Source organism: Burkholderia sp. NLJ2 (genome assembly GCF_049487195.1).
Classification (GTDB): Bacteria; Pseudomonadota; Gammaproteobacteria; order Burkholderiales; family Burkholderiaceae; genus Burkholderia; species Burkholderia pyrrocinia.
In genome coordinates this window covers 518,271-574,117 of record NZ_CP137809.1, presented here as the reverse complement: position 1 = coordinate 574,117, position 55,847 = coordinate 518,271, and the positions used below count along the sequence as shown (strand labels likewise).

The following is a 55,847-nucleotide window of genomic DNA, read 5'->3' as shown; positions in this document are numbered from 1 at the left end:
GTTGCCGGACTACGTATACACCCGCAGTGCCTTCATCGCCTGCATCGACAGGCGTTTGCGCGTGCGGTGCCGCGCATTCAATCGCTCGACGATCTGAAGCGCGATATCGCCGACGTCGTCCTCGCGCTGCCTGAGCGGGGGCACGTGCAGCGCGATCATCGCGATCCGGTAGAACAGGTCTTCGCGCAGGCGCCCGCTGCGCACGGCCTCGACGGGATCGTGATGCATGGCCGCGACGATCCGCACGTCGAGCGGAATCGGTTCTTCTGCTGCTCGAGGGCAGACCTGACATTGCGTGTCGTCATGCGAACGAGGGCGGGTCCATCGGAGACATCCGTGCAATTGTTTCAGTGCTTTGCCGTGCTGGGCCGACTCAATGGACGGACTGACACGCTCGATCGGATAGGTTCGGCAGAATCGGGCCCATGATTCACGTCGGCATGTCGGCGGCCATCGCGACTACCGCCGCCGCCATCGGCACCGCCGCGAGCCAGCGGAATGCTTTCGAAGCATGTCGCCGAGGACGTCGTGCGCGAGCACGTCCGTAGCGGCCCACCTGTAAATCTTGACGCCGGACCGGTGCCCGGTCGTTCCCGGCTTCCACGCGTACTATCCGAGCCGCCGCCAGGCGTCGCGCGCATTCTCGATCGTGATCGCCGCGTTGCGGCATCGGTCGTAACGCGTCGCGCCACAGCCTGTCGCGCGTGCGGCGCGCACAAAAGGAACGCCCCGCGCGGGCGGAGCGTGTCGCATCACGTGCCGGCAAACCGGTACCGCATCACCCGGCTCAGTGACGGTCGCGCGTGCGCGGATCGTCGAGTTCCTCGGTCGGGTCGGTCAGCCCGAGCTCGTCGCCGGGGCGCCAGTATGGCGCGCTGCCGTAGAACTCGTGCAGCGGCTCGGCCCATTGCGGGTCGGCCATTGCAGGCCAGTGGTCCTTGTCGAAGCCGGGTGCGTTGCGAACCCGTTCGGACGACACCGACAGCAGGAAGCACTTGCGTTCGGTGTCGAGCGTCAGCGCGCTCCACGGAATCGCGAGCAACTTGTCGCCGATGCCGAGCAGGCCGCCGCTCGACAGCACCGCGTACGCGACGCGGCCCGAGCGCACGTCGAGCATGATGTCCTTGATCTTGCCGACATCGTCGCCGTCGGTCGTATAGACCTTGTCGCCCTCCAGCGTGTTGGCGGCCATGACGTCGGGGCCGGGGCCGGCCGCCGTTGCGGCGCCCTTGCCGACGATGCGGGTCTGACCTTGATCGGGAGTCTGCATGGTTTCCTCCAGGCTGCGTTGAGCGCGATCGTGCCCCGGCGGGACGCGTATCGCGCGGGTGGTCGAAACGGAGCGGCGCGTGCCGAGTCACGTCCGCCTCGGTTGCGATACGCCTTCGAGCGTGTTCGCGACGTCGTCGTGCGTGGGGCCGGCCGAGCGCGTCGCGATATCCGCGAGCGACAGCATGCCGACCAGCCGCTTGTCGTGATCGACGACCGGCAGGCGGCGCAACTGCGCATCCGCCATGTAGTGCTGGATCTCGTCCAGCGAGTCGTCGTCGAAGCACCATTCGATCGGGCCCGACGCGACTTCCTGAATCCGTGTTTCCGGCGGCTTGCCGGCCGAGATCGCGCGCACCGCGAGATCGCGGTCCGTCACCATCCCGACCAGCCGGTTGTTGTCGCACACGGGCAGCGCGCCGATGTCGTAGCGCTCCATCAGTTGGGCGGCGTGACGGATCGAGTCGGTCGGCGCGATGCGCACGACGTCCTGCGACATGATTTCGTTGACGCGATGCATGAAAGTCCTCCCTGCGGGATGGGTGGGTAAAACGATTCTTCAGCACATTCAGCAAACCGCATGCCGTGCGGCACACGCGGCCTGTCATTCGTCGCCGTCATTCGTCGCGGCGTTCGCGCTTGTCCTGCCACGGCCCTTCGTCGTGCGTGCCGGGCGGCGTATCGGGCTCGATGCGCGTGATGCCGCCGGTCGCGGGCGGGTCGCTGGCCGGAAACGTGTCCTCGAGCTGCTTGTCGATATGGCGTTCCGAATGGCGCGTGTGGGTGCGTTCCTCAGGCTTCAGCGGCGACGACGGGTTGGTTCGCTGCTTGCGCTCCGGCGCAGCGTGGCCGGACCGGGTCGAATCCTTCATGGCGAGGCTCCATATCGATGGTGATGACGCAGACGATTCCGCAACGGCCATTCCCGGATTGCACGCGGCACGCGACTTGCCGCTCCGACGGCGACAACGAAGACGACAACGCGCGGCGCAGTCGGTGCCTGCCGTGCACACATCAAGCCGGAGGCACGACGATGATTCCGAAACGACGACTGGGCGTGCGCTACGAGGTCAACGTATGCGGTGGCGGATTCGATTCGGTGAAGAGCCATTTCGATACGTGGAAGCATGAGCCCCTGATTTACCGGCCCGAGCACCGGATGTTCGAGGGCAAGGACGACGTGCGGCCGCTCGGCGACGAGACGTTCGACTCGACCGAACCGGCGCGCTTCGCGCTGCAGTGCGCATGCGAGCCGGCCGACCCGTATGCGCTCGCGGCGCGTGTGCAGGACGACGGCCGCGAGCTGTGGCTCGTGATGGCCGCGTATGACATATAGCGGCGCGCTTGCAAGATTTGCATCGGACTGTGTAGCGAGGGCACGGCGCGCCGTGCGCGCGTGCATCGATGCTTGCGCGCCGGCGGTCACGAACGGGCGGCACGCGAATTGCGGACCGTCGCCATATTCACCAGACAACGCAACGATGGAATGCCGATGAATCAGGACTGCGATCAGTGGCTGAACCGGCCGGTTCAGCCGATGCCCGGCATGGAGCCGGACCTCGTTCCGACCGATTCCGATGAAATGCCGACCGATAGACCGGAGCCATACCGGCAACCTGAAGGCGATCCGCCCGGGCACGCACCGGCGGAACGCGAACCGCCTTCGCGAGAGCCGCCCATGCATGCGCCGTCGAGGCACGCAGTGATGTCTGCGCTGCGGGAGGGCGCGCGATGAGCATCCACGTGAAACCCGGCATGCTGCGCGAGATCGCCGAGACGCTCGGCCGCCATTTCGAGGCGCGCGCGATGCCGTTCCATGTCGAGGAGCAGCCGGCTGGCGCGTTGCATATCGGTTTTCGCGTCGACGGACATCCGGCATCGCTGACCGTGACCTTCGACGCCGACGCGTTCGCCGCGCTCGAACAGGCGGATATCGAGCGGCAACGCGGCACGCTCACGCGCGTCGCGGCCGGATTCGACGTGATGATGGCGCGCCGCGCACGCGCCGCGTATGCGGGGGATTTTCATTTCAACCGGCTCTGAGCGGTCGGTCCGATGGAGGATTTCGATGAACACGATCCAGACCATACGCATGGGCGCTTGCCTGATTGTCGCGGCGTGCGCGCTGGGCGCATGCACGCAACCCGCCACCTATGGCACACGCGGGGCGCCACCGCCGCCGCCCGACGGCCATGCGTCGCCGCCGGGCGCGACGATGCCGGACGCGAATACGCGCTACGACCCGCGTCCGTCGCCGGGCAACACGATGCCGCAGGGCGCGGTCGTCGGCGATCCGGCCGACGTGCCGCCGCCGGGCCCGAACGGCGCGCAGGGCGACCGGCCGCTGCCGGGTACGCCGCCGCCGATGCAGTACTGATGTCTCGCGTGCCGCATGTGTCGTACGGCATGTGCGTTGCGGAACGGCGTGCGCGTTGCGTGTCGCGCGGCATGCCACGTCGCGATCGTGATGCGGCCGGAGGAACATGATGGCGAATCCGCGCGAACACCTGGAAGACTGGCTGCGCGATGCCTATGCGATGGAGCGGCAGGCAGAGACGCTGATCGATGCCCAGTTGAAACGCGTCGGCCACTATCCGCAGTTGCAGGACCGGCTGCGCCTGCATCGCGACGACACGCGGGGCCAGCAGGCGCTCGTGGAAGCGTGCCTGCAGCGGCTCGGCACGACGCCGTCGGCGATCAAGGATCTCGCCGCGCGGATCGCTGCGTACGGACAGATCGCGAGCGGCATGCTGTCCGACGACGAAGTGGTGAAGGGTGCATTGGCCGGCTACGCGTTCGAGCAGGTCGAAATCGCCGCGTATACCGTTCTCGTCGCCGTCGCGCAGGCGGCCGGCGAGGACGAAATCCGTGCGTGCTGCGAGCGGATCCTGCAGCAGGAGCGCGACATGGCCGCATGGCTGCTGCGCCATTTGCCGGAACTGACGATGGCATTTCTCGACCGCTCGGCCGTCGATCGCATCGATTCGAAGCGGTGACGAGGCAGGCGATCGGGCGCGCTTCGTGGCGCGCGAAATATGTGCCCAAACTTGCCGCGGGCTTGTAAAAAAGCGGCTCAGGCGGGGTGCATGACGGGGTACGAACCCGCGGAAGCCGCGGCACGGCGCGCGTAGACGGATTGGCACGAAAGCTGCGTGAATCCGGTAGACGAAATACCGCGAACCGAACCGTCAGGAGGGCTTTCGATGTCCGTCTCGCTTGCGCTGCAGATGCGACAGCATCTGGCACTTACGCCGAGGCTTCAGCAGTCGCTGAGGCTGCTGCAGTTGTCCTCGCTCGAATTTCAACAGGAATTGCGGCAGGCGCTCGACATGAATCCGTTCCTCGAAGACGGCCGGGCCGAAGACGAAGAGGAAACCGCTGTCGAAACGCCCGCTCAGGCGGCCGAAGCAGCCGCGCCCGAAGCGGCGCCCGAGGAACGCGATGGCGCGCTCCCGCCGGACGGCGAGGTGTCGTATACGGCCGCGCCGGCGCCGCGCGGCACGAGCCGCCAGAGCGAGGACGCGGGCGGCCTGTCGCCCGGCGAATGGATGGCCGCCGAACCGTCGCTGCATCAGCAACTGCACGACATGCTGCGCCTCTACCCGCTGAACAAACGCGACCGCGAAGCCGCGCGCATCGTGATCGATGCGCTCGACGACGACGGCTACCTGCGCCAGGAGCTGCCCGAACTGCTGGTCGCGGCCGATCCCGCGCTGCTGCTGTCCGCGCAGGATCTCGCGGTCGCGCTGCGGCTCGTACAGATGCTCGACCGCCCGGGTATCGCCGCGCGTTCGCTGTCCGAATGCCTTGTGCTGCAGCTAGACGCGATTCCGGCCGGCACGCCGGCGCTCGCGGAAGCGAAGGCGATCGCGCGCGAGCACCTCGAGCGGCTCGCGCGCCGCGAGACGGCCGAGATCCAGCGGCGCGTCGGCTGCAACCCGCAGACGCTGCACGCGGCCTGCGCGCTCGTGCGCGGGCTCGATCCGCGCCCCGGCAATCACTACGGCAGCACGCGCGGCGACTACGTGGTGCCCGACGTGATCGTGCGCCAGGTGCGCGACGAGTGGATCGTGACGATCAACCCGGCCGTGCTGCCGCGCGCGCGCCTGCACGAGCGCTATGCGACGCTGTTCGCGCAGTCGAGCGGCGAGCGCGATTCGCCGCTCGGCCAGCAGTTGCAGGAAGCGCGCTGGCTGATCCGCAACGTGCAGAAGCGCTTCGAGACGATCCAGCGCGTCGGCGAATGCATCGTCGCGCGGCAGCGCGATTTCTTCCGCTACGGCGAGATCGCGATGAAGCCGCTCGTGCTGCGCGACATCGCGGAAGAGCTCGAACTGCACGAATCGACCGTATCGCGCGCGACGGGCAACAAGTACATGGCGACGCCGCACGGCACGTTCGAATTCAAGCACTTCTTCCCGCGCAAGCTCGAGGCGGCGGGCAAGGGCGTGTGCTCGTCGTCGGCCGCGAAGGTGCTGATTCGCGACATGATCGCGGCCGAGCGTCACACCGAGCCACTGTCCGACGTCACGCTCGCGCAGAACCTCGCGGGGCGCGGCATTCTTCTTGCGCGCCGCACGGTGACGAAGTATCGCCAGGCGATGAAGATTCCGGCAGCCGACCTGCGACGCCGCGACGACGCATGACGGCTGCCGGGCCACCGCGCGCGTTGCGACTCGCGCGCGCCAACGAGAGGAGCGCAACATGCCAGCAAAATCCCAGGCCCAGCAGCGCGCCGCAGGGGCCGCGCTGTCGGCCAAGCGCGGCGAGACGAAGATGAAGGACCTCAAGCCGCCGGCGAAGTCGATGGCCAGGTCGATGAGCGAGAAGGAACTCGAGAGAATGGCTTCCACGCCGGTCCGCGGCAAACCCAGGCACAAGCACGATGCGTGATCGACGACGACGTGTATTCGCGACCGCTGTCATCCAGGAGGGCTCCATGCTTCGATACGCCATCATTTTCTTCATCATCGCGCTCGTCGCGGCCGTGCTCGGCTTCGGCGGCATCGCGGCCGGCGCGGCCGAGATCGCGAAGATCCTGTTCTACATCTTCGTCGTGATCTTCCTGGTCACGCTGCTGCTGGGCGTCGTGCGACGATGATCGGCGCACCCGACCGCGCGCAGCGCATCGCGGAACTCGAGCACGCGCTCGCGAACGGCTTCCCGTCGGAGTCGACCGTCGTCGTGCATGCGGACGACGCATCCGGGCGGTTGACGATCCAGGTGTCGTGGGTGCGCGTGCCGGCCGACGAAAGCGCGCGCGAATGGCGCTGCACGGTCGACTTGCGGTTCGATCCGCACGTGATCGAGCGTTATGCGTGGCTCGACGAGGACGACCGGCTGCGCGTGCGCACGTATCTGTGCGATGGCGCGCGACGCGCGGTGGACGAACGCAAGCCGCGCGTCGAGGACGCCGCGATCGAATGCAACGTGGCGCTCGACGTGACGGACGCCGAACTCGACACGGCATTGCGCGCGCCCTGACACCGAAGCCAAACGCCGCAGGCGCGGCCACGAGCGCAGCGCCGGCTTTCGCTGCCGTTCGCTCGCGCGCCGCAGCAGTTGCGCGCGTGGCGGCCGCCCATCGAATTCGACGAGGACGCGTCGATGACGAATCCCCCATCAGCCGGCAAGACGCCGCCATCGGCGCAGCGATAAGTGCGCGAGGCGTTCAGGCACCTGAAGCTGATCGCCGCCGCCGGCCGTTGCATCGGCCGCGGACGCACGCGTCGCGATGCAACGATGCTGCAAGGAGGACACGCATGGCACGCATGATCTGGAAAGGCGCGATCAGCTTCGGGCTCGTTCACGTGCCCGTGCAGCTGTTTCCGGCGACGCGCACCGTGAAGCCGTCGTTCCGGCTGCTCGACAAGCGTTCGATGGACCCGGTCGGCTATCGGCAGATCAACAAGCGCACGGGCAAGGAAGTCACGCGCGAGGACATCGTGCGCGGCTACGAATACGAGAAGGAGCGCTACGTCGTGCTGAGCGACGACGAGATCCGCGCCGCGAACCCCGAATCGACGCAGACCGTCGACATCGTCACGTTCGTCGACGAGGACGCCGTGTCGTTCCTGTATCTCGACACACCGTACTACCTGGTGCCGGACCGCAACGGCGAGAAGGTCTATGCGCTGCTGCGCGACGCGCTGAAGGACAGCGGAAAGATCGGCATCGCGCACGTCGTGATGCACGATCGCCAGCATCTCGGCGCATTGATCCCGGTCGGGCCGCTGCTCGCGCTCGATACGCTGCGCTGGCAGGACGAATTGCGCCCGCTCGACGAACTGCCGGCGCCGGCCCACGACGCAAAGCGCGCGGGCGTCAGCGCCCGCGAGCTCGCGATGGCCAGGAAGCTGATCGACGACATGTCGGGCACATGGGCGCCCGACGAGTATCGCGATACGTTCCGCGACGACATCCTCGCACTGGTCGAGCGCAAGGTGCGCGCGGGCAGTGTCGAGGCGATCGAGGAACGGCCGTCGCAAACGGGGCGCACGGCGGCCAACGTCGTCGACCTGACCGAGTTGCTGAAGCGCAGCCTGAAGGGCGGCGGCGGGGCGCGTGCCGCGCGCGAGGACGACGAAGATACCGCGTCGCCCGCGCCGCGCACCTCGAGCGGGCGACGCAAGCCGGCCGCGAAGGCTTCCGCCGGAGGCGCAGCGAAAGCCACCGCGAAACGGACGGCCGCAAAGCGTGGCGCGACGGGCGCGCATGCGGCGAAGAAAACCGCCGCGCGCCGCAAGCACGCCGCATGACACCGCGACATGAGGTGACGTGATGACCGGCAAGCTCGATCCCTATCGTCGAAAACGCCGCTTCGACGCGACCCCTGAGCCGGAAGGCGCGAACGCGACACGTCGCGCGAAGCCGGGCGCCGAACCGAAGCGGCCGCGCGCGGCTGCCCGGGTGCGCCATCGGTTGCGTTGCGTGATCCAGGAGCATCACGCGAGGCGGCTCCATTACGATTTTCGTCTCGAACTCGACGGCACGCTCAAATCGTGGGCCGTGCCGAAGGGGCCGAGCGTCGACCCGTCGGTCAAGCGTCTGGCCGTGCAGGTCGAGGATCATCCGCTCGACTATGCGTCGTTCGAAGGCGAGATTCCGGCCGGACATTACGGCGCGGGCGAGGTCGTCGTGTGGGACGAAGGGACGTGGACGCCCGACGGTGGTGTCGGGCACGCGCGCGACGGTTACCGCGCGGGCAAGCTGACGTTCCGGCTCGATGGTGAAAAGCTGCACGGCGGCTGGGCGCTCGTGCGAAGCGGGCGGCAGCAGGGCCGCGAGCCGCAATGGCTGCTGATCAAGGAGCGCGACGACGATGCACGCGATGCGGACGAATTCGATGTCGTCACGCAGCGGCCGGGCAGTGTGCATGAGCGGCGTGCGCGGGCCGCGCGCGTGGCGCCCGCCGATGCGTCGGCACCTGCGCGCGCGTCGCGCCGCGGCCGCGACGATTCGTCCGGCACGCGGGGCGCGTCGCGCGATCGCAAGGATCGCAAGCCGCCCGCCGACCGGTCGCCTGTCGAGGGTGCCGTGCGCGCACCGCTGCCCGAGCGCGTCGCGCCGCAGCTCGCGACACTGGTCGATGCCCCGCCCGCGCACGGCGACTGGCGCTACGAAGTGAAATTCGACGGCTACCGGATCCTCGCGCGTGTCTCGGGCCGCGGGGCGCGGCGGACCGTCACGCTGATGACGCGCGAAGGTCGCGACTGGACCGCGAAGCTGCATGCGCAGCGCGATGCGCTCGCGGCGCTCGATATCGGAAACGCGTGGTTCGACGGCGAGGCCGTCGTGCTCGGCGACGACGGCCTGCCCGATTTCCAGGCGCTGCAGAACGCGCTCGGCGCGGGCCGTTCCGGCGCGATCACGCTGTTCGTGTTCGATCTGCCCTATCTGAACGGTCGGGACCTGCGCGATGTGCCGCTCGCCGCGCGCCGCTCGTTGCTCGAACCGCTGCTGGCGGGCAGCGATCCCGCGCGGCTGCGCTATTCGCCGGATCTCGGCGACGATGTCGCGTCGCTGTTCGCGAGCGCGTGCGACGCCGGTCTCGAAGGTCTGATCGGCAAGCGCGCGGATTCGCACTATCGCGCGGGCCGCTCGTCCGCGTGGATCAAGCTGAAATGCCGGCGGCGGCAGGAGTTCGTGATCGGCGGTTACACGGAGCCGTCGGGCAGCCGGCACGGCTTCGGCGCGCTGCTGCTCGGCGTGTACGTGCCCGCATCGGGCGGCAAGCGGCAACGCGGTACGCCGCCCTTGCGCTATGTCGGCCGCGTCGGCACCGGGTTCGATACGCGCACGCTCGACCGGCTCGCCGCGAAGCTGCGCAGGCACGCACGCGACACGACGCCGTTCGACCCGCCGCCGCGCGAACGGTCGCGCACGCGCGTGCACTGGATCGACCCGACGCTCGTCGCCGAATGCGAATTCGCGGAATGGACGGGCGACGGCATCGTGCGGCAGGCAGCGTTCGTCGCGCTGCGGGAAGACAAGCCGGCGGCGCGGATCGTCCGCGAGATGCCACGCCATACCGAAACGGAGACGACGATGGACGAACGCGATGCCACGCGCGACAAACACGCACGCGCACCTCATGCCGATGCAGCGAACGGCCGCAAGCGCCGCGCGCGATCGCCCGCATCGTCGGGCACCGCGCGCGGCGAATCCGGTGCCGACCACGTCGGCCGCGTGCGCATCACGCATCCCGACCGCGTGCTCGATCCGCAGCACGGCACGCGCAAGATCGACCTCGTGCATTACTGGCAATGGGTCGCGCCCTGGCTGCTGCCCGACCTGAAGGGCCGGCCCGTGTCGCTCGTGCGCGCGCCGGGCGACATCACGGGCGAGCTGTTCTTCCAGAAACATGCGGAGCGCCTCGAGATTCCGTTCGTCACGCAGCACGAGGGGCTCGATCCCGGCCACGGGCCGCTGCTGTCGATCGACAGCGTCGACGCGCTGCTCGGCGCCGCGCAGATGGGCACGATCGAGCTGCACACGTGGAATGCGCACGCATCGAACGTCGAGCGGCCGGACCGCATCGTGTTCGACCTCGATCCCGATCCGGCGCTGCCGTGGCACGCGATGATCGACGCCGCTCAGCTCGTGCGCGGGCTGCTCGACGAACTGGGGCTCGCGTCGTTCTGCAAGACGAGCGGCGGCAAGGGGCTGCATGTCGTCGTGCCGATCATGCGGCACGCGGGATGGGACGACGTGAAAGACTTCTCGCACGCGGTTGCGCGGCACGTCGCGCTCGCGCTGCCCGACCGCTTCACCGCGACGATGGGGCCGCGCCACCGGCGCGGCAGGATCTTCGTCGACTACCTGCGCAACGGCCGCGGCGCGAGCACCATCGCTGCGTATTCGGCACGTGCGCGGCCGGGCATGGGCGTGTCGGTGCCGCTTGGCTGGGACGAGGTGCCCGATACGACGGGCGGCGCGCAGTGGACGATCGACACGCTGCACGCGCGTCTCGACAGGCTGAAGCGCGATCCGTGGGCGGGTTATGCGGATGCGCGCCAGCGGATCACCGCAAAGATGCGCGCGCGGCTGCGCACAGCGTGAACGCATCGGCGCCGATGCTGCAGCCGGCGATAGCGGTTCATCGGCGGCGTCGCGGAGATGCCGTGCGCGACGACCGAAGCCGACACGACGGCCAGCACAGGTGCCGCGTGCGGCCGCACGCCGACGAACATCACGGCGGCCGGCGCGGCGATGCCCACGTGATCAGCGGGCCCGGCAGCATCGCGAGCACGCTGCCGATCATCGTCATCACGACGGCTTGCGCTGACGTCGCGATCCCCATGCCCGGCACCACGACGCCGACGATCAGGGACCGGAGTTCGTGCATGCGCGCGGTTGCAGCGGCGCGATACGGCGGTCGCGCGAGCTGTCAGGGCTTGCGGCCGAACGCCTCGCGCAGTTTCCGCTTCGCGCGTTCGAGCGTCGCGCGGCGCGTTTTCGGCAGGTTGCGGCCGGCGCGATTCACGTAGAAGTTCAGCATCGACATCGCCGACTGGAACGGCGACGCCTTGCGGCGGCGGCTGTGTTCGGCCGAGCGCTTCAGCGACGCGGCGATCGCGTCCGGATCGTCGGACTTGAAGATGCCGGGCTCGATGTCGAGCACGTCGCTTTGTTGCGTGACTTCGGCGGACCAGCGCTTGCGGCGTTGCGGATCGGCGCTGCGGGCGCGTCCGGGGCGGCGCGTCAGGCGCTTGCCGTGCGCGTGGGAAACGGAAGCTGAAGGCATTGCAGGGCTCCGTATCAGAGGTTGCAGGGCGTACGGGCCAGTTCGCCGCAATTCGCGTGCCATGCGATGACGGGCGCCGCCGGCGGCACGGACCTTGCGGCGAAGTCCGTGCAGGCGTGCGATTCCGCCCTCTTCATTCACGGCGGAACTTCGCGAAATCCTCATTCGAACCGAACGGCCGGCATGGTTTGCAGCAAGGGCGCGCGGCCACCACGCAGGAGAACACCATGCAATCGAACTCACGGATCAGTCTGGCAGACGACGCGACGGACGGCGACGCGGTCGACGCCGGCGATCTCGATACGACGGTCCGTCTCGACGTCGAAACAGGTACGGTCACGTTCCAGGCGGCGTGGTCGATGGAAGCCGATGCGCCGCCCGATACGGGGCGGCATTCAGTCGTGCTGATGCTCGACTGCGACACGATGGAGCGCTACGCGGACCTCGACGACAGCGCCCGGATGCGCGTGCACACGATGCTGCACGAGACCGTGCAGGACATGCTCGACCGGCTCCCCGACAACGACGACGACTTGACGCTCACGGTCGAACTGACCGATGCGATGCTCGATGCGGCGACTTGCTTGCAGTAATCGTGCCGGGTCGGATTACACGTCGTTGAAATCCTTGCAGCCCATGCGCGGCGACGCGGCACGGGCCGGTTTCGGCCGGTCCCGCCTGTCGCCGTCGTCCGGCCGCGCGCGGCACGGCAATTGCTCCGCGATCAGGACGGCATGATTGATACCGCAACATCGATGGAGGTTTCCATGACCGGCAGACTGGACCATTGCAAGGTAGCGATCCTCGCGGTCGACGGTTTCGAGGAAGCCGAACTTGTCGAACCGCAGCGCGCGCTGTCGGCCGAAGGCGCGCAGGTCGACGTGATTTCGCAGAAACACGGCGAAATCCAGGGGTTCAGGCACGTTGAAAAGGGCGAGCGCGTGAGGGTCGACCGCACGTTCGACGACGCGCGCGAGGGCGACTACGACGCGGTCGTGCTGCCGGGCGGCGTCGTCAACGGCGACGCGATCCGGATGATTCCGGCCGCACGCGAATTCGTGACGGCGGCCGTCGGCGCCGGCAAGCCGATCGCCGCGATCTGCCACGGCGGATGGCTGCTCGTGTCGTCCGGGCTCGTGGACGAGCGCACGATGACGAGCTGGCCGAGCCTGCAGGACGACATCCGCCATGCGGGCGGCAAGTGGGTCGACGAGGAAGTCGTGCGCGACGGCAACCTGATCACGAGCCGCAAGCCCGCCGACCTGCCGGCGTTCAGCGGCGCGCTGGTCGACAGTCTCGCGTCGCGGAGGGGGTGATCCGATGCCTGCCGATTCCGTCCGCCGCGTGACGATGCCCGATGCGCCGCCCGAGTTCGACGGCGCGGCGCTGCAACTGTGCTTCACCGTCGACGTCGACGGTCAGCCGGAACCCTGCGCGATCACGGCCGAGGCGCTCGAGGATCATTTCGGCGCGGGCTCGGCGCTGGAAGCCGACCTGCTCGACGCGTTCGAGCGTGGCCGAGCGCGGATCGAAGCTGCGTGCGCGGATGTGCTGGCGGACGGCAAGGGCGGCGTGGTGCTGCACAGCGGCTATTTCCGCGCGCAAGGCAGTGCGGCGGCGGGCAGCGTGAAGGCCGGCCTGTCCCGTTTGCGGCGCTCCTGATCGAAGCGCCGTTTCCGACGCGTTCGACCCGCGCTCGCGTTCGATCGCTCGCGTTCAGCATTACACATTGTTGAAAACTTTCCACGGGCGGCCGGACGCTGCGCGGTGCGGACGCGCGACCTACGCGACGCTCATCGTGCGATCGCGACGGACGCATTGACCGGCACGACGGGCGTATCGCCGTCGAACGGCGGCGCGTGCGGGAAGCGGTCGATCACGCCGGCCTCGAACAGCAGGCAGTAGGTCGAGCCGCCGAACTGGAAGCGGCCGATCTCGTCGCCCTTGTCGACGCGCTGGCCCGGCACGACCTCGATCACGCACGACGACACGTCACCCATCCCGACGAACAATGCCGCCACGGTGCCGATGCCCGGATCGTCGCTCGCGATCGCGACGATCGCGCGCGTGGCGACCGCCGTCATGTAGCCCTGCGAGTCGTTGAGCCCGGCCGGGTTCGGGCCTTCGGCTTCGGCGACCGAGTAATAGGTGCCGTCGATCCGGTACGCATGCGTGACGACGCCGCGCACCGGTGCATGCCAGCGATGGTAGTTGTATGCGCTCAGATAGGCCTGGTAGAGATCGCCGCCGACGAAGCGTTCGGCGAGCGGTCGCCCCGCGCGCGTGAAGATGTCGTGCAGCGAATACGGCTGCGCCTTGATCCAGAACGTGTCGCGCATCTTCACGTTCGTTTCGGTGTGGTACGGCGCGGCTTCGCACGCGCTGACGATCACGTGCGGATCGTCCGGCGACTCGACGGGCCGCGCGCCTTCCCGAAAGCGCCGCGTGAAGAAGTCGTTCCATGAATCGAAGCCGAGGTGCGGTTGGTCGTCGCGATACCGGAACTGCGACAGGCCGATGCGCTTGCGCGCTTCGTCGCAGAACCAGCCGTCGGGCGCCGACGCATCGAGATGCGCGCACGAATGCGGGCCGCCGAGGAAGTCGCACCACACGTTCAGTACGCGTTTCAGGTGCGCGTTGACGGCCGCGTCCCGAAACACCGCGTGGCCCGACGGCATGCACATCGGCCAGTCGACGAACGCGTTCAGCGGGCACACGATCAGGCTCGATTCGCTGAACGGCGGTGTGTAGGTCATCAGGTGGTCGATCACGGTCATCAGTTCGCCGATCGACGTGTAGCCGAGCCGGTGGCCGGATTCGACCGCCTCGTCGATCGCGCGGGCGAGGCTCATGCGCAGCACGGTGCGGTCGTCGAACAGCCGCGCGAGCGCCTGCACGGCCGGCGTGCGCAATCGTTCGCCGGCGTGTGCGCGCGCGTCGGCAGCGATCGTTTCGCGGAACGCGGCCACGTGCGCTTCCTCGCGGGTCAGCCATTCGCCGAGCCGGCGGCGCGCGGAAGGCGGCGTGTTGGGGGCGGTCGGCATCGTCGGCTCCTGCGGCTGGATTCGGTATGACCCTGCAGCAAGAAGCTTGCCCGCGGGCGGCATCGAAATTGCGGCGGCCTGTTCAGCGGTTTTCAGTGATTCAGTGACGCGGGAGAGCAATGATGAGTGCGGGTTCGAAGGCGCGGCAGACGACAGGCACGGCATCGGCCGACGAGCGCCGGGGCAGCGGGCAGCCTACGGTGACGCCGACGCGCACGCGGGTTCGTGCGGCAAAGCCCGGCGAGCCGCGACGATCGAAGGATCGCGATGCGAAAGGGACCGTGACCGCGGGCCATGGCGACAATCCGGGTGCGCCGCGGTGGGAGGACGACGGCGGGACGATGCCGCCGGACGAGTGGTCGTGATGTCGGGCGGCTTACTGTCCCGCCGGTCGTTCCGGTCGGTAACGACGGACTATTGCGCCATCGCTCGATTTCCCGCCGCGAAAGGCCAGGGATACCGCGACATCACAGTTCGCGATCAGCCATGCAGCCCCGATTGGATCGTCGGGTAATTCGACCATATGAAAGCTTCCTGCTGTCAGGCGGGCCAGCCGTTGCGCAAAATCGATTATGAACGCCCGTTCCGGGCACAAATCGATTTTGGGCGTACAAAAAACGATTATCCGCGGACCGTTTTGCATAAATTCGATTATGACCGGGCGATTGAGGGATCCCGATCCGTTGGGCGAACCGCGACGAGTACGGCAACAGGCATCGCAGCCAGACAGTGATCGAGCCTGATCAAGCCATCCGGCACATCGATGCCGTCCCGCGCGTTCAGCCAGTCCATCCAGGGCCCTTTGACGCCACGCGACAACACGACCGCCGTATCGCCCCATCGCGCGGGCTCCACGCGCGGCAACCGCGGCACATCGCCGAGCAGCCCGCACGCAAGACGCGTCGCGACAACCACGACCGTCGCCGCATCGTCGCACCGTGCGAACGCAATCGCGTGACGCCTGAGCGCGCCGCGCACGCGCAACGGGACATACGCACCGTTGGCGAACGTCGCCGGCCACCGCGCGCGCAGCGCGAGCATCCGTTCGACCAGCGCCCGCTTCACGCGCGCATCCGGCCAGGCCGGCAGGTACGACGCAACCGGCCCGTCGACGCGCTCGGCTGCCAGCGCCGCGAACGGCACGTCGCGCCGGTTGTCCGGATCGACGAGCGAGTGATCCCATCGCTCGGTACCTTGATACAGATCGGGCACGCCGGGGGACGCGATCCGCAGTGCCGTCTGCGTCAGGCTGTTGACGATGCCGGCCGGCGCGATCCGCGCAACGAACGCATGCAGCCGGTGCGCGAAATCGCCGGCGCCGCGCGGCGTCAGGATCGCGCGGACGAACGCTTCGCAAGCGCGCTCGTAGTCCGTTTCGGGCGCGAGCCAGTCCGTATGCCGCTTCGCTTCGCGCAGCGCCTTCGTCTGCCAGCGCACCACGCGCTCGGCGAGCGCCGCGAGCCCCGCCGTGTCGTCGGGCGCCAGCGACGGCGGCCAGCAGCCGACGAGCGTCTGGTACAGCATCGCCTCGGCGGGCGGCCCCGGCGCCCACGCCAGGTCGCGATGCGCGCCGCCGCGATGGGGCCGGTTGAGCGCGGACCAGTCGAGCGATGCCGCACGCCATGCGTCCGGCATCTCGCTGAGCACCGCGAGCCGCGCGCGCGCATCCTCGCCGCGTTTGTGGTCGTGCGTGGCCGTCGCGACGAGCGTATGCGGCACGCTTCGAGCGCGGCGCCGGTTGCGCGCATGGAACGCGCCGCGCGACAGGCTGAAGTCGCTCGCGTCGGCGCCGACCTCGTTGCGCGACAGCAGCCGTCCGTAGCGATAGCAGGCCGTATCCTCGACACCCTTCGCGGCGAGCGGCGCGGTGAGCTGCGCGAACGCGACGCGGGCCGCATGCAGCGCGGCGGCGTTCGCGCGCGGCACGCGTACGACCGGCAACCCGAGCCACGCGGCGACACGATCGAGCGCGTGGCGGTCGGCCGGATCGACGGCCGCGCAAGCCCCTTCGTACGCATGCGCGAGCACCTGGCGGTCGAGGTCGGCGGGCGCGTCGTCCTGCGCCGGATACATCCGGTATACGGGCAGCCGTATCGCGAGTTCGCCCAGCACGCGCTGAATCGCGACCAGACTGACGTCGCGCGTCGCGGGCGACGCACGTGCAATGCCGTGCAGCGCTCGCGCGACGCGCGCATGCTCGGCGGCGAGCTGGCGCATCAGCACGCGCCGCTTGCCGTCCAGCGCTTCCCGCGCGAACGTGCGCGACGAGCCGGACACGGCCGCCCAGTGGGCGGCCAGCGGCGCGGCGCCGGCCGGGTCGTGCAGCAGCGCGCCGACGTCGTTCATGAAGTCGTAGCCGGTCGTGCCGTCGACGGCCCAGTCGTCGCGCAGCGCCTCGCCGGGCGCCAGGATTTTTTCGACGACGACGTACGGCGGCTCGTCGCGCTGCGCCGCGAGCTGCGCGTGCAGTCGCCGGCAGTACGCGCGCGGATCGGCGAGCCCGTCGACGTGATCGACGCGCACGCCGTCGATGTGCCCGGCCGCGTAAAGGCGCAGCGGCAGCGCATGGACGGCGTCGAACACCGCATCGTCGTCGATGCGGATGCCCGCGAGCGTCGCGATGTCGAAGAAGCGCCGCCAGTTCAGTTCGTCCGCGGCCGTGCGCCACCACGCGAGCCGGTAGTGCTGGCGTTCGAGCAGCCGGTGCAGGCACGCGCGAGAGCGTGCGTGGCGCGGATCGGCGCCGCTCAGCACGGCGTCGAACGCATGCGGGCCGTGCTCGATCGCGAAATCGCGCAACGCGGCGTGCGCGGCGGCCAGCCGGGCGCTACCGCGCGCCGGCACGGCGCAGAAGCGTTCGGCGAGCGCGTTCAGGTCCGCGCGGTTCGCGGTGCACAGGATGTCCGCATAGGTCGCGGCGGCCACGGGCAACTGCCGCCCCGGGCACGCAACGAAGAAGCGGCCGGTCGCCGGATCGGCGCCGAGCGCGATGTCGCCGGCCGCGAGCGCGTCGCCGTATGGCGTGCCGAGGCAGGGCAGCAGCACCTTGCCGTCGAGCGCCGCGTCGGGCGGATGCCAGTCGATGTCGAAGCAGCGCGCGTACGGGCTCGCCGGCCCCCATTCGAGCACGTCGTTCCACCAGCCGTTCGACGCGCCGCCCACGCTCATGTGGTTCGGCACGATATCGACGATCACGCCGATGCCGCGCGCGCGCAGCGCGCCGACGAGCCGGACCAGGCCGGCTTCGCCGCCGAGTTCGGCGCTGACCGAGCCGTAGTCGACGGTGTCGTAGCCATGCAGCGAGCCGGGCTCGGCCGTCGAGACCGGCGACAGGTACAGGTGGCTTACGCCGACGCGCGCGAAGTAGTCGGCGTGCGTGGCCGCATCGTCGAACGTGAAACCCGCATGCAGCTGAAGCCGCAGCGTCGCGCGCGGCGTCATGCGTCGTGCTCCCGCGAGCGGCGCGCGTGCACGACGGCCGCGATGCGCTTGCGCACGTCGGCGTCGAACAGCGTGTCGACGGTGCGCGGCAGGCGCCGCAGCCAGTTCGGATGGCCGCACGGCGGCCCCGGCAGGTTCGGCTGCGCATCCAGCCCGAGCAGATCCTCGAGCGGCAGGATCGCGAGCGGCGACGGGCTGAGCGCGACGTACGCGAGTATCGCGCCCACGGGCGGCGCGTCGGCCGGCGGCACGGCGCTGTCGGCGGGCACGCAACCCGCGTGCTGCAACGCGTGCCACAGCGCCGCGCGTTCGGTTGCGCGTTCCGCCTGATCGGCGATCAGGTTGGAAAGGGATGCGGGCGGGGGCGTGGCGCCATCTGCTTCCGTGCGGGGTACGGTGTCATGCCCGCCGTCGGCGCTTTGCGCGATGTCGTCCGCGTCTTGCGCACTCGCGTCGCCCGGCGCGCTTTCGACCGCGCCGTTTTGCTGCTTCCCGGTGTCGGCCGCCACCCGCCGCCACGCCAGATCGACTCCGCGCCACCAGCCGGCCACGGTCGGCAAATCGTGCGTCGACGACATCGCGATCGCATCGCGATCCCACGTGGACGGCGGCCGGAACGCGCCGTTCGCATCGCGCTCGAACCACAGCACGCGCATCCCGGCGATCCCTTGCGCGCCGAGACGTTGGCGCAAACCGGCCGGCACCGTGCCGAGATCCTCGCCGATTGCGATCGCGCGATGGCGTGCCGCTTCGAGCGCGACGAGCCGCACGAGATCGTCGACCGGATAGCGCAGGTATGCGCCGTCGCGCGGCGTGCCCCCGTCCGGCACGATCCACATCCGCGCGAAGCCGAGCACATGGTCGATGCGGATGCCGCCCGCATGGGCGAACGCCGCGCGCAACAAGTCGATGAACGGCGCGAAACCGTCCACACGCAGCGCGGCAGGTGTCCACGTCGTGACGCCCCACGCCTGGCCGGCCGCATTGAACAGGTCGGGCGGCGCGCCGAGCGATACGCCGCGCAGCAGCGTCGCGCCGTGCGCCCATGCGTCGCTGCCTGCGCGATCGGAGCCGACCGCGAGATCGGCGATCAGTCCGGTCGCCATGCCCGCGCCGCGTGCCGCATGCTGCGCGTCGCCGAGTGCGCGCGATGCGCACCATTGCAGGAACGTGTGGAATGCGATTGTGTCGGCATGCGTGTGCGCGAACGCATCGACTTCGGCCGATGACGGCGTGCGCCACGGCGCCGGCCATTGCCGCCAGTCCGAGCCGATCCCGTGTTCGACGCAAAACGCCTGCAGCGCGTCGAAACGCGCATGCGCGTCGAGCGCCGCGCCGCCGGCCGCGCGAAAGCGCTGGTAGGCGTCGCGCAACGGGGCATCGTTGGCACGCCATGCATCGAAGCCCGCGCGCAGGCGGCGCAGTTTCATCGGCAGCACGCGCGGCCAGTCGATCAGCGGCGCGTCGGCCGCATCGTCGCGCGCGTGAAGCACGGCCGCGGCGTCCGGCACCGCATCGCAGTCGAGATACGCGACGTTGTGCCAGCGGCGCGACGACGGCGAATACGGGCTGTCGTGCGCGGGCAGCGCCGGATAGCCTGCGTGCGTCGGGCTGATCGCCACCGCCTGCGCGCCGTGCCGCGCCGCGTGCGCGGCGAGCCGCGCGAGCGCGGTGTAGTCGCCCGCGCCGTCGTCGCCGGTGCGGCGCAGGCTGTAGAGCTGCGCGGCGATCCCCCAGCGGCTGCCCGCATCCGCCGCACGCGCGAACGCGTGCAACGGGGGCGCGCGCGGCGGCGCGATCGCGAGCCCGATGCGCTGCTCGCCGATCTCGAGCGCGTGATAGCCGGGCATCGCGAGCGGCGGCAGCGTGCCGTCCTCGCCGGCACTGCCCACACGACCGTCGACGTAGCCGCCCGTTTCGAGCGCGACCCGGAAGCGCGTGCCCGGCGGCGCGATCGTATGCGGCAGCGTCAGCGGCAGGCCGGCTTCGCCGGTGACGATGCGCGGCGGCGCCGCGTTCGCATCGGCGAGCGCCGCGGCACTGCCGACGCGCTGGCGCGCCGTGCCGCACGGCCAGCCGAGTGCGTCGACGAGCGCGGCGAGCGCATCGTTGGCCACCCGCCGCGTGACGCCGCCCGCGTCGGTCCAGTCGGTTTCCAGTCCCGCGGAACGGGCGAGTTCCGCGATCGATACGTCCGTGGTCATGATCGGTCCCGCCCGTTCGTGCGGTGATTCAGCGCATCGTGGTTGACCGCGCCGTCGCGCCATGCGATGCATGTGCGCGGCGGCAGGCGCAGATCCCGCAGCCGGTCGCGCGCGCGCGGCGGCGTCTCGAACACGATCTTGCCGACCGGCAGCCGGGGCAGCGCCGCGTCGTGCGAGCCGAGGTTCAGCGCGATCGTCAGCGTGCTGCCGTTGCCGAGACGCCAGCGAGCGGCGAGCGCTTGCGGTTCGCCGTCGCCCGCGAGCAGCTCGACGCCGAGCGCACGCGCGCCGGCCAGGTGCGGCGTCACGAGCGCTGCGCGAACGGCCAGCGCGCTGCGGTAGAAGTGCCGCCATGCATCGGCGTCGGGCCATGCGTCGTCGGCCGGGTGCTTCGACAACGAGCGCACGAACGTCGCGATATCGTTCGGGTCGGGAATCGCATCGCGATGCGCGGGATCGGCGAACGCGGGAAACGCCGCGAATTCGCGGCGCCGGCCTTCGCGTACGGCGTCGGCGAGCGCGCCGCGATAGTCGGTGAAGAACTGGAACGGCTGCGTGCTGCCGTCCTCCTCGCCCATGAACAGCAGCGGAATCTGCGGTGCGAGCAGCATCAGCGCGGTGGCCGCGCGCAGCGCGTCGTCGTTGGCGAGCGTGCGCAGCCGTTCGCCGAACGCGCGGTTGCCGATCTGGTCGTGGTTCTGCAGGAACGTGACAAATGCGGTCGGCGGCAGGTGCGTGCTCGGCTCGCCGCGCGCGGCACCGTCATGCAGCGGCGACGGTTCGCCCTGGTACGCGAACCCTTCGCCGAGCGTGCGCGCGAAATGGCGCAGCGGCGCGTCGGCGTACGCGCGGTAATAGCCGTTGCGCTCGCCGGTCAGCAGCACGTGCGCGCTGTTGTGGAAATCGTCGTTCCATTGCGCGTCGAAGCGCCCGGGCCCGAGCAGGCTCGCCGCATTGCGTTCGTTCTCGAGCACGAGATGCACGTGGCGTGCGTCGCCCGCATGCGCGCGCACGCGGCGCGCGAGCTCGCGCAGCCACGCATCGTCGTCGATCGCATGCGCGGCGTCGATGCGCAGCCCGTCGAAACGGTATTCGTCGAGCCAGTAGAGCGCGTTGTCGATGAAGAACGCGCTCGTCTGCGCGCATGCGAAGTCGATCGCGGGCCCCCACGCCGTTTGCCGGTCGGTGCGGAAGAACGCGGGCGCGTAGCGCGGCAGCAGGTTGCCGTCGGGGCCGAAGTGGTTGTAGACGACGTCGAGGAACATCTGCAGCCCGAGCTCGTGCGCGGCGTCGACGAGCGCCTTCAGTTCGTCGGGCCGGCCGTACGACGCATCGGGCGCGAACGGCAGCACGCCGTCGTAACCCCAGTTGCGCATGCCGGGGAACGCATTGACGGGCATCAGCTCGATCGCCGTCACGCCGAGCGCGGCGATGGCCGGCAGGCGCCGCTCGACGCTCGCGTAGCCGCCGCACGCGCCGACGTGCAGTTCGTACAGCACCGTCTCGTGCCACGGGCGGCCGCGCCACGCGTCGTGACGCCAGCGATAGGCGGCCGGATCGACGACCTGGCTCGGGCCGTGCACGTCGTACGGCTGGAAACGCGACGCGGGATCGGGCACGGCGAGACCGCCGTCGAGCAGGTAGCGATACAGCGTGCCGGGGCCGCACGGCGCGACCGCGTCGAACCAGCCGTCGCCGGCGGCCGTCATCGCTATGGATGGCCCGCCATGCAGTTCGACGGCCGCGGTGCGGCTCGCGGGCGCCCACAGCCGGAAGCGTGTGCGGCCCGCATCGATGCAGGTCGCGCCGAACGACGATGCGAACGCGTGCGTGCCGGGCGAACGGGGGGAACGGGATGTCATGACGGTCCTCGCGAATGCCGGTCGGGCGGCACGGCCGCGACCGCGATCGCGGCCGCGTGCGCGGCGACGTCCAGACCGGCGGCCGGCCACGCGCGCGGGCCGGCGTCCGGCGTGGCCGTGTCGACCAGCACGCGGTAGTCGAGCACGGGCGCGGGCGGCGCGAACGTGATCGTCTCGGACGACGCGTTCAGCATCACGAGCAGCGTCTCGGTGCGCCCGGTGCGGCCCAGGCCGACGCGCCGCATCGTCAGCGCGCGGCGCTCGCGGTCCTGCCACGCGGGCACGGTCATCGCGTCGCCGCGTTCGTCGAACCAGTCGATCTCGGCCATGCCTGGCGCGCCGTCGCGATCGCCCGACGGATAGCGCGGCGTCGACATCACCGGGTACATGCGCCGCAGCGCGGCGAGCCGCGACACGAAGCGCATCAGCTTCACGGCTTCGTCGCTGCGCGCCAGGTCCCAGTCGAGCCAGGACAGTTCGTTGTCCTGGCAGTACGCGTTGTTGTTGCCGTGCTGCGTGCGGCCGAATTCGTCGCCGGCGACCAGCATCGGCGTGCCGAGCGCGGTGAACAGCGTCGCGAGCATCGAGCGCGCGACGCGCGCGCGCACCGCGTGGATCGCCGCGTCCGTGGTCGGCCCTTCGACGCCCCAGTTCGCGCTGCAGTTGTCGTCGCGGCCGTCGCGGTTGTGCTCGCCGTTCGCGTCGTTGTGTTTCGATGCATACGTCACGAGATCGGTGAGCGTGAAGCCGTCGTGCGCGGTGACGAAATTGACCGACGCCCACGTATGGCGCCGGTGATGATTGAACAGGTCGGCCGACCCCGCGAGCCGCGCGGCGAGCTCCGGCCGCTGGCCCGCGTCGCCGCGCCAGAAGCGCCGCACGGTGTCGCGAAAGCGGTCGTTCCATTCGGCGAAGCCGGGCGGATGGCGGCCGAGCTGGTAGCCGCCGGGGCCGAGATCCCACGGCTCGGTGATCAGCTTGCGCTGCGCGAGCACCGGGTCCTGCCGCAGCGCGTCGAAAAATCCCGCGCCGGGGTCGAAGCCGTGATCCTCGCGGCCGAGCGTCACGCCGAGATCGAAGCGGAAGCCGTCGACGTTGAACGCGGTGGCCCAGTAGCGCAGCGAATCCATCACCATCTGCACGACGCGCGGATGCGACAGGTTCAGCGTGTTGCCGCAGCCCGTCTCGTCGACATGAAAGCGATGGTCGTCCGGCACGAGCCGGTAGTAGCTCGCGTTGTCGAGGCCGCGCCACGACAGCGTCGGGCCAAGCTCGTTGCCTTCGCACGTATGGTTGTAGACGACGTCGAGCACGACCTCGATGCCGGCCGCGTGCAGCTGGCGGATCGCGATGCGCATCTCGTCGAGCCGCCGCGTCGCGAGATACGACGGCTCCGGCGCGAAGAACGCGGCCGTGTCGTAGCCCCAGTAGTTGCGCAGCCCGCGGTTCACGAGCGCGCGCTGCTGCAGGAACGCGTGGATGGGCAGCAGCTCGACCGTCGTCACGCCGATCGACAGCAGGTGATCGATGAACGCCGGATGCGCGAACGCCGCGAACGTGCCGCGTTCGGGCACGCGCAACCCGGCACGGCGCATCGATGCGCCGCGCACGTGCGTCTCGTAGATCACCGTGCTGCGCCACGGCACGCGCGGGCGCCGGTCGGTGCTCCAGTCGAACGCCTCGTCGACCACCACGCCTTTCGGCATCGCCGGTGCCGAGTCGCGCCGGTCCATCGACAGGTCCGCGCGGTTCGAATGCACGCGATAGCCGAACAGCGCGTCCGCCCAGCGAAACTGGCCGACCAGCTTGCGCGCGTACGGATCGAGCAGCAGCTTGGTCGGGTTGAAGCGATGGCCGTGCTGCGGCTGGTACGGGCCGTCCGCGCGAAAGCCGTACACGGTGCCCGGATGCGCGTTGGGCAGGTAGCCGTGCCACACCTCGTCGGTGCATTCGGGCAGGTCGAGGCGCGCGAGTTCCTTGCGGCCGGTCGGATCGAACACGCACAGCTGGATGCGCTGCGCGTGCGCGGAAAACACCGCGAAGTTGGTTCCGAGGCCGTCCCAGGTCGCGCCGAGCGGATAGCGGCGGCCGGATTCGAGACGGGCGGGCAGGGCGGTCGGCATGGGGCGAATCTCCGTGTCGAGGGCGCGGGAAATCAGGCAGGGCTCAGCCACAGCGTTGCAAGCGGCGGCAGACGCAGCGCCGCCGACCACGCCTCGCCGTGCGCGGGTACCGCTTCGGCCCACACGGCGCCGTCGTTGCCGGCATCGGTGCCGCCGTACGACGCGGCATCGGTGTTCATCAGTTCGCGCCACGGTCCCGGCGCGGGTAACCCGAGGCGGTAACCGGTGCGCGGCACCGGCGTGAAGTTGCAGACGGCGACCACCACGTGCCCCGCATCGTCGCGGCGCGCGAACGCGAACACGCTGTTGTCGCGATCGTCGCCGATCAGCCAGGCGAAGCCGGCCGCGTAGCAGTCGAGCGCGTGCAGTGCCGGTTCGGCCGCGTAGGTGCGGTTCAGGTCGCGCACGAGCCGCTGCACGCCGCGATGCGCGGGCGCGTCGAGCAGGTCCCAGTGCGGCTTCGCGTCGTGCGCGAACTCGGCCCATTGCGCGAATTCGTTGCCCATGAACAGCAGCTTCTTGCCGGGATGCGCCCACATGAAGCCGTAGTACGCGCGCAGCGTCGCGAGCCGCTGCCACGCGTCGCCAGGCATCTTCGCGACGAGCGAGCCCTTGCCGTGCACGACCTCGTCGTGCGACAGCGGCAGCACGAAGCGCTCGGAAAACGCGTAGATGAGCCCGAACGTCATCCGGTCGTGGTGATAGCGGCGGTGGATCGGGTCCTCGCGCAGATACGCGAGCGTGTCGTGCATCCACCCCATGTTCCACTTGAAGTCGAAGCCGAGCCCGCCGTTGCCGGTCGGCGCGGTGACGCCGGGCCACGCGGTCGACTCTTCCGCGACGGTGACGACGCCGGCCGGCGCGGCCGCACCGTGCAGCGTGTCGTTCAGCATGCGCAGGAACGCGACCGATTCGAGGTTTTCGCGCCCGCCGTGCACGTTCGGCACCCATTCGCCTTCGTTGCGCGAATAGTCGCGGTACAGCATCGATGCGACCGCGTCGACACGGATGCCGTCGACGTGATAGCGGCGCGCCCACGCGAGCGCCGACGCGACGAGGAACGCGCCGACCTCGGTACGGCCGACGTTAAACACACACGTGTGCCAGTCGGGATGCAGCCCTTCGCGCGGATCGGCATGCTCGTACAGCGCGGTGCCGTCGAGCTGCGCGAGGCCATGCGGATCGTCGGGGAAGTGCGCGGGCACCCAGTCGACGATCACGCCGATGCCGGCCGCATGCGCGCGGTCGACAAACCGCGCGAAGCCGTCGACCGGCCCGAAGCGCGCGGACGGCGCGAACTGCGCGAGCGGCTGGTAGCCCCACGAGCCGCCGAACGGGTATTCGGCGATCGGCATGAACTCGACGTGCGTGAAGCCCATCCCGTACACATACGGAATCAGCCGCTCGGCAAGCTCGTCCCACGTTGCGCTGCGGTCCATCTCCTCGGGCACGCGCTGCCACGACTCCGGATGCACCTCGTAGATCGACCACGGCATGCGGTAGCGGTCGGCATGCGGCCGCGCATGCATCCAGCCGTCGTCGCGCCACGCGAACGCGTCGAGCGCCGCGACATCGGCGACGACGGACGCCGTGCGCGGCGGCGCTTCCGTCGCGCGCGCGCACGGATCGGCCTTGTGCGGCAGCACGCGCCCGTCGGCCGCGCGCAGCTCGTACTTGTAGTGCTCGCCCGCGCCGATACCCGGCACGAACAGCTCCCACACGCCCGACGGCTGCCGCAGCCGCATCGGGTGGCGGCGGCCGTCCCATCCGTTGAAATCGCCGACCACCGACACGCGCTGCGCGTTCGGCGCCCACACCGCGAAGCGCACGCCGTCGGTGCCGTCGATGCGCGCGGGCGTCGCGCCCAGGCAGTCGAGCACGGCGGCCGGATCGCCGGACGAGAAGCGCGCGAGCGCCACGTCGTCGAGCAGCGTGCCGAACGCATACGCGTCGTCGGTCACCTGCCGCGCGTTCGGCCAGTCGATTGCAAGCAGGTAACGGGGAACCCCGCCGTTATGCGTGATCGTGCCGGCGAAGCAGCCGGCGCGGTCGACGCATGCGAGCGCACCGAGTTCGTCGCCATCCGGCGACAGCGCGCGCACGCGTTCGGCGCCGGGCAGCAGCGCGCGCACGACGATGCGGTCGGCCTGCCCGTGCGGGCCGAGACACGCGAACGGATCGGGATGGCGGCCGCCGAGCAGCGCGTCGATGTCGGCCTGTTCGAACAGCGTGTCGGTCATCGCGTGCCTCCGGGTTCGGGCGCGCTGCCGTCGTCGAGCAGGCGCTCGATCAGCGCCGCGAGCCCGCCGACCGGCACGCTCAGCCAGTCGGGCCGGTTCGCGGCCTCGTAGCACAGCTCGTACGATGCCTTGTCGATCAGGAACAGCGCGAGCAGGCGATCGGCATAACGCGGGTCGACGAAGCGCGCGGGCGCGAGCGCGGCGGCCGCGCGATAGCATTCGACGAAGCGGTCGGCGGCGGCCTGCCCGAAACGGTCGAACAGCGCGCGCTTGCGGTCGGCCGCCTGCGGCGGCGCTTTCTCGATTGCGAACTGCGCGATCGCACTCACATACGACAGCGAGCGCAGCAGGCCGGCCACGTCGCGCAGCGGATGCGATTTCGCGCGGCGCCGTTCGAGCGGGCGCGCCGGTTCGCCTTCGAAGTCGATCAGCAGCGCGTCGCCCTGCACGTCGAGCACCTGGCCGAGGTGGAAATCGCCGTGAATCCGCGTGCATTGCGCGTCGAGCGTGCGCGGCACGAGTTCCCCGAGTGCGCGCACGGCGGCGTCGCGCGACGCGAGCAGCGTGTCGGCCGATGCGCGCATCGCGGGATCGAGCGCATCGAGCCGCGTGTGCAGCACGTCGAGCGCGCGCTCGAACGACGCGATCGTATCCGCGCACCAGCCGTCGATGTGGTTGGGTGTCGCGCGTTCCGGCGCGAACGCGGGATCGTCGGACGGCTGTGCGAGCGCGACGTGCAACTGGCCGAGCCGCGTGCCGACGATGCCTGCGAACGCCGCATAGCCGAGCAGCGCGTCGGGTTCCTCGTCGTGTTCGGCCGCTTCGTCTACGTCGGCGGCCGGCAGCGCGAGCTCGTCGACCGCGCGCCGCAGGAAGTCGAACGAACGCGTCCACGCGTCGCCCTGGTTGTCGACGTAGCGCTGCAGGATCGCGACCGTGTGCGGCGTGCCGTCCGGATCGACGTGCACGACCTCGCCCGCGAGCGTCGCGGCGTTCGCGTAGCCGATGCGCGTCAGGTACCGGCTCATTTCAGCTTCCGGATGCACGCTGTGCGCGACCTTGCGCACGAGTTTCAGCACGATTGCGTCGCCGATCACGAGCGAGCTGTTGCTTTGCTCGGCCGCGAGCCAGCGCACTTCCGCATCGTCGCCGGGATCGAGCGCGGCGAGCGCATCTTCCGGCAGGAACGCGAGCCGGCCGCCGTCGGAGGTCGGCACCGTCGCGCCGTCGCGCAGCTTGCGCAGCATCCCGCGCGCGAACGCCGGCAGCGCGAACGCGTCGGTCAGGTAGCCGACCGTATGGCCGCGCCGCACGCGCGCCAGCGCAAGCTGAGCGAACAGCGGCTGCGAGGTTTCGCCGCCCCACGCGGCCGCCAGCGGCACGACGTAGCGTTCGGTGTCACCGCCGCGCGCGGACGTGACCCATGCCTCCGCATACTGGAACGGCTCGCCCGGCACCGGCGTGACGACGTTCAGCCGCGCGTCGCCGATCGCGCGATCCTTCGATGCGAACCAACGCCGCCGCGCGAGCCACGACGGCAGCGCATCGTGCGCGAGCGTGTGCAGTTGTTCGAGGTCCGGCCGCGTGTCGCCGCGCCGCATCACGAGCGTCACGTATTCGGGCAGCGGCTCCGCATGCGGGTGCCGCCACGACGGCTCGCGGCCGTGTTCGGCCAGCATGAACCACAGGAACCCGTACGGCGGAAAGGTGAGGAGATACGGGAGCTGGCCGATCGGCGGGAACGGCGAATCCGACGTCATCTCGATCGGCACGCGGCCCGCGAATTCCGACAGGTCGAGCTCGACGGCCTGCGATGCGCGCGACAGGTTCGCGACGCACAGCACCGGATCGTCGCCGTTCAGCTCGCGCAGGTACGCGAGCACCTTGCGGTTTTCCGGGCGCAGGAAACGGATTGTGCCGCGCCCGAACGCCTGGGACGCACGGCGCGTCGACAGGATGCGGCGCGTCCAGTTCAGCAGCGAATGCGGGTCGCGCGTCTGCGCCTCGACGTTGATCGCGTCATAACCGTACAGCGAGCCCATCACCGGCGGCAGCACGAGCAGTTCGGGGTCGGCGCGCGAGAAGCCGCCGTTGCGGTCCGACGACCACTGCATCGGCGTGCGCACGCCGTCGCGGTCGCCGAGGTGGATGTTGTCGCCCATTCCGATCTCGTCGCCGTAATAGATCACGGGCGTGCCGGGCATCGACAGCAGCAGCGAATTGATCAGCTCGATGCGGCGCCGGTCGCGCTCCATCAGCGGCGCGAGCCGGCGCCGGATGCCGAGGTTCAGCCGCGCGCGCCGGTCGCTCGCATAGGTCTGCCACAGCAGGTCGCGCTCCGAATCGGTCACCATCTCGAGCGTCAGCTCGTCGTGGTTGCGCAGGAACACGGCCCACTGGTTGCTCGGCGCGAGCGCCGGCGTCTGCCGCATGATGTCGACGATCGGGAAGCGGTCCTCGCTCGCGATCGACATGTAGATGCGCGGCATCAGCGGGAAGTGGAACGCCATGTGGCATTCGTTCTCGTCGCCGAAATATTCCTGTACGTCTTCCGGCCACTGGTTGGCTTCCGCGAGCAGCATCCGGTTCGGGTACTCGGCGTCGATCGTCGCGCGGATCCGTTTCAGGATCGCGTGCGTTTCCGGCAGGTTCTCGTTGTTCGTGCCTTCGCGCTCGACGAGATAGGGCACCGCATCGAGCCGCAGCCCGTCGATGCCGAGATCGAGCCAGAAGCGCATCACCTGGATCACCTCGCGCACGACGGCCGGGTTGTCGAAGTTCAGGTCCGGCTGGTGCGAATAGAAGCGGTGCCAGTAGAACTGGCCGGCGACCGGGTCGTGCGTCCAGTTCGACGTTTCCGTATCGAGGAAGATGATCCGCGTGCCCGCGTATTTCGTGTCGGTGTCGGACCACACGTAGTAGTCGCGATGCATCGAGCCCGGTTTCGCGCGCCGCGCGCGCTGGAACCACGGATGCTGGTCCGACGTGTGGTTGATCACGAGTTCGGCGATCACGCGGATCCCGCGCGCATGCGCTTCGCGGATGAAGCGCCGCACGTCGGCGAGCGTGCCGTAGTCGGGATGCACGTCGCGATAGTCGGCGATGTCGTAGCCGTCGTCGCGGCGCGGCGACGGGTAGAACGGCAGCAGCCAAATCGTGTCGACGCCGAGTTCGGCGATGTAGTCGAGCTTCGCGATCAGGCCGGGGAAATCGCCGATGCCGTCGTTGTTCGAGTCGTAGAACGACTTCACGTGCACCTGGTAGATGATCGCGTCCTTGTACCACAGCGGATCGTCCGCACAGAGCGCGGGTGCGCGGCGGCGCGCGCGGCGCCGGCGCGGCGTGCCGGCCGGCGCGAGCGACGGGAACTGCGCGCGGCGCACGTCGTCGAGGGAATCTTCGCGTTTCATCATCCATGGGCTCCCGAAGGTCGTCGGGCGTCGTCGGGCCCGGGTGCGGCCGCCCGCGCGGCACCCGGAGACGGCGCGAGCCGCCAGATCGCATACGGCCGCACGTGCGGATCGAGCGACACGTACTGGCGATGGCCGTGCCACGGTTCCGCGTGCGCGGCATCCAGTTCGAGCGCGTCGAGCGGTTCGCCGTCGGCGAGCCCGAAGCCGCGCCACAGCGCGGCGTCGAGCGTGAAGTTCGCCGCCTGCGGTTGCCACGGGTCGAGGCTGATCGCGACGACGACGACACTGTCGAACGCCGGCGTCGCCTTGACGAACACGAGCACGGCGTCGTTGTCCGCGTCGGCGAACGTGATGCCGAGGTGCGTCTGCAGCGCCGGGTGATCGCGCCGTGCGCGGTTCAGGCGCGCGACTTCGGCGCCGATGTGTGCGGCGCGGCTCCAGTCGCGCGCGCGCAGCTCGTACTTCTCGGCGTTCGCGTATTCCTCGCTGTCCGGCAGCGGCGCCGATTCGCCGAGCTCGAAACCCGAGTACATGCCCCATGAACCGGCCAGCGTCGCCGCGAGCGCCGCGCGGATCACGAACTGCGTGGGCGGTGCGTTCTGCAGGTGGCGCGGGTTGATGTCGGGCGTGTTGACGAAGAAGTTCGGCCGGAAGAAGTCGCGCGCGGGCCCGGTCGCCAGCTCGGTCAGGTAGTCGATGAACTCGCGCTTCGTGTCGCGCCAGGTGAAGTACGTGTACGACTGCGAGAAGCCGACCTTCGCGAGCCGGTACATCATCGCCGGCCGCGTGAACGCTTCGGACAGGAACACGACATCCGGATGCCGGCCGCGCACGTCGTCGATCATCCACGCCCAGAACGGCAGCGGCTTCGTGTGCGGATTGTCGACGCGGAAGATCCGCACGCCCGCGTCGACCCAGAACTGCACGGCGTCGCGCAGCGCGAGCCAGAGCCCGGGCAGTGCGTCCGGCGCGTAGAAATCGGGGTTCACGATGTCCTGATAGCGCTTCGGCGGATTCTCCGCGAAGCGCAGCGAGCCGTCGGGCCGCCACGCGAACCAGCCCGGATGCGCGGCGAGCCACGGGTGGTCCGGCGAGCACTGGATCGCGAAATCCAGCGCGATCTCGAGTCCGTGAACGCGCGCGGCATCGATCAGTGCGCGGAACGATTCGAGCGTGCCGAGCTGCGGATGCACGGCCGTGTGGCCGCCGTCCGGCGAGCCGATCGCGTACGGGCTGCCGACGTCGTCGGGGCCGGCTTTGAGGCTGTTGTTGCGGCCTTTGCGCGCGGCGGTGCCGATCGGGTGGATCGGCGGGAAATACAGCACGTCGAAACCCATGTCGCGGATGCGCGGCAGTTGCGCGATCACGTCGTCGAACGTGCCGTGCCGATGCGGATCGTCGCTCGCCGAGCGCGGGAACATCTCGTACCAGCTCGAGAAGCGCGCCGCGCGGCGCTCGACGTCGACCCGATAGGTGGTTTCGTCGTGCGTGACGAACGGGCGATAGCGCAGCGCGGCGAACGCGTCGGCCAGCGGCGGCGCAGCGAGCAGCGCGAGCCGCTCGGCGGCCGGCGCGTCCCTGAACTCGGCGACGAGGCGTTCCATGTGCGGGACCGCGCGCGCATCGGCCGGATCGGCGAGCTTGAGCGCGGTCGCGAGCAGCAGCTGGGCTTCGCGCAGTTCGAGCGTCACGTCCTGGCCGGCTGCGTGTTTCTTGGCGATGTCGTCGGCGAGCGACGCCCACTCGTCGCGCCAGGCGATCGCGCGAAATGCGTGGCGGCCGAGCCGGTCGAGCGTGAGGCACGCGTGCCAGCGGTCGTTCGGCTCGGCTTCGAACGGCACTTCGCGCCAGTCGTCGTCGTCTTCCGCGCGCCACTGGAGCGCGGCCGCGAGATGCGCGTGCCCGTCGGTGAAGATCGATGCATGCACGACGAGCGGTTCGCCGATCACGCGCTTGACCGCGAAGCGGCCGCCGTCGACCGACGGCTCGACGCGCTCGATCGCGATCCGGTCGGCCACGAGGGCGGCCGACAGCATCGCGCGTTCGTGCTCGGCGTCGGGGTGCGTCGTGACGGGCGGCGCGCGCCGTGCATGCAGCAGCGCGTGCGCGCCGGGCTCGAGCGCGAAGGCTTCGAGCACGGCAGGCGGGTGGGTTGGCGCGCCACCCTGCGTCACGACGCGCGTGAAACCGCCCGGCACGCCGGGCAGGATCGTGGCGGGGTCGACCGTTACCGCGGTGTCGAGGTCGGGATTCAGCGCGATCAGCAATGCCGCGTCGTCATGTTCGAGCGACGGCCCCGTGCCGCGCAGCAGCACCGTCGCGGTTGCGCCGGGCGCACTCAACTGCGCGATTTCGCCGCGCGCGGCCGCCGCGGGCGTCGCGCGACGCCACGCGTTCGCGTCGGCGATCGCGCCCGACAGGTCGAAGCGCGCGCGCTCGAACGCGGTACGGTAGCGATCGGCACCCGCGTCGCGCGACATCAGCGGCAGCGCGACGCCGCGCTCGAAGCCCATCGGCGCGAGCCAGCCGGTGCCGACGGCCGCGGCCGTCCACAGTGCGCGGCGATACGCGCGTGCGACGGTGTCGTCCTGTGCGTCGGGCCAGTCGTCGGCGAGGCGCGGGCCGTCGAGCGCATCGGGAAACGCGATCGGCGAGCCGATGCGCCGCAGCAGCCGGTGTTCGTCGGCGAACCACGGTGCGCGCAGGTCCCACCAGCGCACCGATGAAAACACCGCGTCGAACCCGGCCGCTTCGAGCTGCGCGAGCGCGTCGCGTGCATGGCCGGGCACGCCGGCGAGCACCGCGACGTCCGGGCGCGTACGGCGTAGCGCCGCGCGCCAGCCGGGCCACCAGTCGGCCGGCAGATGATGCGGCGCGTCGACCAGGAAGCCGGCCGCGCCCGCGTCCGCAAAGGCGGCGAGGTGCGCGCACCACCACGCCGACAGCGCGTCGCGCGCCGCGTCGTCGCCGAGGTTCGCGTGCGCGGTGCCGCGCGGGTCGATCAGCGCATCGTCGTGCGTGCGCTCGACGTACCAGTCCGGATGCGCGGCGCGCAGCGGGTTCTCGCGCGCGATGCGGTCCGGCACGACTTCGAGCAGCATGCGCAGTCCGTGGCTTTTTGCGAGTTGCGCGAGCCGCGAGAAGGTTTCGAGTGCGCTTGCGCCGGTCGCGAACGTCTGGGCCGGGTGATGGAAGTCGGCCACGTGGCGTGGGAAACCGGCGACGCTCGCGGCCCAGAATCCGCCGACCAGCACGTGATCGAAACCCATTCCGGCGATATGCGCGAAGGGCTGCCCCCACGCGTCGAGCGGCCCGACGAGGCGGGCGTCGCAAAAATAGATGTGCGGAGCGAAGGTCGGCGTGGAGTCCATGGCTTGGCGCGGGCGGGCGGCGGCGGTCGATAACGTCGCGTTGCCGCAACGCATGTGCCTGCTGCGCGGCGTGCCGTGCGGCAGGGCGCGCGCGGGAAACCGGTGGTCGGGGCTGTCGTTTTTACATGATTGAGACGCGGTCGCTGAAACGTACGCCGCGCGGCATCGAACGGCTCGACGTGCACGCGGCCGGTGCCGGCCGGCACCGGGAACGCAACGTGCGCAAGGGCCCGCCGCGGCGCGCGGCGTGCATGTGTTGCATCGTCACCGCCGACAGGCAAAGGAGGCCACCGTGCAACATCAACAGGACGCACAGATTCTCGACCCGTATCGCGGCCACGAGATCCGCGTGTGGGCGCGGCGCAACGACAGCGGCGCGTGGCGCGACGAGGTGCAGGTGTATGTCGGCGGCGCGCGCATCGAGCTGGCCGCGCCGGCGGCCCCCGGCCCCGAATGGCTGACCGAGAACGAAGCGCTGCGCGCGGGCGTCGAGCGCGGGCGTTATCTGATCGACAAGCGCATCGACGACGACTGACCGGCGTCGCGCTCGCGCGCCGGTGCTGTGTGTCGCGACAGCCTGACGCCTGCCGGCCTCGGGCCGGGGACCGTTGCGCGTGACGCGCATCGGTCATTCATGGCTGCCGCCGCGACTGCGATCGCGGCGTGTCGCCCTGCGGCGGGAATCCGGACGATTCAGGGCCGCGCGGCAATTTCATCGAGATGCCACAGCAGATCCGCCGGATCGTCGTACACGCGCAGCGCGCCTGCGCGTTCCAGTTCGTCGCTGCCGTATCCGCCCGACAGCAGCCCGACGCCGAGCGCGCGGCAGCGGCTGGCGGCGAGCATGTCCCAGATGCTGTCGCCGACGACCACCGTGTGTTCGATCGGCACGTTCAGTTGCGCGGCCGCGGTCAGGAACAGGTCGGGGTCCGGCTTCGCGTACTTGACCTGGTCGCGCGTGACGACGACCTGCTTCGCCGGATCGACGCCGAGCGCTTCGAGATTGATGGCGGCGGTTTCCATCCGCCCGCTGGTGGCGATCGCCCAGCGGATGCCCGCGCTCGACAGCGCGGCCAGCAGCTCGCGCGCACCCGGCAGCGGACGAACCTGCGCGCGCAGCCGCTGGTACGCGGCCGCATGCAGCCGCGCGAGCCGTTCGACGCGCTCGGCGTCGATGTCGCCCGCCGTCTCGCGCAGCAGCTGATTCAGGAACAGGCCGCCGCTCATCCCGATCTTGCGATGGATGCGCCATACCGACAGTTCGATGCCCTCGGCATCGAGCGCTTCCTTCCACGCGAGCACGTGCTGATAGACGCTGTCGACGAGCGTGCCGTCGAGATCGAACAGAAAAGACGTTTCAATGCGCATGTGAATCTCCTGGCTCGATAGGGTTCGAGCGAATCGCCGGTGAAAATCCTGTCGACACATTATCGGCGCACGGCCATGTCATGGCGATGTCCCGTGGCCGCAACGTGCCGTGAAGCGTCAAGCGCCGCTGGTACAATCGCGGCGATCCGCCGGGCCGGGCTTTCCGCGCCGGGCGCGCCCCCAACCCTCGTCTCGTCGATTCCAGGTATGGCAACACCGGATGCCGTCGGTTCCCAGCATGCGTGGTGGGGCGTATGGGCCCTCGCACTCACCGCCTTCATCTTCAATACCACCGAATTCGTGCCCGTTGCGCTGCTCAGCGCGATCGGCGACAGCCTGCACATGCAGCCGACCGACGTCGGCCTGATGCTGACGATCTACGCGTGGGCCGTTGCCGTCGTGTCGCTGCCGCTGACGCTGGTCACGCGTCATGTCGAGCGCCGCAGGCTGCTGGTCTGGGCGCTGATGGTGTTCATCGTCAGCCACATCGTGACCGGTGTCGCGTGGAATTTCGCGGTGCTGATGGTCGGCCGGCTGGGCATTGCGTGTGCGCACGCGGTGTTCTGGTCGATTTCCGTCCCGCTGGCGGTGCGGCTCGCGCCGAGCGACCGCAAAAGCCGCGCGCTGAGCATGCTGGCGATGGGCACGTCGATCGCGATGGTCGCCGGCATTCCGCTCGGGCGCGTGATCGGCGAGGCGTTCGGCTGGCGCGTCACGTTCCTGATCATCGCGGGCGCGGCGGGCCTTGCGTTGTTGCTGCTGCGCGCGACGTTACCCGAGCTCCCGAGCCAGGGCGCCGGCTCCGTCAGCAGCATCGGCGTCTTTCTGCGCAAGCCGGCGCTGGTGGCGCTGTACGCGATCACCGTGCTCGTCGTGTCCGCGCACTTCACGTCGTACACGTACATCGAACCCTTCGTCCAGAGCGTGAACCACGCGAGCAACAGCCGGATCACGTACGTGCTGATCCTGTTCGGCATCGCCGGCATGCCGGCCGCGATCTGCTTCAACCGCATCTATCCGCACCGGCCCGACACGTTCCTGCTGGCGTCGATCGTCGCGTTGTCGGGCTGCCTGCTGATCCTGTTCCCGTGCGCGCTGAACATCGTCACGCTGTCCGTGCATACGCTGGTCTGGGGCGGGGCGATCGTCTGTTTCGGCCTCGCGATGCAGGCATGGGTGCTGAAGCTGGCGCCGGAGGGGACCGACCTGGCCGTGTCGATCTTCTCGGGCCTGTACAACGTCGGCATCGGCGCCGGCGCGCTGCTCGGCAACCATATCGCGGGAGACTTCGGGCTGCCGTGGGTCGGCACCTTCGGCGGCGTGGTCGGCGCGCTCGCGGTCGGGATTGCGTGGCTCGCGTTGCGCCTGCACGCGAAACGGGCGGTGGCGGAGCCGACAGCGGCCACCGGCGTGCAGTGAAGGCGGCAGCGACCCGATGCATTCACTGCCCGGATGAACCGGGATACGCGAACCGACAGCGCACAGTCGGTTCGTGCTGCCAGTCCTCGCTGTCATGTCGCGCTGTCAGTTCCGTTACGCAACGATGAGTGGCCACAGCATTTCAGGTCGCGCTTCAGGTGTCATGCAATCGAGTAGCCGCCGTCGGCCACGAGCGCGTGCCCCGACACATAGCTGGAATCGTCCGATGCGAGGAACGCGACGATCGTCGCCATCTCCTCAGCGGACCCCCACCGTCCTGCCGGTGTCGCTGCGGCAAAGCCCTGCCGTGCATCGTCCGACGGCCAGATGCCGCGATGATGGAACGGCGTTTCGATCAGCCCGGGGCACAGTGCGTTGACGCGCACGCCTCGTTTGAACCACTCGATCGAAGCGGTTTTCGTCATCCCGATCACCGCGTGCTTGCTCGCGATATAGACCGACGCATTCTCGAAGCCGATCAGCCCGCCCATCGACGCGTTGTTGATGATGCTGCCCGAACCCTGGCGCAGCATGATTTCGGCCGCGTACTTCATCGAGTTGAACACGCCGCGCACATTCGGTTCGAACACCATGTCGAATCGTTCGGCATCCTGCTCGAGCAGTGGCGCGAACATGCCTTCCGTGCCGGCATTGTTGAACGCGATATCGAGGCGTCCGTAGGTCGATACCGTGAAGTCGAAGAGCTTGCGGAGATCGTCCTCGCTCGCGACGTCCGCGACAAATGCGTTGGCTTCGCCGCCGGCGGTCGTGATTTCGTCGACCAGTCGATCGAGTTCGGTCTTGCGCCGCGCGGAAACGACGACCTTCGCGCCGCGACGGGCGAGTTCGATCGCAGATGCGCGGCCAATGCCGGAACTGGCACCCGTCACCAGTGCGATGCGGCTCTCGAGTTGAGCCGGATGTGAGCTTGCGTTCATGATGAGATGCTCCAGAGTGGTTGACCATCCACGTCAAAACGACGTCTGAAGCTCATTGTGGTCGTTCGGCGGTCGCAAAAAAATGGAACAATGGCGCATTCAGAATTCCTGTCGCAGGAATTAAAATCGCTTCTTCGCGAGCGTCAAAGGGGTTCCTCATGCTCAACCGGCTCGACATCCTGAAGATCTTTTCGGCGGCGGCCGCGGCGCCCACGTTCCGCGAGGCGGCGGCGCGTCTCGGTGTGTCGCCGCAGGTCGTCACGCGCGCGGTGCGCGAACTCGAAGAGATGCTGGGCGAAACCCTTTTCCACCGGACGACCCGGAGTATCCGGATTACGGCCTTCGGGCAGTCGTTTGCGCTTGAAGCGCAGGCGGCGCTTTCTGCCGTCGACGGGCTGTTCGGGGCCGCGAACGGTCAGGTCGACGAACCGGTCGGCGTCGTCAGGATCACGGCCCCGTCAGGCATGGGGCGTCATTACGTCCAGCCGGTCCTGACCGATCTCGTGCAGCGGTATCCGGGTCTCGTGCCGGATCTGAGGCTGTCGGATGTGCCTTCGCCGGTGGTCGACGAACAGATCGACATCGGCGTGCGGGTCGGGGCGATCGGAGACAACCGCTTTGTCGCGCGAATGGTCGGGCCGTTGCCGATGTGGGTCGTTGGCGCACCGTCGCTGATCAAGCGGCTGGGTGAGCCGAAAAACCTCAAGGCACTCGAATCGATGCCGGTGACGTGCCTGATCGACCGCGCGAGTGGCCGGGCGTGGCCGTGGATTTTTCGCGGGGAGCAACAATTCAAGCCGGTATCGCCGGCCTATCTGACGGACGATGCCGAGGCGGAGATCGAGGCCGTGTGTGCGGGGTTGGGATTCGGCCAGTGCTCGGAGTATCTCGTCCGGCCGACCATCAAGAAGGGGCGCCTGGTGCGGTTGCTGCCGAGCCTCGAACCCGAACCGTGGAAGTTGCACGTTTATCGGCCGCGGCGTGGCCCGATGCCCCGTCGCATCCGGGTGGTGTACGACGAACTGGTGGCGAAGCTGGCGCAGGCAACGTGGCGAGGATAGTCGGTGCCGCCGGGTTGAGTCGGCGCACCGGCCTGCCGGTAAAGGCGGTCGCGTGATGCTCCGGATGCGGACCTGACGAGCTCCGTCGCCACACGTCGGCGGACACGTGGAAAGCCGACATATTGCGGCATCATCATGGGAGAGACGCACCGACGCCCGGTGCCCAACGATCGACTGGAGACCCTGCATGCCGATACCCCGGATTGAAACGCGCGACGCCATGGGCGATCCCGATGTCGTCTATGTGAACCCGGATCACGTGCTCTGGATGTCGCAGCCGACCGCCGCGCACCGGCGGCCGGACAGCATGGCCATCCGCGTGGACGATCGCGTCAAGGGCGGCAGTTTGCTGATCGCCGACCTTCCGCCGGTCGCTCAACTTCTGCAGGACCTCGGCCCGTTCGTGACGGTGACGCTGGCGAACCCGTCGTCCGACTATCCGGACGGTCTCGTGCATATTCGTGCGCATGCGATCGTCAAGATCGCGACGGACGAGCACGACAAGCCGCTGGCCGACCGGACGCTGGGCTGGGTCCATGTCCAGGACGGCTCGGCTTTCAAGGTCAGGGATTACGCCGGCGTGGCCGTGCAATGGCAAGCGTCGGTCGCAGCGGCTGGCCGCTGACCGGCCATTCACGTATGCCGGATGAAGCGGCGGCCCGTCGTGCCGCTGCCGTCCGGCTCGCTTTCCCCTCAGGAAAACCCTGGGTTTTCCGCGACGACCGCTGATTTCCGCGGTCGCTACCTGTCTGCAAGCGGCCGCAGCGCAACGCGCGAACCGCCGTATCCCGCACCCGTTCTCATCCCGCTCCAGCAAGGCGCCGTGCACCGATAATCAACCAAAACAGGTATGGTGCGCCGCAGTGATTCGCGTATATCTTCGAATTTCAATACCTGTCAGGTATGAAAATCCGAGGCCAAAAGTATTGGACGGTGCATTTGCCCGGCGCGTATAAATCCGTCCCATGAACTCCCCACAAGCAGCGTGCCCCATGTCCTCCGCCACCGTCGAACGCATCGAAACCCGCCTCGTCGACCTGCCGACGATCCGCCCGCACAAGCTGTCGGTCGCGACGATGCACGGCCAGACGCTGATGCTCGTGCAGGTGTTCTGCAGCGACGGCGTGACGGGCATCGGCGAGGGCACCACGATCGCCGGCATGGCCTACGGCCCGGAAAGCCCCGAGGCGATGAAACTCGCGATCGACACGTACCTCGCACCGGCGATCGTCGGCAAGGACGCGACGCGCATCCAGACGCTGATGGCATTCGTCGGCAAGCTCGCGCAGGTCAACCACTTCGCGAAGAGCGCGCTCGAAACCGCGCTGCTCGACGCGCACGGCAAGCGGCTCGGCGTGCCGGTCAGCGAACTGCTCGGCGGCCGCCGCCGCGACCGCCTGCCGGTCGCATGGACGCTCGCTTCCGGCGACACGGCCACCGACATCGCCGAAGCCGAGCGAATGCTCGACCTGCGCCGCCACAACGTGTTCAAGCTGAAGATCGGCGCGAAGTCGCCCGAGGCGGATATCCGGCACGTGGCCGAGATCAAAAAGGCCGTCGGCGATCGCGCGTCGGTGCGCGTCGACGTGAACATGGCATGGAGCGAAACGCAGGCCGTGCGCGCGATTCCGGCGCTGGCCGATGCCGGCTGCGAACTGGTCGAGCAGCCGGTCGCGTCGGCCGCGGCACTCGCGCGCCTGATGCGTCGCTTTCCGGTTGCGCTGATGGCCGACGAAATCCTGCAGGGCCCCGACAGCGCGTTCGACATCGCGAAGCATCACGGCGCGGACGTGTTCGCGATCAAGATCGAACAGAGCGGCGGGCTCTTCGCGGCACAACGCGTGGCCGCGATCGCGGACGCGGCTGGCATCGAGCTGTACGGCGGCACGATGCTCGAAGGCGCGTTCAGCACGATTGCCTCCGCGCACCTGTTCGCGAGTTTCGCGAACCTGCAGTGGGGCACCGAACTGTTCGGGCCGCTGCTGATCACCGAAGAGATCCTGACGCAGCCGCTGGATTACAGCGATTTCGAACTGACCGTGCCGGACGGCCCCGGTCTCGGCATCGAACTCGACGAGGACAAGGTCAGGCGATTCACCCGCGACGGGCTGACGAAAGTCGCGCGGTAACCCGAGTCACGCAAAGCCGTCATTCCCCTAAAACCACGTGGAGACATCATCATGAGCGTCAAAGTTTTCGATACCCGGGAAGTGCAGGATCTGCTGAAGGCCGCGTCGAACGCCGGCGGGAACGGCGGCAACGCGCGGTCGCAGCAGATCGTCCTGCGCCTGCTCGGCGACCTGTTCAAGGCGATCGACGATCTCGACATCACGCCCGACGAAGTGTGGGCCGGCGTCAACTACCTGAACAAGCTTGGTCAGGATGGCGAAGCAGCGCTGCTCGCGGCCGGCCTCGGCCTCGAGAAGTATCTCGACATCCGGATGGACGCCGAAGACAAGGCGGTCGGCCTCGACGGCGGCACGCCGCGCACGATCGAAGGGCCGCTGTATGTCGCGGGCGCGCCGGTGCGCGACGGCGTATCGAAGATCGACCTCGATGCGGACGACGGCGCGGGCCCGCTCGTGATCCACGGCACGGTGACCGGCCTCGACGGCAAGCCGGTCGCAGGCGCGGTGGTCGAATGCTGGCACGCGAACTCGAAAGGCTTCTACTCGCACTTCGACCCGACCGGCGCGCAGACCGAATTCAACCTGCGCGGCGCGGTGAAGACGGGCGCCGACGGCAAGTACGAATTCCGCACGCTGATGCCGGTCGGCTACGGCTGCCCGCCGCAGGGCGCGACCCAGCAGTTGCTGAACGGCCTCGGCCGTCACGGCAACCGTCCGGCGCACGTGCACTTCTTCGTCGACAGCCACGACCACCGCAAGCTGACGACGCAGTTCAACATCGCCGGCGATCCGCTGATCTGGGATGACTTCGCGTATGCGACGCGCGAGGAACTGATCCCGCCGGTGGTCGGCAAGACCGGCGGCACGGCGCTCGGCATGAAGGCCGATGCGTACCAGGACATCGAGTTCAACTTCGTGCTGACGCCGCTGGTACAGGGCAAGGACAACCAGATCGTCCACCGCCTGCGCGCAGCCGCGACGGCGTAACCGCCCGACGGCGCGGCGCGGATGCGCCGCCGCCGGCCGGGTTCCCGCGAGATTCAACCGATACCGATGCGAGCGTGCCTTGCAGGACGCGGCACGCGCATGGGAGGAGCCAGCATGTCCGCCACCATCGACCAAGCCAACGAACTGGATCACCTGCTCGCCACCGCCGTGCAGGATGACAAGGAGGCCGGCGTATTCCGCTGCCGCCGCGACATCTTCACCCACGCCGAGCTGTACGAACTCGAGATGAAGCACATCTTCGAGGGCAACTGGGTGTATCTGGCGCACGAAAGCCAGATCCCGGACAACAACGACTACTACACGACGTGGATCGGCCGTCAGCCGATCGTCATCACGCGCGACAAGACCGGCGAGCTGCACGCGGTGATCAATGCATGCGCGCACAAGGGTGCGATGCTGTGCCGCCGCAAGCACGGCAACAAGGGCAGCTTCACGTGCCCGTTCCACGGCTGGACGTTCTCGAATACCGGCAAGCTGCTGAAGGTGAAGGACGAGAAGACGACCGAGTATCCGGTGCAGTTCAACACGAACGGGTCGCACGACCTGAAGAAGGTCGCGCGCTTCGCGAACTATCGCGGCTTCCTGTTCGGCAGCCTCAGCGCCGACGTGCTGCCGCTCGAGGACTACCTCGGCGAAACGCGCGTGATCATCGACCAGATCGTCGACCAGGCGCCGAACGGGCTCGAAGTGCTGCGCGGCAATTCGTCCTACATCTACGAAGGCAACTGGAAGATGCAGATGGAGAACGGTTGCGACGGTTACCACGTCAGCACCGTGCACTGGAACTACGCGGCGACGATGGGCCGCCGCAAGGAAGACGGCACCAAGGCCGTCGACGCGAACAGCTGGAGCAAGTCGGTCGCCGGCGTGTACGGGTTCGACAACGGCCACATCCTGCTGTGGACGCAGACGATGAATCCGGAAGTGCGGCCCGTGTTCCAGCATCGCGACGAGATCAAGGCGCGCGTCGGCGACGTGCAGGCCGATTTCATCGTCAACCAGACGCGCAACCTGTGCGTGTACCCGAACGTGTTCCTGATGGACCAGTTCAGCACGCAGATTCGCGTCGTGCGGCCGCTCGGCGTCGACAGGACCGAAGTCACCATTTTCTGTTTCGCGCCGAAGGGCGAAAGCGAAGCCGACCGCACGGTCCGCATTCGCCAGTACGAGGATTTCTTCAACGTGACCGGCATGGGCACGGCCGACGACCTCGAAGAGTTCCGCGCATGCCAGGCCGGTTACGCGGGCATCACGGCGATGTGGAACGACCTGTCGCGCGGCGCGCCGCTGTGGGTCGACGGGCCGGACGAGAACGCGAGGAAGATGGGGCTGAACCCGCGCATCTCGGGCGAGCGCAGCGAGGACGAAGGGCTGTTCGTGTGCCAGCACGAACACTGGGTGCATGTGATGCGCGATGCGCTGAAGAAGGAACGCGGGGAGGTGGCGGCATGAACTTCGATTACCGGACTGTCTGCGCGGCGCTGTATCGCGAAGCGCGCCTGCTCGACGATCGCCAGTGGGACGAGTGGCTGACCTGCTACACGGAAGACGTCACGTACTGGATGCCTGCGTGGGACGACGACGATCGGCCGACCGACGACCACCAGAGCCAGATCTCGCTGATGTACTACCCGGATCGCGGTGGCCTCGAGGATCGCGTGTTCCGGATCAAGACCGAGCGCAGCGGCGCGTCGACGCCGGAGCCGCGCACCAGCCACAACGTGACGAACGTCGAGGTGCTCGCCGAACGCGAGAACGAAGTGGACGTGCGCTACAACTTTCACACGCTGAACCATCGTTACCGCGTGACCGATCACTTCTTCGGCACGATGTTCGTCACGTTGCGCAAGGTGGGCGGCGAGTGGCTGATCTCGTACAAGAAGATCGTGCTGAAGAACGACTACATCCGGCAGGTGCTCGACGTCTACCACGTCTGACGCCGTTGTTTTGTCATGAAGGGAAGTGGAGGTGATGCCATGTCCAGCTACAAGATTGCACTGAATTTCGAGGACGGGGTGACCCGCTTCATCGACTGCAAGGCCGGCGAGAAAGTCCTCGACGCGGCCTTCCGCGCGAAGATCAACCTGCCGATGGACTGTTCCGACGGCGTGTGCGGCACCTGCAAGTGCCGCGCCGAAAGCGGCAGCTACGACCTCGGCGACGACTACATCGACGACGCGCTGACCGAAGACGAAAAGGACAGCGGCCTCGTGCTGACGTGCCAGATGGTGCCGCAAGGCGATTGCGTGATCGCGGTGCCGACGTCGTCGGTCGCATGCAAGACCGGCCAGAGCGGGTTCGCCGCGACGGTGACGAGGGTCGAGCAGCACAACGATGCGGCCGTCGTGCTCGAACTCGACGTCGGCGCGGCCGCGCCCGTGTTCCTGCCGGGCCAGTACGTGAACATCGACGTGCCCGCGAGCGGCCAGCACCGTTCCTATTCGTTCTCGTCGGCGCCGGCCGACGCGAAGGTCAGCTTCCTGATCAAGAAGATCCCCGGCGGCGTGATGAGCACGTGGCTCGAATCGGCGCAGCCGGGCGACACGCTGGAACTGCACGGGCCGCTCGGCAGTTTCTACCTGCGCGACGTGCAGCGTCCGCTGCTGTTCCTCGCGGGCGGCACGGGCCTCGCGCCGTTCCTGTCGATGCTCGAGGTGCTGGCGCGCACCGGTTCGCAGCAGAAGGTGCACCTGATCTACGGCGTGACGCGCGATCTCGATCTCGTGCTGGTCGACGCGATCGAAGCCTGCGCGGCGAAACTGTCGAACTTCAGCTTTGCGACCGTCGTCGCGGACGCCGCGTCGAGCCATCCGCGCAAGGGCTGGGTCACGCAGCACATCCCGGCCGATGCGCTGAACGACGGCGACGTCGACGTCTATCTGTGCGGGCCGCCGCCGATGGTCGACGCGGTGCGCAAGTACTTCGACGACGAAGGCGTGAAGCCGAACAGCTTCCACTACGAGAAGTTCACCCCCAACGTCACGGCAAAGGCGGCATGATCATGCAACGATTCTCCGGCAAGGTCGTCGTCGTCACCGGCGCAGCGCAGGGCATCGGCCGCGGCGTCGCGCTGCGCGCGGCAGCCGAGGGCGGCAAGGTGCTGTTCGTCGATCGCGCGGATTTCGTCGCCGAGGTGGCGGCCGAAGCGACGGGCGGCGAGACGGCCGGATTCGTCGCGGATCTCGAAACCTACGACGGCGCGCACGCGGCGATGGACTGCGCGGTGCAGACGTTCGGCGGCATCGACATCCTGATCAACGGCGTCGGCGGCGCGATTCGCATGCGCCCGTTCGCCGAATTCGAGCCGGCGCAGATCGACGCGGAGATCCGCCGCTCGCTGATGCCGACGCTCTATACCTGTCACGCGGTGCTGCCGCACCTGCTCGCGCGCGGCGGCGGCACGATCGTCAACATCTCGTCGAACGCGACGCGCGGTATTCGCCGCGTGCCGTATTCGGCGGCGAAAGGCGGTGTCAACGCGCTGACGCAGGCGCTCGCGATGGAATACGCGGAGCACAACATCCGCGTCGTCGCGACCGCGCCCGGCGGCACCAGTGCGCCGCCGCGCCGCGTGCCGCGCAATGCGGCCGGCGACAGCGAGCAGGAACTGGCGTGGATGAGCGAGGCCGTGCGGCAGGTGACCGATTCGACGTTCTTCAAGCGTTACGGCAGCCTCGACGAGCAGATCGCGCCGATCCTGTTCCTGGCCTCCGACGAGGCGAGCTACATCACCGGCACCGTGCTGCCGGTCGCGGGCGGCGATACGGGTTGAGCGGCGCGCGGTGAAGCCGCTTGCCTTGCATGTGTTCATCGATAACCAACTAGCCGGCCGGCGCCGAGACGCCGGCCACGGAGACATTCATGCGTGATCGCAAAGCCATCGTTCCGGCGGGAATGGAAGCGGTGTACGAAAAAATCGGCTACGCGCCGGGCCTGAAGGTGGGCGATACGCTTTACGTGTCCGGCCAGATCGGCCGCGACGCGGCGATGCAACTCGTCGAAGGCCGCGAAGCGCAGATCGTGCAGGCGTTCGAGAACCTGAAGAGCGTACTGGAGGCGGCCGGTGCATCGTTCAACGACGTGGTCGACCTGACGACGTTCCATACCGACATGCGCGACCTGCCGCTGTTCATGCAGGTTCGCGACCGCTACCTCGATGCGCATCCGAAGCCGGCGTGGACGGCGGTCGGTGCGCACATGCTGGGCGGGTCGCCCGGGTATATCGTCGAGATCAAGGCGGTGGCGGTGTTGCCGGCGTGACGCGTTGCAGGCATGAGGTTGAAAACCACATCGCCGCAACAAATCGGTTTCGTGTGCGAAGTAACGGAGCGTGAGCTGTCCGGACGCGGGAAACCCTCGGCGAGCCGCAATCGACGCATGGTTGTGTACGCCCGCATGCGTTTCCGGTACACCGCGTTCGCGGATTTGTGCCGCGGTTCGAGCCCGCCGGGCACGCGAAATGCTCGTTCGCGGGCGGCGCCCGCTTGCATGCCGAACCCGATGCCGCTCGTGGCCGGGTTCGCACGCGCCACAATCACCAGTCTCAACCGGGAGGCGCCATGCGCGAATCGAACGATTCATCCCGCGTCGGTCTAGGCGCGGGCGGCGGAGTCGCGGCCGATCCGCGGTTGGTTCCGGCCCGGCATCCCGTCACGCGTGCATTCGAACGCTTCGCATCGCACGTGACCGTCTGGGCCGGGTCGCCGGTCGCGTTCGGCAGCGCGGTCGCCGTTGTCGTCGTTTGGCTCGTCAGCGGGCCGGTGTTCCACTATTCGGATGCGTGGCAGCTCGTCATCAATACCGGGACGACGATCGTCACATTCCTGATGGTGTTCCTGTTGCAGCGCAACCAGAACCGCGACAACGTCGCGCTGCACCTGAAGCTCGACGAGCTCGTCGCCGTGACGCGCGCGGCGAACGATCAACTGATCGGGATCGAGGATGCGTCGGAAGACGAGTTGCGCGAGCTTGCCCGGAACTATCTCGAACTGGCGAAGCGGGCCGCCGCGCGCGAGGGCACGCCAGGCACTGACGACGATCGCGAAACGGCCGACGATCAGCCTGAAACCCGGCGGAAATCGTGACGGGCGCGCAGGCATGCTTCGCTATCGGGGGCCGAACATCCGGATTTTTCAAGGGCTTGTCATTTCGTGGCCGTCGAGTACGGACATATGGGTATGACAACGCGGGGCGAACATACCGGGTACTAGACTGTAGTAAGCGGTGCCGCCGCCCAGCGAAAGATGAACGAGACGAAATCGGCGCGCGCGTGACTGCCGGCCCGACGGCAACGTGGCGCCCCATTCGGAGACAAGCCGATGACCGACCGCCAGCCCCCCGACATGACGCCTCCGCACGCGGAGCCCAGTGCGCACGACGCGCTTGAACACCTGCTCGGCAGCCTGCACCGGCATGGTTTCCTGCATTTTGCGAACGAGGTCGTCACCGCGAACGCGCGGCTGGCCGATACGTTCGTCGATGCGCTAGACAAGCCGGGCATGCAGAGCGGCATGCAGAATCTCGCGGTGCTGCTGATGGCGCTGTCGCGGATTCCGCCCGAACAGTTCGGCAAGGCCGTGTTCGCGGCGGCGGATGCGCTGCATCACGTGGGCGCGTGGCAGCCGGCACAGCACGAGCACGTCGCGCCCGGTGTGCGCGGCGCGTACCGGTTGCTGCACGACGAAGCGCTTTGGGATGCGTTGACGCCGTTGCTCGAAGGCTTGAAGGTGTTCGCGCAAGGGCTCGCGCGCGATCCGGAACAGGCTGTTGCGGCGTTCGGCGAAAAGACAGTGGGCAAGTAACGGCGCCGCATTGTGTCTCGGCCGCGCGCGAGTGCGCGGCCTTGCGCTCACCGGCTCGCGCGTGAAAACAGCAACGAATCGGCGTCGTTGAAGCGGATGCGCACCGGATCGCCATAACCGGCTTTCTCCGCCACGCGGATCGACGCGACGTTGGTCGGCGCGATCAGGCACACGCTGCGTTCGAACCGCTGCTGCGCATCGAGCCACGCGAGCGCGGCCGCGAGCGCCTCGGTCGCGTAGCCCTTGCCGTGCGCCCATGTCGCGAGTGCCCAGCCGGCTTCCGGCACGCCGCGGATCGACGGCTCGATGAGCCGGTGGAAATCGGCAAAACCGAGGTCGCCGACATAGCGGCCGGACGCCTTCTCGCGAATCGCCCAGTAGCCATAGCCGAGCAGCGGCCATAGCCCGCGATACGCGAGCATGCGCATCCACGAGTCGCGCGGCGCGGATGGCTCGCCGTTGAAGATGTGCGCGACGACGTCCGGCTCGGCCCACATCGCGGCGAGCGCGTCGAAGTCGCCGAGCGGATGGCCTTCGAGGACGAGGCGCGGCGTGTCGAGAACGGGCGGAGAGGAGACGGGCGGCATCGCGGTTTCCGGGAAGGCGTTGAACAGGGCGGTCGGGCGGTCGGCACGTCGATGCCGCGTTGCCGGTGGTCGTCGATGCGGCCGCGTCGGCGCCCGCATCGATGATCGGCATGTCGAGCGGCTCGACGTTCGCGATCACGAACAGGTTTCGCTTCATCGGCTTCGACGGATCGGTGACGGCGATCACGCGGCCGGCACGGCAGAGCGCTGAAATGATATCAAAACCCCTCGCCCGGGTGAGCGTGCGCAACGCAGACATACGGGGCGACATACGGCCCGGGCCAGAGACCGTCCTTCGCCGCCAAGGATCCTCTCATCCGCCGCAGCGCACGGCACGGTGGTCGGCATTCAGCGAATGCTGTCCCGACGCGTCGCCCGCGCAAGCCGCAGGCCCGGCATCACGCAAGCGCTGCTTCCCGATGAAGCGGGTAGTTCATATGCCCGCGCGCATCGCCGCCGTAGAACGTCGTGCGGTCTTGGCGCGTCGGCGGCGCACCGCCGCGGCCCGCGGCACGGTCGGGTGAGAATGCACGACCGTCCCGCGCGATAATCGGGATTGCACGTGGCGCGCGTGGTACGCGCGCCGCATTCCCGATTCGCCACCACCGCTCATCATGACGCTCGAATCCGACTGGCTCAGCCGCTTCATGACGCTCGTCACGGTCACGGGGAAGCTGGAAATCCGCTGCGCGTTCGGCGCGCCGTGGGCGATCGCGTACGAGCGCTCGCCCGCGCGCGAGATTCCGTATCACGTCGTGCTGCGCGGCCGCGCGATCCTCGAGAATCCCGACGACGGCACGGTGCGCGAGCTCGGCGGCGGCGACCTCGTGCTGTTGCCGCACGGCTCCCCGCACGTGCTGCACGACGGCAGCGGGCTGCCGCCGGTGCCGGCGATCAAGCGGCCCGGCGGTCACGTTTTCATCGGCGAGAACGCGGGCACGGGGGAGCGGCTGGACATGTTGTGCGGGCGATTCGTGGTCGCGCCGCCGCACGACCGGCTGATCCGGCGTCACCTGCCGTCGGATCTCGTCGTGCGCGCGGCGGTGGACAGCCGGACGCCCGACGCGCTGGCCGCGACCGCGCGGCTGACTGCACTCGTGGAACTGATGCGTGCGGAATCGCTCGAGCAGCAGCTCGGCGGCCTCGCGATCCTGAACGCACTGTCGGCGGCGCTGTTCGCGCTCGCGCTGCGCGCGATCAGCGAATCGGCGCAGGCGCCGACCGGCTTGCTGGCGCTGGCCGGCCATCCGCGCCTCGCGCCCGCGATCGTCGCGATGCTCGACGATCCGGCGAGGCCGTGGACGCTGCCCGAACTGGCCGCGCTGTGCAGCATGTCGCGCGCGACCTTCATGCGTCATTTCCAGTCGAAGCTCGGGCACTCGGCCGCCGACCTGCTGACCGACATCCGGATGAGCCTCGCCGCGAATGCGCTGCGCCAGCCGTCGGCCAGCGCCGAGGCCGTGTCGGCCGACGTCGGTTACCAGTCGGTCGCCGCGTTTCGGCGCGTGTTCACGCGCTGGGCGGGGATGACGCCCGGCGACTGGCGGCGCCAGGCGTTCGGCGATCGACGAGAGGCGGCAGCAGCGGACGACGGTGTTGCCGACGACGCGGAGTAGGTGGGAGGGGCTGCATCGCATCGGGTGTCGTTTGCCCTGGCAGCCGTCGCGGGCTGAGGGGACGCTCTGCCGGGCCGCATCTCAACCGGCTTTCCGTTCATGTCCTGCTGTTGCCGGAACGAACGGCGTGCCGGCGAAGAACAACGCTGTGTGCGAATCGAGCCGAGCGCAATCGACATCGAGAATCCAGGCCGCGGCCCCGGCGGGCACCGATTGCGTTATGGGAAACATATTCTCCTTTGGAAGAGTGGCCTGGCGAATGCGAACACCGGCGGCAGGCGCTGTGGGACGCTGTTCGGCTGCACGTAAGCCCGGGCGGGGCAGCCAGCGGAATCCCGTTGATTGCGGGAAGCTGGGTAAGCCCGTGGGACAAACGGGTTGATAGGCGTTGAGTGTGACCGGACGCCGGATCGCGTCGTATGGCCGCCCGGAGAGCCTCGCATGAGAGGCCATGCAATCCGGATTTGCGCGTTGACATTCTTCTATAGGAGATTTAATCTCCGGGGTGCCAGTCGTTGCGCGTCGGAAATCTTCTCGAATGGTTGGCCGCAGGCGGCAGGAATGTCCGAGGAGATCCGATCCGGTCCCTCCACGGATGACTGCTTAGTATTTTGCAATCCTTAGGAAGGTCTGCCGGATCGATCGGTGCCGACCGGCGGGATAACAGGTCGCTGCCGGCGCGAAATGGATGTGTTGTTTCTCTTCAGTCGGGTCTTCGAAGGAGTTAGCGATGAGCATCAAATTGCACAATCCGGCCAGCATGGCACCGCCGTTCTCCTGCTACAGTCAGGGCGCTTCGGCGTCCGGTGACGCACGCTGGCTGTATGTTTCCGGTCAAGTGGGCGTGACGCCGGACGGTGTCGTTCCGGACGATCCGGAGCGGCAAACCGAGTTGGCGTGGGATAACCTTCTGGCAGTGCTGGCCGATGCCGGGATGACCGCGAAGGATCTGGTCAAGGTCGACGGCTTCATCACGAGCCCGGACCTCGTGCCGTTCTTCCGCAAGGAACGCGAACGGCGATTTGCGGGGCACGCTGCTGCAACCACGATGGTCATCGTCGCGGGGCTGGCCGAGTCCAATCTTCTGGTGGAGATTCAGGCGGTCGCGGCCCGCTGACGCAATGTCAGTTCTGGTCGGGCGGTGGACATTCGTTGAGCCGTGTTCGGCGCTTGATCACGCGTTGGGGTCCATCGCGAGTCGTGGCAGTCGTCGTGCGCCTGCCACGGCTCGTCTGTCGGCAAGCCGTCCGCGCAACCGCGGCACCGGCGAACAGCCGCGCGCGTGCCGGTTCAACGCGGATTGCCGCGGCGATCCGCCGAACGACCGGACACAACGGTATCGATGCGGCTTGGCAGGACGGGCGGGCTAGGTGCGGCGAGAAATGACCATGAAATAGCTGCATGGCTCCGACGTCTGATTGACGAAACCGTGCTCGACGTCGGCCTGGAAGAACAGCGAGTCGCCTGGTCCCAGATATTCCTTCTTGGTCCTGAACTCCACGACGAGATTGCCGATCGTCACGACGATCTGCTTCTCCGCCCCGGACGGGTACCCGGGAAGCAGGCCGGTCGACACGCCGGCGGGAAGATAGTGATAGATGAGCTCCACGCGGCCGCCGCCTGTCGCCGGCGAAACGATGTGCCGTTCAAAACCCGTTTCGGGGTCGCGAAAGACGGGACGTGCCGCCCTGCGCAAGACCACCGTATTGCCTTCGGGTTGATCTCCCCCGACCAGTTCCGTCAGCGACGACTGAAGGCTGTGCGCGATTCTCGTTGCGATGCCGATCGTCGGGCTCTTCTCCCCGCGCTCGACCTTGGAGAGCATGGCACGGCTGACCCCCGACAGTTGCGACAGTTGCTCCAGCGTCAACCCGGCAGCTTCCCGCAATCCGCGGACACGGCCCCCAAAGGCACGCGAGAGCGAGTCATTCTCGTCCGTTGTGCCCGATTCGGTGTCTTGTCCCTGCGGCATAGGTTCCTTTCCCATGATGAGTCGAATCGACAAACGGATATTATCATCCACCATAGAAGAAGCCATCAAGCACGGAAGATGCGTCCTGCCGCGCCCTCGGGCACGCATCGTCTGGAAGAACGATTGGTACGAGCCTGGATGCGCGGCCATGGAGGCCGCACCGACGGCTGAACGTTGCCCCCGGGCCGTACGCTTGCTTGAGTCTCCTATGGTAGATATTATTCCACCCATTGATGGATCAATTGTCTGATTTTGAGGGGCGGCGAGCATGGACACGAACACGATGAAGCTGATTGCAAAAGGTCGGAACTTCGCATCCTTCCAGTTTGGCGATCTGAAGATCGTTGCGCTCCGCGACGGATACGTCGATATGCCTGCCACGAGGCTCCGGCAAGTCGGTGGGGGGACTTTCGACCGGCCGCCCGTCGGGACGCATCTGGTCGACAACCAATTGCGACTGTCGGTCAATGCGTTCGTCATCATTGACGGCGAACGGTCCGTCATTGTCGACACCGGCGCGTCGAACACGTGGTATCCCACGATGGGAGAACTGGTGGATGGGGTCGCTGAAGCCGGGATCGACAGGTCCAGTATCACGGACGTGTTGCTGACGCACACCCATGAGGATCATGTGAACGGCCTGATCGCACCGGACGGTTCGGACGCATTTCCGCAAGCGAAGAGAATCCTCGTCGGCCCGGAGGAAATCCCGGAATTTACCGGCCGGTTGGCCCGGCTGCGCGATCGCGTCACGCCGGTTACGGACAATTTCGCCGTGAGCGACCGGATCACTGCGGTTCGCGCGACCGGGCATTCTCCCGGACACACCGCATACGAAGTGGCAAGCAGTGTCGGGCGCTTGCTGGTGTGGGGCGACATTATCCACGTGCCGTCGGTGCAGTTCGGGCGCCCCGAAATTTCATGGGAATTCGACAGCAATCAGTCGAGGGCTCGCGATACACGATTGGCACTTCTGGGGCGTGCGGCACGGCCGCATTATTTCGTGGCTGGCGCCCATCTGGATTTCCCCGGTATCGGGAGCGTGACGGCTGGCGGTGACGGCTTCGCGTTTCATCCCGTTGGCGTTGAGTGACACGTGCAAGCAGGTAACGTTCGGGCACGACAATCCGGACAGCCGGCAACATCCGCGCCGTCGCCCCGGCATAGATCGTCTATGTGCCGTTCGTCTCGCGTCCGTCGCGGCAACGGGCCGGCGACGGGCACGATCGAAACGCGGGAAGGGCCGGCATCGGGACTGCATGCCGGCGATGCCGCGGTGCTCACTTCACGGGCGGGAAATCGACGACCGTGTCGTTGATGCGGTTGAACGTGTTGGTGAAGATCGTCAGCGCGATCGCGAGCGAGATTTCCGCGAGTTGTGCGTCCGTGTAGCCGGCTTCGCGGATCGACGCGAATTCGTCGTCGGTGATCGTGCCGCTGGTCCGTTGCAGGTTCAGCACGAAGCGGATCAGCGCGTCGCGCTTCGCGTCGCCGGTGTTCGGCTGGGCCGAGCGGATCGCGCGCAGCGCGTCGGCCGACAGGCCGGTCATCTTGCCGAGCAGGTTGTGCGCGGCGACGCAGTAGTCACAGCCGGTGTCGGCGCTGACGAGCAACTTGATCGTTTCGAGATCCTGCTTGCTCAGCGTGCCGCCGGCGAGCACGCCTTCGGCGTTGAGCACGGCCGCGAGCGCGTTCGGCGCGAGATGGCCGACGGCGGCGAACAGGTTCGGAACGGTGCCGCCGGCGACCTTGCGGACTTGTGCGTAGACGTCGGCGGTTGCGCCGGTGGCGGATTCGATGGCGGGGATGGCGATGCGGCTCATGACTGGCTCCTTGATCGGAAAGTTGACGCCCGTTCGTTCGGGGTGACTCCACTTTAGAAGCGCAGACTGATCCTCGTAAGACGCAAAATTGCCAAATCACTGCTCAAAAGTATCAACCGAATGCGCGGCGACTCGCGATCGCCAGCATCGGGCTCCGAGCCCGGCGGCTCGCCGGCGCGCTACTTCCGGCTTTTCAGGAAGGTCCGCCCTTCGGCCGTGATCGATGCGCCGGAGCGGCCGTGCACGGGATGGCTGACGAAACCCGCGCTCACGAGTTCCCGCGCGATCGACCAGCCGAGCGCCGGCGCATCGCGTCCGTAGCGAACGTCGGCGAGGCGTTCGAGTGCCCAGATTGCGGAGGCTGACAGGTTGGGGGTGTTGGACGTGTCGTTGTCGCTCATCGCTTCCTCGGAGAATGGAGATTCGGGGTGGGCGGCGCCATGCCGCGAGATTGGCGGTGCAAGCGTCAGCGCGCCTGCAGCAACGGAAGCAGCGCGTGCAGCGCCGCTTCCTCGTCGGGGCCGGTGGCCACCACCTGGGCCGACGTGCCGCCGTGTACCTGCAGCGACGCGACTGCGGCACCGTCCTTCGCGTTCTCGCTCTGACCGTTCGCGATCAGCAGGATGTCGCTTGCGAAGCGGCGTGCCGCGTCGACGGCCGCGTCTCGTGCGGCGCAGCCGCGGTTGCGGTTCCACGCGGGGCCGATTTGAACGTACACAACGGTTGCCACGATGCTGGAAAGCCTCCGGACGGGTGGTCGGGTCGGTGCGCGGCGCTGGGCCGGCAACGCACCGGGGGCGCGCGAAACGCGGTTTCACGACACGTGTCGCGTACATCGGATGGCCGGCCTTTCACGATTTCCCGCAGGGGCGCGGGGCGTCGATCGGGTGGTCGAGGTGCGCCATTCGGTGCGAACATGCCGGCATCCTCACGGAAGCTGTCTTCAAGTTCGCTGAATGTCGCAAAGTGGGGAATTATAATGCATAGGTCAGATCATGTGTATTGCATTATAATGTCGTGTGCGCCGATACCGGTCCGCTGCTCCGTTGGCGGGCGTGCCCGGCCACCCTTGCCCGGGCGCGCAGCCTGCTCGCCCGGCATTTCTTTATCGATCGACCCGAACGCCTCCCGAATGGAATCTGCAATGAACGCCGCCCCCGCCTGCCCGCAATGCGCAATGGAAAACACCTACCCGGACGGCACGCTGACCGTGTGCGCGGACTGCGGCCATGAATGGTCGGCCGGCGCCGGCGCCGAAGCGGGCGACGAGCCGGCGGGCGACGTCGTCAAGGACGCGAACGGCAACGTGCTGTCGGACGGCGATTCGGTCGTGCTGATCAAGGACCTGCGCGTGAAGGGCTCGTCGATCACGCTGAAGATGGGCACCAAGGTGAAGAGCATCCGGCTCGTCGGCGGCGATCACGAAGTCGATTGCAAGACCGACATGGGCGGCTTCATGCTGAAGGCCTGCTATCTGAAGAAGGTCTGAGCGTACACTGCGATCGTCCGTTCCCATCCGACTACCCGAGCATGATCGAGGATCGCACTTCCTATGAAGCGTTCGTCAGGTTCCTGGCGACGCCGCTGAACGACGGCCGGCCTTTCGTGCTGGAGACGCGGCACGCGCTCTCGCTGCACTTCGATCATTTCGGTACGCAGAGCTTCATGTCGCTCAGGGATCCGGCCCGGCTCGAGCTCGGCTATACGCGCGTGATGATGGGCTTTCTGCTGCTGCAGCCCGAGCCTGCGCACATCTGCATGCTCGGGCTCGGCGGCGGCTCGCTCGCGAAGTACTGCTACCGGCACCTGCCTGGAGCTGCGATCGACGCGGTCGAGATCAACCCGGACGTGATCGCGCTGCGCGACGTGTTCAGGATTCCTGCCGATGATGCGCGGTTCGCGGTGGTGTGCGCCGACGGCGCGGATCATGTGGCGCGGTCGGACGTCCGGACGGACGTGATCCTGCACGACGTGTTTGTTGCCGACGGCACGCCGGGCCGGTGTACCGGCGCCGCGTTCCTCAACGCGTGCCGCGCGCGCCTGAGCGAATCAGGCGTGCTGGCGATCAACCTGATGGACGACGATCCGGCGCTGCCGCAGCATCTCGAGCAACTGCGATCGGTGTTCGGTTCGTCGTATGCGCTGGTGCCGTGCGGCGACGACAACAACTTCGTCCTGTTCGCGTGGAAGGACGACCGCCGGCTGCCGTCGCTGCGCATCCTGCTCGAACGCGCGCTCGCGTGTGCGCAGGCGGGCGAGCTCAAGCTGGCGGCCACCGCAAGGCGCATGAAGGCCGGGGAATGCGTCGATCCGCAGCGGCTGGTCCGGCGTGCGCAATCGCACGGGCGATGGGAAATCGGCGCGTAACAGGCGCGTAACCGGCGCCGCGGGCGCGGCCTGCGCGGCCGCGCTTACTTCACGCGCTTGCCGAGCGTGCTCTTGGTCTTGTACGTCACGCCGTGCCGGTCAAGATACTCGCGGATCAACTGCCGCACGACTTGTGACGGCGTGAGATCCTGCTCCGCGCAGAGCATCTCGAAGGCTTCTTTCTTCGCGGGGTCGATCAGGACGGTCAGGCGGGCGGTTTTCGTTTCCATTGCGCGGACGGGTCGGCGGATATGTTAATCAAATTATAATACATCTGCTTACGGCGTCACGGCCGAAACGGGGTGTCCGGCCGGTTGCCGTGCATCTGTCTGGGCGTCCCGCCGAGATGCGCTCGCACGGGTTGGGTTTTGCGCCGGCTCAGGGCCGGCGATCGAGCCTGCAGAACCAGGTCAGCACGTCGTCGGCCACGGGCACGATCGCGAGCATGACGAGCATGCCGGCGAGCGGTACCGTCGACACGTAGCCGACGTACTTGAAGCCGATCGCGCCGGCCAGGCCGCCGACGAAGAACGACGCCAGCATCG

General features: G+C 68.3%; 53 protein-coding genes and 2 pseudogenes (2 of these 55 cut by a window edge). 32 read left to right on the top strand and 23 right to left on the bottom strand.

The window, feature by feature from the left end; genetic code table 11:
* From R9B84_RS19175 to R9B84_RS19160, 4 genes and pseudogenes are all read right to left on the bottom strand, one after another.
* Positions 1-264, bottom strand: a pseudogene (locus R9B84_RS19175) (sigma 54-interacting transcriptional regulator); its annotated part reaches 388 nt to the left of the window's first position; the annotation flags it as partial.
* A gap of 523 nt (positions 265-787) precedes the next feature.
* Positions 788-1,270 carry a PRC-barrel domain-containing protein gene (locus tag R9B84_RS19170; RefSeq protein ID WP_423760928.1) on the bottom strand — a complete coding sequence of 161 codons (483 nt, stop codon included), beginning with the start codon at positions 1,268-1,270 and terminating at the stop codon, positions 788-790.
* A gap of 87 nt (positions 1,271-1,357) precedes the next feature.
* Positions 1,358-1,789 carry a CBS domain-containing protein gene (locus tag R9B84_RS19165; RefSeq protein ID WP_423760927.1) on the bottom strand — a complete coding sequence of 144 codons (432 nt, stop codon included), beginning with the start codon at positions 1,787-1,789 and terminating at the stop codon, positions 1,358-1,360.
* A gap of 97 nt (positions 1,790-1,886) precedes the next feature.
* Positions 1,887-2,141 carry a hypothetical protein gene (locus tag R9B84_RS19160; protein ID WP_423760926.1) on the bottom strand — a complete coding sequence of 85 codons (255 nt, stop codon included), beginning with the start codon at positions 2,139-2,141 and terminating at the stop codon, positions 1,887-1,889.
* 161 nt (positions 2,142-2,302) lie between these two features.
* Here R9B84_RS19160 and R9B84_RS19155 point away from each other — a divergent pair, with 161 nt between their 5' ends.
* The 10 genes from R9B84_RS19155 (at position 2,303) to ligD (ending at position 10,830) form a co-directional block, all read left to right on the top strand.
* A complete protein-coding gene (locus tag R9B84_RS19155; protein WP_423760925.1) occupies positions 2,303-2,605 on the top strand; it encodes a hypothetical protein in 303 nt (100 codons plus the stop codon).
* Positions 2,606-3,000: 395 nt separating this feature from the next.
* Positions 3,001-3,312 carry a hypothetical protein gene (locus tag R9B84_RS19150; protein WP_423760924.1) on the top strand — a complete coding sequence of 104 codons (312 nt, stop codon included), beginning with the start codon at positions 3,001-3,003 and terminating at the stop codon, positions 3,310-3,312.
* 25 nt (positions 3,313-3,337) lie between these two features.
* Positions 3,338-3,646, top strand: a complete 309-nt coding sequence (locus R9B84_RS19145) for a hypothetical protein (RefSeq protein WP_423760923.1) — start codon at positions 3,338-3,340, stop codon at positions 3,644-3,646.
* 109 nt (positions 3,647-3,755) lie between these two features.
* Positions 3,756-4,265: a ferritin-like domain-containing protein gene (locus tag R9B84_RS19140; RefSeq protein ID WP_423760992.1), complete on the top strand. Its 510-nt coding sequence runs from the start codon at positions 3,756-3,758 to the stop codon at positions 4,263-4,265.
* A 207-nt stretch (positions 4,266-4,472) separates the two neighbouring features.
* Entirely contained in the window at positions 4,473-5,915 is a 1,443-nt protein-coding gene (locus R9B84_RS19135; protein ID WP_423760922.1) for an RNA polymerase factor sigma-54, read from the top strand.
* A 58-nt stretch (positions 5,916-5,973) separates the two neighbouring features.
* A complete protein-coding gene (locus R9B84_RS19130; RefSeq protein WP_423760921.1) occupies positions 5,974-6,162 on the top strand; it encodes a DUF3008 family protein in 189 nt (62 codons plus the stop codon).
* Between the two features lie 46 nt (positions 6,163-6,208).
* Complete coding sequence (locus tag R9B84_RS19125) at positions 6,209-6,370, top strand: DUF1328 domain-containing protein (protein WP_034184461.1); 162 nt, start codon at positions 6,209-6,211, stop codon at positions 6,368-6,370.
* Entirely contained in the window at positions 6,367-6,753 is a 387-nt protein-coding gene (locus tag R9B84_RS19120; RefSeq protein ID WP_423760920.1) for a DUF3022 domain-containing protein, read from the top strand. Before R9B84_RS19125 ends, R9B84_RS19120 begins: the two co-directional genes overlap by 4 nt.
* Positions 6,754-7,031: 278 nt before the next feature.
* Positions 7,032-8,027: a Ku protein gene (locus R9B84_RS19115; RefSeq protein ID WP_423760919.1), complete on the top strand. Its 996-nt coding sequence runs from the start codon at positions 7,032-7,034 to the stop codon at positions 8,025-8,027.
* Positions 8,028-8,049: 22 nt separating this feature from the next.
* Complete coding sequence (gene ligD / locus R9B84_RS19110) at positions 8,050-10,830, top strand: DNA ligase D (protein WP_423760918.1); 2,781 nt, start codon at positions 8,050-8,052, stop codon at positions 10,828-10,830.
* Positions 10,831-10,838: 8 nt separating this feature from the next.
* Here the strand turns inward: ligD and R9B84_RS19105 are convergent.
* Positions 10,839-11,053: pseudogene (locus R9B84_RS19105) on the bottom strand (cation transporter); the annotation flags it as partial.
* 105 nt (positions 11,054-11,158) lie between these two features.
* Positions 11,159-11,515 carry a DUF3175 domain-containing protein gene (locus R9B84_RS19100; RefSeq protein ID WP_423760917.1) on the bottom strand — a complete coding sequence of 119 codons (357 nt, stop codon included), beginning with the start codon at positions 11,513-11,515 and terminating at the stop codon, positions 11,159-11,161.
* Between the two features lie 227 nt (positions 11,516-11,742).
* On the opposite strand from R9B84_RS19100, the gene R9B84_RS19095 reads away from it, so the two are divergent.
* The 3 genes from R9B84_RS19095 (at position 11,743) to R9B84_RS19085 (ending at position 13,177) form a co-directional block, all read left to right on the top strand.
* Positions 11,743-12,108: a hypothetical protein gene (locus R9B84_RS19095; protein WP_423760916.1), complete on the top strand. Its 366-nt coding sequence runs from the start codon at positions 11,743-11,745 to the stop codon at positions 12,106-12,108.
* A 174-nt stretch (positions 12,109-12,282) separates the two neighbouring features.
* Complete coding sequence (locus R9B84_RS19090; RefSeq protein ID WP_423760915.1) at positions 12,283-12,831, top strand: type 1 glutamine amidotransferase domain-containing protein; 549 nt, start codon at positions 12,283-12,285, stop codon at positions 12,829-12,831.
* 4 nt (positions 12,832-12,835) lie between these two features.
* Positions 12,836-13,177: a DUF1488 domain-containing protein gene (locus R9B84_RS19085; RefSeq protein WP_423760914.1), complete on the top strand. Its 342-nt coding sequence runs from the start codon at positions 12,836-12,838 to the stop codon at positions 13,175-13,177.
* A gap of 131 nt (positions 13,178-13,308) precedes the next feature.
* Here the strand turns inward: R9B84_RS19085 and R9B84_RS19080 are convergent, their stop codons facing one another.
* From R9B84_RS19080 to R9B84_RS19045, 8 genes are all read right to left on the bottom strand, one after another.
* Positions 13,309-14,559, bottom strand: a complete 1,251-nt coding sequence (locus tag R9B84_RS19080; protein WP_423760913.1) for a phosphatidylserine decarboxylase family protein — start codon at positions 14,557-14,559, stop codon at positions 13,309-13,311.
* A 651-nt stretch (positions 14,560-15,210) separates the two neighbouring features.
* Positions 15,211-18,000 carry a malto-oligosyltrehalose synthase gene (gene treY, locus R9B84_RS19075; protein ID WP_423760912.1) on the bottom strand — a complete coding sequence of 930 codons (2,790 nt, stop codon included), beginning with the start codon at positions 17,998-18,000 and terminating at the stop codon, positions 15,211-15,213.
* Positions 17,997-20,204 (bottom strand): 4-alpha-glucanotransferase, encoded by a 2,208-nt coding sequence (gene malQ / locus R9B84_RS19070; RefSeq protein WP_423760911.1) that lies wholly within the window; start codon positions 20,202-20,204, stop codon positions 17,997-17,999. Before malQ ends, treY begins: the two co-directional genes overlap by 4 nt.
* Positions 20,201-22,066, bottom strand: coding sequence for a malto-oligosyltrehalose trehalohydrolase (gene treZ, locus R9B84_RS19065; protein WP_423760910.1), 1,866 nt, complete (start codon positions 22,064-22,066; stop codon positions 20,201-20,203). Before treZ ends, malQ begins: the two co-directional genes overlap by 4 nt.
* Complete coding sequence (gene glgX / locus R9B84_RS19060) at positions 22,063-24,189, bottom strand: glycogen debranching protein GlgX (RefSeq protein ID WP_423760909.1); 2,127 nt, start codon at positions 24,187-24,189, stop codon at positions 22,063-22,065. Before glgX ends, treZ begins: the two co-directional genes overlap by 4 nt.
* A gap of 32 nt (positions 24,190-24,221) precedes the next feature.
* A complete protein-coding gene (gene glgB / locus R9B84_RS19055; protein ID WP_423760908.1) occupies positions 24,222-26,429 on the bottom strand; it encodes a 1,4-alpha-glucan branching protein GlgB in 2,208 nt (735 codons plus the stop codon).
* Positions 26,426-29,839, bottom strand: coding sequence for a maltose alpha-D-glucosyltransferase (treS, locus tag R9B84_RS19050; protein WP_423760991.1), 3,414 nt, complete (start codon positions 29,837-29,839; stop codon positions 26,426-26,428). Before treS ends, glgB begins: the two co-directional genes overlap by 4 nt.
* On the bottom strand, positions 29,839-33,213 hold the full coding sequence (locus R9B84_RS19045) for a maltotransferase domain-containing protein (RefSeq protein WP_423760907.1): 3,375 nt from the start codon (positions 33,211-33,213) through the stop codon (positions 29,839-29,841). Before R9B84_RS19045 ends, treS begins: the two co-directional genes overlap by 1 nt.
* A 292-nt stretch (positions 33,214-33,505) precedes the next feature.
* On the opposite strand from R9B84_RS19045, the gene R9B84_RS19040 reads away from it, so the two are divergent.
* Entirely contained in the window at positions 33,506-33,748 is a 243-nt protein-coding gene (locus R9B84_RS19040; protein ID WP_423760906.1) for a DUF6566 family protein, read from the top strand.
* 158 nt (positions 33,749-33,906) lie between these two features.
* On the opposite strand, the gene R9B84_RS19035 is transcribed toward R9B84_RS19040, so the two are convergent.
* Positions 33,907-34,581, bottom strand: coding sequence for an HAD family hydrolase (locus R9B84_RS19035; protein WP_219139572.1), 675 nt, complete (start codon positions 34,579-34,581; stop codon positions 33,907-33,909).
* A 207-nt stretch (positions 34,582-34,788) separates the two neighbouring features.
* Between R9B84_RS19035 and R9B84_RS19030 the strand changes: the two genes are divergently transcribed.
* Positions 34,789-36,000, top strand: a complete 1,212-nt coding sequence (locus R9B84_RS19030) for a sugar transporter (protein WP_423760905.1) — start codon at positions 34,789-34,791, stop codon at positions 35,998-36,000.
* A gap of 161 nt (positions 36,001-36,161) precedes the next feature.
* Here the strand turns inward: R9B84_RS19030 and R9B84_RS19025 are convergent, their stop codons facing one another.
* The gene (locus R9B84_RS19025) at positions 36,162-36,938 is read right to left on the bottom strand and encodes an SDR family NAD(P)-dependent oxidoreductase (protein WP_423760904.1); all 777 of its coding nucleotides are present in this window, start codon (positions 36,936-36,938) and stop codon (positions 36,162-36,164) included.
* A gap of 158 nt (positions 36,939-37,096) precedes the next feature.
* Here R9B84_RS19025 and R9B84_RS19020 point away from each other — a divergent pair, with 158 nt between their 5' ends.
* The 11 genes from R9B84_RS19020 to R9B84_RS18970 all read left to right on the top strand — a co-directional run bounded on the left by R9B84_RS19020 (position 37,097) and on the right by R9B84_RS18970 (position 46,937).
* Complete coding sequence (locus tag R9B84_RS19020; RefSeq protein ID WP_423760903.1) at positions 37,097-37,999, top strand: LysR substrate-binding domain-containing protein; 903 nt, start codon at positions 37,097-37,099, stop codon at positions 37,997-37,999.
* Between the two features lie 187 nt (positions 38,000-38,186).
* Positions 38,187-38,624: a hypothetical protein gene (locus tag R9B84_RS19015; protein ID WP_423760902.1), complete on the top strand. Its 438-nt coding sequence runs from the start codon at positions 38,187-38,189 to the stop codon at positions 38,622-38,624.
* A 367-nt stretch (positions 38,625-38,991) separates the two neighbouring features.
* Positions 38,992-40,128, top strand: coding sequence for a muconate/chloromuconate family cycloisomerase (locus R9B84_RS19010; RefSeq protein ID WP_423760901.1), 1,137 nt, complete (start codon positions 38,992-38,994; stop codon positions 40,126-40,128).
* A gap of 51 nt (positions 40,129-40,179) precedes the next feature.
* Complete coding sequence (gene catA, locus R9B84_RS19005) at positions 40,180-41,115, top strand: catechol 1,2-dioxygenase (RefSeq protein ID WP_423760900.1); 936 nt, start codon at positions 40,180-40,182, stop codon at positions 41,113-41,115.
* 114 nt (positions 41,116-41,229) lie between these two features.
* Positions 41,230-42,588: a Rieske 2Fe-2S domain-containing protein gene (locus R9B84_RS19000; RefSeq protein WP_423760899.1), complete on the top strand. Its 1,359-nt coding sequence runs from the start codon at positions 41,230-41,232 to the stop codon at positions 42,586-42,588.
* A complete protein-coding gene (gene benB / locus R9B84_RS18995; RefSeq protein ID WP_338641566.1) occupies positions 42,585-43,073 on the top strand; it encodes a benzoate 1,2-dioxygenase small subunit in 489 nt (162 codons plus the stop codon). The genes R9B84_RS19000 and benB overlap by 4 nt, the downstream gene beginning before the upstream one ends.
* Before the next feature lie 39 nt (positions 43,074-43,112).
* Entirely contained in the window at positions 43,113-44,135 is a 1,023-nt protein-coding gene (gene benC, locus R9B84_RS18990) for a benzoate 1,2-dioxygenase electron transfer component BenC (protein ID WP_423760898.1), read from the top strand.
* Positions 44,132-44,908, top strand: a complete 777-nt coding sequence (gene benD / locus R9B84_RS18985) for a benzoate diol dehydrogenase BenD (protein WP_423760897.1) — start codon at positions 44,132-44,134, stop codon at positions 44,906-44,908. The genes benC and benD overlap by 4 nt, the downstream gene beginning before the upstream one ends.
* Positions 44,909-44,997: 89 nt before the next feature.
* A complete protein-coding gene (locus R9B84_RS18980) occupies positions 44,998-45,396 on the top strand; it encodes a RidA family protein (RefSeq protein ID WP_423760896.1) in 399 nt (132 codons plus the stop codon).
* Between the two features lie 299 nt (positions 45,397-45,695).
* On the top strand, positions 45,696-46,220 hold the full coding sequence (locus R9B84_RS18975; RefSeq protein ID WP_423760895.1) for a low affinity iron permease family protein: 525 nt from the start codon (positions 45,696-45,698) through the stop codon (positions 46,218-46,220).
* A 234-nt stretch (positions 46,221-46,454) separates the two neighbouring features.
* Positions 46,455-46,937, top strand: a complete 483-nt coding sequence (locus R9B84_RS18970) for a DUF1641 domain-containing protein (RefSeq protein WP_423760894.1) — start codon at positions 46,455-46,457, stop codon at positions 46,935-46,937.
* Between the two features lie 47 nt (positions 46,938-46,984).
* On the opposite strand, the gene R9B84_RS18965 is transcribed toward R9B84_RS18970, so the two are convergent.
* Positions 46,985-47,524 carry a GNAT family N-acetyltransferase gene (locus tag R9B84_RS18965; protein WP_423760893.1) on the bottom strand — a complete coding sequence of 180 codons (540 nt, stop codon included), beginning with the start codon at positions 47,522-47,524 and terminating at the stop codon, positions 46,985-46,987.
* A 59-nt stretch (positions 47,525-47,583) separates the two neighbouring features.
* On the opposite strand from R9B84_RS18965, the gene R9B84_RS18960 reads away from it, so the two are divergent.
* The 3 genes from R9B84_RS18960 to R9B84_RS18950 all read left to right on the top strand — a co-directional run bounded on the left by R9B84_RS18960 (position 47,584) and on the right by R9B84_RS18950 (position 50,257).
* Positions 47,584-48,048 carry a hypothetical protein gene (locus R9B84_RS18960; protein WP_423760892.1) on the top strand — a complete coding sequence of 155 codons (465 nt, stop codon included), beginning with the start codon at positions 47,584-47,586 and terminating at the stop codon, positions 48,046-48,048.
* Positions 48,049-48,138: 90 nt separating this feature from the next.
* Entirely contained in the window at positions 48,139-49,140 is a 1,002-nt protein-coding gene (locus tag R9B84_RS18955) for a cupin domain-containing protein (protein ID WP_423760891.1), read from the top strand.
* 730 nt (positions 49,141-49,870) lie between these two features.
* Entirely contained in the window at positions 49,871-50,257 is a 387-nt protein-coding gene (locus R9B84_RS18950) for a RidA family protein (protein WP_423760890.1), read from the top strand.
* Positions 50,258-50,506: 249 nt separating this feature from the next.
* Here the strand turns inward: R9B84_RS18950 and R9B84_RS18945 are convergent, their stop codons facing one another.
* Positions 50,507-51,112, bottom strand: a complete 606-nt coding sequence (locus R9B84_RS18945) for a helix-turn-helix domain-containing protein (protein WP_423760889.1) — start codon at positions 51,110-51,112, stop codon at positions 50,507-50,509.
* A 268-nt stretch (positions 51,113-51,380) separates the two neighbouring features.
* Between R9B84_RS18945 and R9B84_RS18940 the strand changes: the two genes are divergently transcribed.
* Positions 51,381-52,205, top strand: coding sequence for an MBL fold metallo-hydrolase (locus R9B84_RS18940; protein ID WP_423760888.1), 825 nt, complete (start codon positions 51,381-51,383; stop codon positions 52,203-52,205).
* 187 nt (positions 52,206-52,392) lie between these two features.
* Here R9B84_RS18940 and R9B84_RS18935 read toward each other — a convergent pair whose 3' ends face one another.
* The 3 genes from R9B84_RS18935 to R9B84_RS18925 all read right to left on the bottom strand — a co-directional run bounded on the left by R9B84_RS18935 (position 52,393) and on the right by R9B84_RS18925 (position 53,653).
* Complete coding sequence (locus R9B84_RS18935) at positions 52,393-52,935, bottom strand: carboxymuconolactone decarboxylase family protein (RefSeq protein WP_096475959.1); 543 nt, start codon at positions 52,933-52,935, stop codon at positions 52,393-52,395.
* Positions 52,936-53,114: 179 nt separating this feature from the next.
* Positions 53,115-53,336 (bottom strand): hypothetical protein, encoded by a 222-nt coding sequence (locus tag R9B84_RS18930; RefSeq protein WP_047904196.1) that lies wholly within the window; start codon positions 53,334-53,336, stop codon positions 53,115-53,117.
* A 65-nt stretch (positions 53,337-53,401) separates the two neighbouring features.
* Positions 53,402-53,653: an HPr family phosphocarrier protein gene (locus R9B84_RS18925; RefSeq protein WP_423760887.1), complete on the bottom strand. Its 252-nt coding sequence runs from the start codon at positions 53,651-53,653 to the stop codon at positions 53,402-53,404.
* Between the two features lie 426 nt (positions 53,654-54,079).
* Between R9B84_RS18925 and R9B84_RS18920 the strand changes: the two genes are divergently transcribed.
* The gene (locus R9B84_RS18920) at positions 54,080-54,424 is read left to right on the top strand and encodes a zinc ribbon domain-containing protein YjdM (RefSeq protein ID WP_031401187.1); all 345 of its coding nucleotides are present in this window, start codon (positions 54,080-54,082) and stop codon (positions 54,422-54,424) included.
* Between the two features lie 41 nt (positions 54,425-54,465).
* Complete coding sequence (locus R9B84_RS18915) at positions 54,466-55,302, top strand: spermidine synthase (RefSeq protein ID WP_423760886.1); 837 nt, start codon at positions 54,466-54,468, stop codon at positions 55,300-55,302.
* 44 nt (positions 55,303-55,346) lie between these two features.
* On the opposite strand, the gene R9B84_RS18910 is transcribed toward R9B84_RS18915, so the two are convergent.
* Positions 55,347-55,532 (bottom strand): ribbon-helix-helix protein, CopG family, encoded by a 186-nt coding sequence (locus tag R9B84_RS18910; RefSeq protein ID WP_124452638.1) that lies wholly within the window; start codon positions 55,530-55,532, stop codon positions 55,347-55,349.
* A 148-nt stretch (positions 55,533-55,680) separates the two neighbouring features.
* Positions 55,681-55,847: the end of a YoaK family protein gene (locus R9B84_RS18905; protein WP_423760885.1), read on the bottom strand. The gene runs 601 nt beyond the window's last position; only the last 167 of its 768 coding nucleotides appear in the window; the start codon falls outside the window, past its right edge — the gene reads right to left on this strand; its stop codon occupies positions 55,681-55,683.

Excerpts from the sequence above, each read along its gene's own strand:
- R9B84_RS19115 (WP_423760919.1), top strand. The coding sequence starts at position 7,032 with ATGGCACGCATGATCTGGAAAGGCGCGATCAGCTTCGGGCTCGTTCAC.
- R9B84_RS18980 (WP_423760896.1), top strand. The coding sequence starts at position 44,998 with ATGCGTGATCGCAAAGCCATCGTTCCGGCGGGAATGGAAGCGGTGTAC.
- benB (WP_338641566.1), top strand. The coding sequence starts at position 42,585 with ATGAACTTCGATTACCGGACTGTCTGCGCGGCGCTGTATCGCGAAGCG.
- R9B84_RS18930 (WP_047904196.1), bottom strand. The coding sequence starts at position 53,336 with ATGAGCGACAACGACACGTCCAACACCCCCAACCTGTCAGCCTCCGCA.
- R9B84_RS19160 (WP_423760926.1), bottom strand. The coding sequence starts at position 2,141 with ATGAAGGATTCGACCCGGTCCGGCCACGCTGCGCCGGAGCGCAAGCAG.
- R9B84_RS18945 (WP_423760889.1), bottom strand. The coding sequence starts at position 51,112 with ATGCCGCAGGGACAAGACACCGAATCGGGCACAACGGACGAGAATGAC.
- R9B84_RS19045 (WP_423760907.1), bottom strand. The coding sequence starts at position 33,213 with ATGGACTCCACGCCGACCTTCGCTCCGCACATCTATTTTTGCGACGCC.
- R9B84_RS19125 (WP_034184461.1), top strand. The coding sequence starts at position 6,209 with ATGCTTCGATACGCCATCATTTTCTTCATCATCGCGCTCGTCGCGGCC.
- R9B84_RS19145 (WP_423760923.1), top strand. The coding sequence starts at position 3,338 with ATGAACACGATCCAGACCATACGCATGGGCGCTTGCCTGATTGTCGCG.
- glgB (WP_423760908.1), bottom strand. The coding sequence starts at position 26,429 with ATGACCGACACGCTGTTCGAACAGGCCGACATCGACGCGCTGCTCGGC.
- benD (WP_423760897.1), top strand. The coding sequence starts at position 44,132 with ATGATCATGCAACGATTCTCCGGCAAGGTCGTCGTCGTCACCGGCGCA.
- R9B84_RS19165 (WP_423760927.1), bottom strand. The coding sequence starts at position 1,789 with ATGCATCGCGTCAACGAAATCATGTCGCAGGACGTCGTGCGCATCGCG.
- R9B84_RS19135 (WP_423760922.1), top strand. The coding sequence starts at position 4,473 with ATGTCCGTCTCGCTTGCGCTGCAGATGCGACAGCATCTGGCACTTACG.
- R9B84_RS19155 (WP_423760925.1), top strand. The coding sequence starts at position 2,303 with ATGATTCCGAAACGACGACTGGGCGTGCGCTACGAGGTCAACGTATGC.
- R9B84_RS18935 (WP_096475959.1), bottom strand. The coding sequence starts at position 52,935 with ATGAGCCGCATCGCCATCCCCGCCATCGAATCCGCCACCGGCGCAACC.
- benC (WP_423760898.1), top strand. The coding sequence starts at position 43,113 with ATGTCCAGCTACAAGATTGCACTGAATTTCGAGGACGGGGTGACCCGC.
- treS (WP_423760991.1), bottom strand. The coding sequence starts at position 29,839 with ATGAAACGCGAAGATTCCCTCGACGACGTGCGCCGCGCGCAGTTCCCG.
- R9B84_RS19170 (WP_423760928.1), bottom strand. The coding sequence starts at position 1,270 with ATGCAGACTCCCGATCAAGGTCAGACCCGCATCGTCGGCAAGGGCGCC.
- R9B84_RS18915 (WP_423760886.1), top strand. The coding sequence starts at position 54,466 with ATGATCGAGGATCGCACTTCCTATGAAGCGTTCGTCAGGTTCCTGGCG.
- R9B84_RS19095 (WP_423760916.1), top strand. The coding sequence starts at position 11,743 with ATGCAATCGAACTCACGGATCAGTCTGGCAGACGACGCGACGGACGGC.
- R9B84_RS19030 (WP_423760905.1), top strand. The coding sequence starts at position 34,789 with ATGGCAACACCGGATGCCGTCGGTTCCCAGCATGCGTGGTGGGGCGTA.
- R9B84_RS18955 (WP_423760891.1), top strand. The coding sequence starts at position 48,139 with ATGACGCTCGAATCCGACTGGCTCAGCCGCTTCATGACGCTCGTCACG.
- R9B84_RS19035 (WP_219139572.1), bottom strand. The coding sequence starts at position 34,581 with ATGCGCATTGAAACGTCTTTTCTGTTCGATCTCGACGGCACGCTCGTC.
- catA (WP_423760900.1), top strand. The coding sequence starts at position 40,180 with ATGAGCGTCAAAGTTTTCGATACCCGGGAAGTGCAGGATCTGCTGAAG.
- R9B84_RS19140 (WP_423760992.1), top strand. The coding sequence starts at position 3,756 with ATGGCGAATCCGCGCGAACACCTGGAAGACTGGCTGCGCGATGCCTAT.
- R9B84_RS19080 (WP_423760913.1), bottom strand. The coding sequence starts at position 14,559 with ATGCCGACCGCCCCCAACACGCCGCCTTCCGCGCGCCGCCGGCTCGGC.
- R9B84_RS18965 (WP_423760893.1), bottom strand. The coding sequence starts at position 47,524 with ATGCCGCCCGTCTCCTCTCCGCCCGTTCTCGACACGCCGCGCCTCGTC.
- R9B84_RS19090 (WP_423760915.1), top strand. The coding sequence starts at position 12,283 with ATGACCGGCAGACTGGACCATTGCAAGGTAGCGATCCTCGCGGTCGAC.
- R9B84_RS19085 (WP_423760914.1), top strand. The coding sequence starts at position 12,836 with ATGCCTGCCGATTCCGTCCGCCGCGTGACGATGCCCGATGCGCCGCCC.
- R9B84_RS18940 (WP_423760888.1), top strand. The coding sequence starts at position 51,381 with ATGGACACGAACACGATGAAGCTGATTGCAAAAGGTCGGAACTTCGCA.
- treY (WP_423760912.1), bottom strand. The coding sequence starts at position 18,000 with ATGACGCCGCGCGCGACGCTGCGGCTTCAGCTGCATGCGGGTTTCACG.
- R9B84_RS19130 (WP_423760921.1), top strand. The coding sequence starts at position 5,974 with ATGCCAGCAAAATCCCAGGCCCAGCAGCGCGCCGCAGGGGCCGCGCTG.
- ligD (WP_423760918.1), top strand. The coding sequence starts at position 8,050 with ATGACCGGCAAGCTCGATCCCTATCGTCGAAAACGCCGCTTCGACGCG.
- R9B84_RS19025 (WP_423760904.1), bottom strand. The coding sequence starts at position 36,938 with ATGAACGCAAGCTCACATCCGGCTCAACTCGAGAGCCGCATCGCACTG.
- R9B84_RS19150 (WP_423760924.1), top strand. The coding sequence starts at position 3,001 with ATGAGCATCCACGTGAAACCCGGCATGCTGCGCGAGATCGCCGAGACG.
- R9B84_RS19020 (WP_423760903.1), top strand. The coding sequence starts at position 37,097 with ATGCTCAACCGGCTCGACATCCTGAAGATCTTTTCGGCGGCGGCCGCG.
- malQ (WP_423760911.1), bottom strand. The coding sequence starts at position 20,204 with ATGACCACGGACGTATCGATCGCGGAACTCGCCCGTTCCGCGGGACTG.
- R9B84_RS18920 (WP_031401187.1), top strand. The coding sequence starts at position 54,080 with ATGAACGCCGCCCCCGCCTGCCCGCAATGCGCAATGGAAAACACCTAC.
- R9B84_RS19100 (WP_423760917.1), bottom strand. The coding sequence starts at position 11,515 with ATGCCTTCAGCTTCCGTTTCCCACGCGCACGGCAAGCGCCTGACGCGC.
- treZ (WP_423760910.1), bottom strand. The coding sequence starts at position 22,066 with ATGACATCCCGTTCCCCCCGTTCGCCCGGCACGCACGCGTTCGCATCG.
- R9B84_RS19010 (WP_423760901.1), top strand. The coding sequence starts at position 38,992 with ATGTCCTCCGCCACCGTCGAACGCATCGAAACCCGCCTCGTCGACCTG.
- R9B84_RS19015 (WP_423760902.1), top strand. The coding sequence starts at position 38,187 with ATGCCGATACCCCGGATTGAAACGCGCGACGCCATGGGCGATCCCGAT.
- R9B84_RS18970 (WP_423760894.1), top strand. The coding sequence starts at position 46,455 with ATGACCGACCGCCAGCCCCCCGACATGACGCCTCCGCACGCGGAGCCC.
- R9B84_RS19000 (WP_423760899.1), top strand. The coding sequence starts at position 41,230 with ATGTCCGCCACCATCGACCAAGCCAACGAACTGGATCACCTGCTCGCC.
- R9B84_RS18950 (WP_423760890.1), top strand. The coding sequence starts at position 49,871 with ATGAGCATCAAATTGCACAATCCGGCCAGCATGGCACCGCCGTTCTCC.
- glgX (WP_423760909.1), bottom strand. The coding sequence starts at position 24,189 with ATGCCGACCGCCCTGCCCGCCCGTCTCGAATCCGGCCGCCGCTATCCG.
- R9B84_RS19120 (WP_423760920.1), top strand. The coding sequence starts at position 6,367 with ATGATCGGCGCACCCGACCGCGCGCAGCGCATCGCGGAACTCGAGCAC.
- R9B84_RS18910 (WP_124452638.1), bottom strand. The coding sequence starts at position 55,532 with ATGGAAACGAAAACCGCCCGCCTGACCGTCCTGATCGACCCCGCGAAG.
- R9B84_RS18975 (WP_423760895.1), top strand. The coding sequence starts at position 45,696 with ATGCGCGAATCGAACGATTCATCCCGCGTCGGTCTAGGCGCGGGCGGC.